A 57,671-nucleotide genomic window follows, 5' to 3' on the forward strand; every position below is an offset into this window, starting at 1 on the left:
CCGGTCTCGGCCTTCCGCCATCGCCAGAACGGCCTCGGCTGCAACGGCTGCCTCTACACATCCTCCTGACACGTAGCCGCAATAACGCCCATCCTCGGTCACAACCACTTGCGAACCGAGAGAGCGTGCCGCTCCGCCGCGGATATCGACAAGGGTCGCCAATGCAACCTGCCCTACACGAAAAGCGTCGATTGCAAACCTGATCAGATCAATCGGGTCGTCCGTCATGTTGACACGAACGGGATATTTTTGAGCAACCTGGACCATTCGGAACCTCTCTGTCCTCGGGCCGATCGCAGACCTCAGCGATCGGAAGGGGGCGTTTAGGCGACTTTCGGAAGTTTTCCGACAAGCTTATCGAGGGTGATCGGATAATCTCTGACGCGGATGCCCGTCGCATTATAGATCGCATTTGCAATCGCTGCGGACACACCGCACAGACCGAGTTCGCCCACGCCTTTTGCTTTCATTGGCGAAGACATCGGATCGATCTCATCCATGAAAACCACATCCTGATGGGGAATGTCGGCATGGACCGGGATCTCGTATCCGGCCAGGTCGTGATTGACGAAAAAGCCAAGGCGTTTATCGACCACGAGCTCTTCGCTCAATGCTGCCCCAGCCCCCATCGTCATCGCACCAATCACCTGACTTCGAGCGGTCATCGGATTGAGTATTCGTCCAGCGGCACAGACCGCCAGCATACGCCTTATTCTCGTTTCGCCGGTTGCAACATCGACGCCGACCTCGACGAAATGCGCGCCAAACGTCGATTGCTGATGAGTCTTCGTCAAATCGCCCCATTCAATTGTGTCCTCAACCACAATGCCCTCGTCGCCTGCAGCCTCCTCAAGTGAAACAGATCTGTTACCCGAGCGGACTTTTCCGTTCTCGAAGACCACGTCTGGACCGTTGAAGCCGAGTTTTTGCGCAACGGTCTCCCGTAACTTCACGCATGCCGCATAAACGCCTGAAGTGGCAGAGTTTGCACCGAACTGCCCGCCAGAACCTGCAGAGACGGGAAAACCCGACTGACCGAGCTTCACAACGACTTTGTCGATCTCCGTGCCCATCATTTCCGCTGCAGTTTGGGCAATGATCGTGTAACTCCCAGTGCCGATGTCGGTCATGTCGGTTTCGACAGTCACAACGCCCTTGTGGTTCAGCCTGACGCGTGCACCTGAGGGAACGACGAGGTTGTTGCGAAACGCTGCCGCGACGCCCATTCCGATCAACTGCTCACCGTGTCGACGTTGACCGGTTTTTCCCCTTTCCTTCCATCCAAAGAGGTCTGCGCCGCGGCGAAGACATCCAATAAGATCGCGATGCGAAAACGGGCGCTCAGGCTTTTCCGGATCAACCTGGGTATCATTGATGATGCGGAATTCGACCGGGTCGATGTCCAGCTTTTCCGCGATCTCGTCAATGGCAATCTCCAGAGCCATCAGGCCCGGGGTTTCACCCGGGGCTCGCATTGCATTTCCCTCTGGCAAATCAAGCGTCGCAAGCTTCATGGCCGTCATCCGGTTCTCGCCAGCATAAAGCAGTCGCGTCTGATTGACTGCCGTCTCAGGGTTCCCGCCCTCAAGATCCCCGGACCAGCTTTCATGCGAAATCGCATTGATCTTGCCGTCGTGACCGGCGCCAATGCGGATTCGCTGGATAGTTGCCGGACGGTGCGTGGTATTGTTGGCGATGACCGGACGGGGCAAAGCGACCTTGACCCGCAGCCCGCTCGCTTTGGCGCCAAAAGCCGCCAGCACGGCGTCAGACCGCAAGAACAGCTTTCCCCCAAACCCGCCACCAACGAAGGGGGACATCAAGTCGATATTCTTCTTGTCGATCCCCAGGGTCGTTGCGAGATCCGAGCGCCACCAGTCGATCATCTGACTTGACGTCCAAAGTTTCAGACGATCACCGTCCCATTGGGCAATGGAGGCGTGCGGTTCCATCATCGCATGTGACTGATCAGGCGTGACATACGTCTCATCGAGCACGACGGGTGAATTGCGATAGGCAGTCAGGAAATCCCCGGTCGATGTCTCAGGCTCCTGAGAAGGATCTGGTGTCACTGCCACTTTTTTTGCCTGATGAAGATCAAATTCGCCAGCCGCTTGATTGTACTCGACCTTGACGAGCCCGGCGGCAGCTCTTGCCTGCTCGAATGAAGAGGCCACCACCAACGCAATCGCCTGGTGGTAATGCTGTATCCGGTTTCCTCCGAACAGGCTCGCCGTGTTGTATTCACCCTTTTCGAGTTCGCCAACATCCAGGGATGTCACCACGGCGAGAACGCCGTCCGCACCTCGAGCTGCCGATGTATCGATTGACACGATGGTGCCTTTCGCGATCGATGAACAGACAGGATACCCGTATGCGCACGTTTTTTCCTCGTCACTCCATTCGAAAGCATAAGTCGCCTGGCCCGTGACCTTGAGAAGACCGTCGATACGTGGATGTGCCTTCCCAACAACGCGCAACTGGTCGATGGGGTTGATGCCGGATGGTCGGTCGAATTTCATGATCTGTTCTCCGCTTCGGCAACTATCGCGCCAAGTGTCCGTTCAACGAGCGCGATTTTGAAGGCGTTTTGTTCGCTTGGCTTTGCCTCGGCGAGGAGGCGAGACGTAGCAGCAGACGCGCCGTCCGGTAGCGCGGTATCGGCATCAGCGACGCGCCAGGGTTTGTGGGCTACACCGCCAACGGTGAAACGGCCGGTACCGTCTTCGAAGATTACCGCACCAATCGAGATGAGTGCGAAAGCATAAGATGCCCGGTCCCTGACCTTTCTGTATACCTGCCTGCCGCCAATCGGCGCCGGGAGTGTGATGGCCAGCACAAGTTCTCCCTCATCGAGGACTGTGTCTCTTTCAGGTGTGTTGCCGGGAAGGCGATGAAAGTCAGAAATGGAGATCGAGCGACGAGTGCCATCCAATCTGACCGTTTCGACAATGGCATCAAGAGTACGTAGCGCAATCGCCATGTCGCTCGGATGGGTGGCAATACACTCCTTGGAGTGTCCGATGATGGCATGCTGACGCGTAAATCCTCCGATAGCAGAGCATCCGCTTCCCGGCTGACGCTTGTTGCACGGCTGGTTTGTATCGTAAAAATATGGGCAGCGCGTTCGCTGCAGGAGGTTGCCTGCGGTCGTTGCCTTGTTTCTCAACTGGCCTGATGCACCTGCCACCAGCGCTCTCGTGAGAAGCCCGTAATCCCGCCGCACCACCTCATGCGCTGCCAGGTCACTGTTTCTGACCAGAGCGCCGATGCGTAAGCCGCCTTCCTCTGTTGGCTCGATCTTGTCCAGACCGAGCCCGTTCACGTCGATGAGATGTGAAGGATGCTCGATTTCGAGTTTCATCAGATCAAGCAGGTTCGTACCGCCTGCGATGAACATCGCATCGGGGTTCACTGCGACAGCCTTGCATGCGTCTGTGATCGAGTTCGGGCGTTCGTAGCTGAAAGGTCTCATCCCTCCACACCTCCGACTTCGCAGATCGCATCGATAATGTTGGAGTAGGCCCCGCATCGACAGAGGTTGCCGCTCATGCGTTCACGTAGCTCAGCGCGGTTTGCAACAACCGGTGACGTCAGGTCGCGTGTTGCATGACTTGGAATGTTTTCACTGATTTCCTCGAGAACCGCGACTGACGAGCAGATTTGTCCGGGAGTGCAATAACCGCACTGAAAGCCGTCATGAGCTACAAAAGCCTGCTGCATTGCATTTGGGTTTTGAGGGGTACCAAGGCCCTCGATCGTCGTGATCTCCTGACCTTGATGCATGATGGCAAGTGTCAGGCAGGCGTTTATTCTGCGGCCTTCAACGATCACGGTACACGCTCCACACTGTCCGTGATCGCATCCTTTTTTGGTGCCCGTCAGATGTAAATGCTCACGCAGCGCGTCAAGCAAAGTTACTCGATTGTCCAGTTGCAGATTGTGGGAGACGCCATTGACGCGAAAGCCGATTTTGCTCCGAAATTGTGTTGAGGGCTTGGACGTGTCCGCCTTCGAAAGATCCCGCGAGTCGCGAGCATTCGCTGTCGCCTCGGGAACATCGTTTCGACAGGTGACCATTTGCGCGTTGGACTGCATCGTCAGGCTCCACTTTACTGGTTTGACAGAACGACCGATCGGCCTGAGGACCTAACGCTTCACCTTCACGATTGGTTACAAATTAATTGAAGGCTGTGGATGGGTTTTTAGAGCCGTGGACACCGAAGCAGCCACCGTCGGGCAAATTTTTGCCAGCACGTGTGCCGACGAAGTCCGGCGAGATGAAAGTTCGGGGCAACTGGTATCATGCGTCAGAAGTTGAAACGCGTCATTGCAACACATCTGTCGTCTCGCGTCGTGAGGCCGCGTCAGACCCCGATCATATCTCCGACATGTCAGCTTCAATGCGGCATGTAACGCCGCCAACCGGGTAAAGGATTTCGGCTTTTCCTCGCAACTCCGCCGACAAAAGCCGCTCGACAAGCGTTGACCCAAAGCCTCTGCGTGTCGGCGCGTTGACGGCAGGGCCTCCGCTCTCCGTCCACGAAATCCTGAGTCTCGAACTTCGAACGTCATGTTGCCATCTGATGGAGACTTGTCCCTCTGGGACGGACAATGCACCATATTTTACCGCATTTGTTGCCAGTTCATGCAATGCAAGCGACAACGAGATCACCGCTTTTGGGGGAAGAGGTACACGTGGCCCATCGATCTCGAAAACATCAATCGGATAGGGGGATATCGCCTGCAGCACGACCGATCTGAGATCGGCCCTGTACCAGTCACCCTGAACGAGAAGATCCTGCGCGCGGCTAAGAGAAGTTAGTCTGCTTGTGAAGGCGTCAACATTCTCCCGGTTTGACTGGTCTTTGCCCAACGTCTGCCGCGCAACGGCAATCACCGTTGCAAGGATGTTTTTTACCCGATGATGCAATTCATTTGTGAGAAGCGATTGAAGGCGTTCGGCCTCCTTTCGCGCGGAAATGTCATGCGCAAGTTTCGATGCGCCTATGACCCGTCCGGATATGTCGTGAATAGGGGAAACGCTAAGAAGCACATCAACGATTGCTCCATTCTTGCAAATTCTTTTTGTCTCATAAGGTTCGACAACCCGCCCGGCTTTGACCCTGTTCAGGATCGAAGGTTCTTCATCTTGACGGTCCTCGGGCACCAGCATCAGCACAGATGCGCCTATCGCTTCGCTCTCGGCATAACCATAAAGCCGTTCGGCTGCAGCGTTCCAGCTTGTGATCTTCATGTCGAGGTCGATCCCGAGAATGGCATCGTTCGACGATGCGATCATTGAAGCGAGATGTCTTTCAGCCTCCTGAACGCTCTTTCGTTCCGTTATGTCGACGACGATCGCCACGGATTGCACGATCCTTCCCTTCTCGTCCCTGATGGCCGAGACTGAATTTGCAACCCACACCAAGCTTCCGTCCGGGCGAAGATACCGCTTCTCGGTATCGAAGCTTTCCCCAGTTTCAATCAACCTTTGAAAAAGTGCGCCGTTTCCAGGAAGATCATCCTCGAACGTGATGTCCTGCATGCGCATTCCTGCCAACTGTTGTGCAGAGCGACCAACAATCTCGCTATAGCGCTTGTTGACACTGATCAGCCTGCCCGACAGGTCCCCCAGAGCGATACCAGCGGCGGACTGCGAGAATATTGCACGCAGCCGTTCCTCACTATTGCGAAGTGCGACATCAGATCGCACACGACTGGTGGTCTCGTTGACAATGCAGAATACGCCTTGGACGCACTTATCCTCATCGCGTAGGGGAGAATAGGAAATGTCGAAGTATACCGTTTCGGGGTAGCCATGGCGTTCAATGTAAAATGGTCGGTCTTTCGCCGCGACCGTTTCCCCGCTTTCAAGAACACGTCTCAAAAGCGGTTCCAGATCTGCCCACAGCTCGCTCCAATACTCTCGCGCCGGCCGTCCAAAGGCATAAGGATGCTTGTCACCGATCGTCGGCGCGTAAGCGTCATTGTAAAAAGCGACGAACTCAGGCCCCCAGAACATCACGATCTGTGCCTGAGATGAGATCATGAGGTCGATCGCGACATGCAAGCAAGATGGCCATGTCGCTGGTGAGCCCAGTGAAGTCGAAGACCAGTCAACCGCCTCAAGCAGTTCGATGACGCCGATATGGCTAGCTATTTCATCCTGCGCAGTCAGATCCAATCCCCTCCGCGATTGTTCTCAAAACTCTACAACAGTTCGTTGACGGAACAAGCGGATGGATAAAAACGTACAAAAAGTTCATGCGTGGTGGAGAACTCTGCCATCGCCGCTGCCAGCAAAAGAGCGCGAAATGGATACGGCTGGCGCGGAGCGCAACATCCCGACCGTCTCTCTTCCTCCAATCATGGCGAAAGAAGTCAAATCAACTCCTCAAATCGCTACGGCTCCAAGGGAAGATCAAGCGAAGAGCGTTCGAATGACAAACTTCAACATGCGCAGGCGAGCTGATCCAAATTCTCCGCTGCTAGAAACTTTTCCTACCTCGACGTTCGTCCCGATTGCTGAGCAAGAATCTGTTTGGGCCCGATTCATCCGCATAAACTTCGGCTGCCAGCGCAGCCTTCTGAACCTCGAACTAGACAGAATGGCGTTTGCGTTGAAGCTGTGGCGCTGCTTTGTCAGGCATGATCGTCTGGCATGCGGCAGTTTGGCGCTCCACTCACGCCGGACGGCATCAACGCCCGCTGTGATCGCACTTCTCCAAGATGGCCCTCTGCCCCATGCTTCGCGAAGGGAATCTTCCAGATCGCGGCCTGCTCCTGTTTCCCGCAACGCCTCAAATAGCATTCCGGCCTGACGCAAGTCCTTTTCTTTCTTTGCCCTTCCAGCGGCATCATCTTGACGCTGGCCGGCCACGATCAGTTTGTGAACGGCGAACCGTGATGGATCGGGCACCACGACCGAGACTCCGGCACCATGCGCGCTGCCGTCCCCCATCTCAAGTCTTCGAAAGGATCGATCGTGAACGTCAGCTCCGTTTCGGGGACGGGCGGTGACTGGGGTATGGCGGCCTATAATGCGGCAAAGGGAGGCGTCACAAACCTGACGCGGGCGATGGCTATGGACCACGGCAAGGACGGCGTTCGCGTGAACGCGGTCTGCCCGAGCCTGACGCGTACGGGAATGACCGAAGACATGATGGGCGACGACAAGCTGATCGCGAAATTCAACGAGCGCTTTGCATTGGAAGGTCCTGGCAAACCTGAAGATGTCGCAGCCGTCATTGTCTTCCTTGCCAGCGACGACGCCCGTTTCGTATCCGGCGTCAACTTCCCCGTGGACGGAGGGATGTCCGCCTCGAACGGTCAGCCGCCGCAATAAGGCGAGCGGTATGCACGGGACGTTCACCGCCGCTAAATCGTCGCGTTCGATCTTGATGACCATAATCAGGTGATTCAAGTTCCAAGCCCAGGGGGACTCGCGACGAGGCGGAGGCCGTCAAGGAAGCGTCAACCCAGAAAATTTCACACCATTTTTGTGTCGGCACGGAATCGTACAGAGCGTTGTCACGTGGGAACGTAAAGCTATTCTGCCCGTTTATCCCGGCCATTGAGTGAGAGCTTTCGTGTGGAGTTATAGATGAATTGCAGAGTTTGCATTATTGGTTCAGGTCCAACCGGAATTTATACTCTGAAAAGCCTCATTGAATGTCCTGCCGCATTGGAAATTATAGTGTATGAGGCAGAGCAAACCGCCGGAAAGGGTACGCCATACCTCCCCGATGCCAACGATCCTGTTATGCTGTCCAACATTCCAAGTATCGAGATACCACTTCTCAAGGAGACTCTCGTGGATTGGCTCCACCGTCAGGATGACGGCTATTTGTCCCGATTTTCGATATTGCGGCGATACATCAATGAACGCGAATTTTATCCGAGGCTCGTTCTCGGCGACTACTTTCAAGACCAGTTTGTTCAACTTCTCGCACAGGGGAAGCGAAATGGACACGAAATAGAGGTATATCCCGGTCACCGCGTCGTCGATATAGAACTCCAAACTGATAGCATTCGAGTTCGAGTAGCAACACCTGATGAAAGCTTTGACTCGATTTTCCATCACGTGGTCATGGCAACCGGACATAACTGGCCCAAAAAAACGGAGGTCAGATCTGGTTTCTTTTCATCACCGTGGCCAGCTGCAGCGCTTCGACACGGGTGCCATGGTCGGTTAGGTGTTTTAGGTACGTCACTCAGCGCGATTGATGCGCTGTTAACAGTTGCAGCATGTAAAGGGTCATTTATCTTAGACGATACCGGCATCCTGCAATACGTTTCAAAATCTGAAAACACGGATTTTTCGGCAGTTATGCTATCTCGCAAGGGCTTGCTACCTGAAGCTGACTTCTATTGCCCCCTGCCCTATCAGGAGCCACGGGTTTGTACGAAGAAGGCCGTTGAAAAGGAAATCGCTGCGGGAGTGTCAGGCCTGCTTGATCGACTCTTCGACTTGTTCAGTCAGGAAATCCAAGCTTGCGATCCTGACTATGCGACGCAGATCGGCCTTGGAAGTTTGTCGGTCGATACATTCGCAGACGCCTACTTCAGCAACCGCTCGGCCAGCGATCCGTTCGTTTGGGCGGCGGAAAATCTGGCGGAGGCGGAAATTAACTTTAAGCGACGTTTCACGGTCCCGTGGCGCTATGCGATACTCATCACGCACGAGATCATCGAATTGGCAGTTCCCCATTTTGATACGATGGATCTGCAGCGCTTCAACCGCTCTTTCAAAAGTATCTTTATTGACGATTACGCGACCGTACCACATCTTTCGATCAGGCGGCTCTTAGCGCTTCGAAATGCTAACCGACTGACCATCAAAAAGCTTGGTGACAACTACGACATCGGATTCGATGGACTTCTAAATGGCGCTAGGATCACCACTGCGGGCGATGAGGAAATCTTCGACACATTTATCGATGCAACAGGACAAACGAGTTTATCGGCACATGAACTTCCTTTTCCGACACTGGTAGAACAGCGTGGTGTTCACGTCGCCGACAATCCAACTTCGGTTACGATCCTGGCAGACGACGACGACATCCAACGGCGAGAGACTGGCGGTATAGCGCTAGACGAGCGATTTAGACCGCGCGGAAATATTCTCTGGTCGAACCGACTGTACTGTGTCGCGATCCCGTTCCTGCTACACAGGCACCCGTTCGTGCAAGGCGTTACAAGTGCTGCGATGTTGGGGAAGACCGCCGCGGGCGCCATACTGGAGGATGTCTCTACCTCAATCGAGCTTTTGGCAAGCTAATGCCAGGCTGGAACAGTGCTAACCATCAGGCGTTGAAGTCCAATGATTACGTTGGAAAAATAGCGGAGATTTGGCGCTACCCTGTGAGTTCGCTTGGCGGTGAGCGGTGTGGCGCTAGTGCAATCGAAATCGGCGGGATAAGTGGTGACCGTCAGTACACATTATTCGATCCAGAGACGGGAGTGGCAGCGGCGCCAGAAAAAGAAGTAAAATGGAGACCGGCTCTTTTTTTAAGTAGCACGCTCTCCAGCGGCACAACCAGAATTCACTTTCCGAACGGGCGGGAGTTTGAAGTGGGAAGTCCGAATTTAGGCCCTGCGCTGGAGGCGCATTTTGGCTTTGAAGTCGCGATTGGTCGCAATGACCAGAAAAATAGTGACGACCCTCGTCTGCCTCTGGTTGCAAACAGATACAATGTAGCGCCGCTCCACCTTGTCACGACGTCGTCACTTTTAAAACTCGCTCAGATCTCTCCGGAAACAACAATTGATCGGCGCCGGTTCCGACCCAATCTCGTAGTCGAAACGGGGCCTTCGGCGGAGTTTGTTGAAACGCAATGGGTCGGCGCAACACTGCAGTTGCGCGAGGTGTTAATGGAGGTATCCGAGCCGACGAAGCGCTGCGGCATGACGTTGGTCAGCCAACCTTCCCTCCCAGAGCAGGCCGATGTGTTGCGCAGCATCGTCAGGCATAATCAACGAAATTTCGGAATTTATTGTAACGTCATCTCGCCGGGTGAAATCAACGTCGGTGCCGCTATCTCTATTACCAATATCCCTGCGTGTCCGAACACCTGCGGCGTTCAAAGGATTTGCTGAGAAAAATTTAGCCATGTAGCATCAGACAGGACTAATTTCCTGCGGCCTCGAGTAGGCGGACTGCTGTGCCGGTGGTCATTGCTCTTGTAGATCAAGGCTTCATCGGACTTCAGGAGAGGTGCGCAGCCGGATTGATGACCATCACGCGCGTGGTATATCCGGGCAAATAGATGCGTCGCCCCCGGCCCGGATATTGAAATACACGCGTCTAACCGTCTTGAACGCTCAACTTAGGCCGAAGCCATAACGCAGCCATTGCCTCATGTCGAGCTTGCATAAATTCGGTCTTGTCGCCGGCAAGGCTTAATGCTCAAAACAGGCCGTTGCGGCCATCGCCCGCATACCAAACATTCGGCGTACATCCCGCGTGTGGAGACGAGACAGGATGAGGTCACCAACAGCCTGGGTCACAAATCTACGTTCATACAGCTCTCAAACGGAAATCCAGGCGCTTGGTTATCTTCGCTGCCAGATCCATGCCCGTGTCTACTTTTAATGTCATAACAAAGCTCGGGAACCAACTGCTCTATCACTAGTTCGCGAATGGAAGATCAACTCTGAGTCGTGAGCACAGCCATGAACGCCAGTTTGCATAACGGTAAGGAGATGGTCGTAGTAATAAGCGATTTTCAGGATGGCATCGAAGAATTTGAAGCGATCCCATCGGTAGACTGGTTTCGCGATCAATGGCTTTCCGGCGCACGTGGAGCGCCGCCCCACAAGTTACAATCGGTTCGACCGATCGAGGTTGTCGGGGGCTACTTAGACCGGTTGCCACTCTCGCTTTTAAAATCCGGTATAGTGTCGCATGCGGAAATCTGGAGCCATTGGAGAGGCACAAACCCTCCGATCGAATCCGTCCATTCGGGCGTCGCCATCCGACGTCGAGCCTTCCGGATGAACGGCCCTTCGGCCCCTTTTTCCTCCAACGATATGTTGGGCTTTATTGCAGCGTTTGGCCCTCCATCTATTCTGTGCGTCTGGGGCTTGGGTGTTGATGAAAGCATTCTGAAAGTGTGTGATACAAGTTTTAAGATTTACAACTCCATCGACGTTCCAGCTCTTCGTGTTCCGCCAGACGTTAGCCGTCACTTCGATCTAGTTTTGACTGGTGCTGATTGGCAATCCGACGAGGTGTTAGCGCGGCATCCGTCTATGCTGACAGCTGTAATGCCGATAGGCCCAGAGTTTGCGTCGGACATGACGTTTCGCCCGCTGGGTCTTCAGAAACATTATGACATCATCTACGTGGCTGCCGCTCAGGCTTACAAGCGTCACGACATACTTTTTGCAGCCCTCGCGAGATTGCCCCGTTCGCTCCGAACATTGTGCGTTTGTGGCTATGGGGAGATGGCGGATGATTTGCACCGTAAGGTTCAAGAACTTGGTCTCACGGTTGACTTCGTGGATCCACCCGGCCTGTCGTTCGAAGGCGTTAACCGCACCATGAATATGGCTAAGATGGGTGTGGTATGTGGTATTGACGACGGCGCGCCAGCGATACTGACCGAATACATGCTCGCCGGCATTCCCGTGCTTGCCAACAGTCACCTTCGGTGTGGGCTGCAATACATTACCCCAGAAACGGGAATGACCGCCTCTCCTGAGAATTTTCATGAAGGAATAAGACAGGTTCTAAACCGTCTCGACCACTTCCAACCAAGAAGCACAGTGTTGCGTCATTGGACTTGGCGGCACAGCGTCCAGAGGCTTCAAGAGCTTCTGAATTAATCTTAAGCTATCTACCGCTCGCTCGGGAACTTGGTCGCACAAGCGTTGTTCGATGAACGGCCGCTTCGAAGCGGTGAGCTTTGAGGTGTTCCATGAACATTACGAGATCCCTTTCGGATGCTATTCGCATTCCGTCGGCGTCAGAGACGCCGCTAATCTGTTTTTCGCATCTTCGTTGGGATTTTGTGTTGCAACGGCCACAGCATCTCATGGAGCGCTTCGCAAAAACGCGGCAGGTGTTTTTCTTCGAAGAGTACATTCCGACTCAACACCATCTCGCCTATTTAGAAATACACCCATTCGAGGGAACCAGCGTCAAAGCAGTTCGCCCACGGATACCAGATCATTGGACCCCAGAAGATCGTGAAATGGCGTTAGGTCGCCTCCTCGACGACTTGCTCGAATTGATTGGGTGTCGAAAACCGATCCTGTGGTTTTACACGCCAATGATGTTCGGCTTTGCGAGACATCTTGATGCGGCGGCGGTCATCTATGACTGCATGGATGAGTTGGCGAACTTCAAACTAGCCCCCTCGAATATGAAGTCGGCCGAACAAGCCTTGATGGCGAGAGCAGATGTCGTATTCACGGGAGGTATCAGCCTTTATGAAGCCAAAAGGGCGAGACACGACAACATACATGCCTTTCCATCCGGAGTAGACGTTCCTCATTTCCGCGCGGCGCGTGGTCACCTCGTGCAACCGCACGATCAAATTCCTGTTCCCTCGCCGCGGTTGGGCTATTACGGCGTTATCGATGAACGCCTAGACCTGGAACTCTTAGAGGCGATTGCTCTGGCCCGGCCCGACTGGTCGTTCATACTGATTGGACCTGTCGTAAAAATCTCACCGGACGATTTGCCCCGTCACCCAAATATCCACTATCTGGGCCAGAAGGATTACGACGAACTCCCTAGCTATCTATTCGGTTGGGACGTCGCACTAATGCCTTTTGCACTCAATGAGGCAACCCGCTTCATCAGCCCGACCAAGACCCCCGAATATCTCGCAGCCGGTTGTCCGGTCGTCAGCACTCCAATCAAAGATGTGGTGCGCGGTTACGGCGAGGTGCCCGGAGTGTTCATTGCAGGCAATAGCGATGACTTTTTGAGCGCCTGCGAGGGCGCGTTGCGATTGACTGAGAGTGCCTTGGAATGGCTGCGGCCAGTCGATGACATTCTGTCCCGTTCATCCTGGGACAGCACGTTTGAGGCAATGTCATTCGAACTTGAGAAGGCATTGGCACGCCCGGAAACACGCGACGCAATATTTCGACCAAAGGCGCCAGTCGAGCGCTCAGAGCGGCTCAAAGCGTATGATTACCTGATCGTGGGCGCAGGATTTGCTGGTGCCGTGCTGGCCGAACGGTTGGCTCAAGGGGCCGGAAAAAGAGTTCTCGTTTGTGACCGTCGACCGCACATCGGCGGAAATGCATATGACCACTACGACGCCGCGGGTATACTGGTTCACAAGTATGGTCCCCATATTTTCCACACGAACAGCGAAGAGATTTTTTCTTACCTCTCACGTTTCACGGCGTGGCGACCGTACGAGCACCGCGTACTTGCTCAGGTAGGCGATGTGAGGGTTCCTATTCCAATTAATAGAACAACACTGAATACATTGTACGGTCTTGATCTCCGCGACGACGAAGCCGCGTCTGCATTCCTGGCAAGCCGCGCAGAACCTTGTGACGCCATTCTCACGTCAAAGGATGTGGTCGTCTCGCAAGTGGGCTCAGACCTGTATCAAACGTTCTTCGAAGGTTACACGCGCAAGCAATGGGGCCTCGATCCTTCCGAGTTAGACCGTTCAGTAACATCCAGGATCCCGACGAGGACCAACCTGGACGACAGATACTTTCTCGACAGCTTCCAGGCGATGCCGCTCGAGGGTTACACCAGACTGTTTGAGAGGCTGCTCGACCATCACAACATTGAGGTAGTGCTCGAGACAGACTTCGCGGACTTAAAACATGCTTCTCTTGCCAAACACACCGTCTTTACCGGACCGATTGATGAATACTTTGGATATTGTTTCGGGCGACTGCCGTACCGAAGCCTCGAGTTCCGCCACGAAACACTCGACCTTCGGCGACTGTTTCCTGTCGCAGTTATCAATTATCCCTCCGACAAACTCCCATACACGAGGATCACAGAGTACAAACATCTGACTGGCCAAGTCCATCCGAAGACCAGCATCAGTTACGAGTTTGCGTGCGCCGAAGGTGACCCTTATTATCCTATTCCAAGGCCGGAAAACCACGCGCTCTACAAGCAGTACGAAGCCTTGGCGCGCCAACAAAATGACGTGACATTCGTGGGACGGCTCGCGACCTACAAGTACTACAACATGGATCAGGTAGTCGGTCAGGCTTTATCCGCCTTTCGGCGGCTTTGTCGGATACATGCCTTGTCGGGAGCCTTGGACGATGCTGTTCGCGACTAAGAAACCGCGCATCGTTCTGGCAACCGATAGCCTGGAACCCTCCGGTATGGGAGAGCACATGGTTGTGCTCGGAACGTCGCTCTCAGATAGCTGGGATGTTACGATTTCGCTGATGTTCGAGGACAGGGCATACCTGCTTGCTCGGGCGGTCCAGCATGGCCTCGCTGTCAAACTATGTCACTCTTACGGGGAATTCCATGATTGGCTTTCAAGGTCGGACACCGATCTCCTACACATTCACGCAGGGATTGGGTGGGAAGGCCATGATCTGGCAAAAACTCTTAAAGACATTCCCATCGTCAGGACTGAACACCTTCCGTACTTGCTGACTGAACCATCGCAGCAGGAAAGATTCCGGTCGGAAACGAAGTACCTTTCGCATCACATTGTTGTCTCGAGTTCCTCAAAGGACAGTTACGAGCCTTATATCGAGCCCGCACGTCTGACGGTCATCGAAAACGGTATTCCTCCCCTCTTCGCGACGTTAACGCGGGAACAAGCAAAGCGGGATTTGGGGCTGGACGACAAAATCGTGCTCGTCACGGTGGCTCGATTCTCACCGCAGAAAGATCATTCGACCCTTCTAAAGGCACTTCCGGAGGTTTTAAGCGACGTGCCAGGGGTGGTTCTTCTTCTGGTGGGATCCGGCGAGGAAGAGACAAACGCGATCAAACTGGCAGGCGACTTGGGAATTGAAGAACACACTCGTTTCTTGGGACAGAGAGCGGATGTGTCCAACATAGTCAACGCTGCCGATCTCTTCGTTTTGCCATCGCTTTTTGAGGGTCTTCCTCTCGCCGTCCTAGAGGCTATGTCGCTCGGGATTCCTGTCGTTGCAACGCGGGTCGCTGGCAGTGTTGATGCGCTTGGCGGGAACCACGAATTTTTTGCAGAACCCGGGTCCCCCGCGTCTCTCGCAGCAGTCATCAGGATGGCACTGGCAGACCCTGATCATCGGCTCCAAGCAGGCAAAATGGGATGGCGACGCTACCAGGAAAGATTTTCCGCGGGTCGGATGGCTACGCAAACAAGCAAAATCTATTCGAGAATTCTGAAGGGTCGCTCACAGAAGGATAACGTCATGCAGAAAACGCATCTTGCCTTTATCGGCGTTGGTGGCATTGCACAACGGCACCTCGACATCCTTGCGGACTTTAGCGACGTCAAGCTTGTCGGCTTTGCTGATGTCGACCTAGAGCGGGCGCAAAAGTCCGCAATAAGGTTCGGTGCAAGAGCGTTCGGGAATCACCGTGACATGCTTGATGCGCTACAGCCAGACGCCGTTTATGTCTGTATACCACCGTTTGCTCACGGCGACATCGAGCGCGAGCTTGTCGAACGAGATATTCCCTTTTTTGTGGAAAAACCGGTGTCGATCGACATTGAAACCGCCACGGATATAGCTGACGCCGTCACACGAAAAGGGCTGGTCACCGCAGTCGGATATCACTGGCGTTATTTGGATACTGTAGAAGAAGCGCGGAAGCTTCTGGCTGAGAATCCCGCTCAACTCCTCTCCGGCTATTGGCTCGATTCCACCCCCCCACCTAAATGGTGGTGGGACGAAACAATGTCTGGTGGGCAGATGGTTGAACAGGCGACGCATCTGCTGGATCTAATTCGATTTCTCTCAGGAGAGGTGTCGCAGGTTTACGGCCGAGTTGGATACAAGGAACGAAGCGAGTTCCCTGGTTTTAATGGTCCGACGGTTACGACGGCAAACCTCACGATGAAATCGGGCGCGGTCGCAAATGTGTCCTCGACATGCCTACTCGACTGGAACCACCGGGTGGGACTTCATATCTTCGCTGATCGTCTCGCGATTGAACTGACTGACAAGGACATCATGGTTGATGTCGGACAGGGCCGTCCTGTCCGGGGCGCAGAAGGGGACCCCGTCTGGCGAGAAGATCGTGACTTTATCGACGCGGTGCGGGGTGCGGAGAACAACATTCGGTGCCCCTACAGCGAAGCTGTCGCAACGCATCAGCTGGCGCTCGCCGTCATCTCGTCGGCTCGAAGCGGCAGTCCGGTTCGTATAGAAGCACCAGTGGAAAAAATGCGCGAGCCGGGGCCTTTGCGATACGAGCCCAAAGTCGAGGTCCCTCTGCAACCATTACCACCCGGTCACAGGATGATACGATCACTGGGCGTCGAAGCGCCTGGGAGGGCGTTTTATTTCGACTACGAAGAGACGCCACCAATCGATGGGCAGGCGCGCCTTGAAACCCTCTATTCAGGGTTTTCAGCCGGTACCGAACTTACCTTTATTAAAAATACCAATCCCTATTTTCACTCACGCTTCGATGCAGATCGCGGGGTTTTCATCAAGAATGAGCCAGGTCTTCAGTATCCGGTGCCATTCTTGGGGTACATGGAGGTAGCACGCGTTGCTCAGTCGCAAACGACGGCACTCGCAGAAGGACAACTCGTTGCTTCGACATACGGACATAAAACCGGCCATACAGCAGACCCGTCCCAAGAACTTCTCGTAAAGCTGCCGAAGGTTCTCGACCCTATTTTGGGTGTCTTCGTAGCCCAGATGGGTCCAATCGCAGCTAACGGAATCCTTCATGCGGATGCGGAAGCCTTTGGTTCCAACGTGCAGCATCTCGGCGCCGGGATAGCCGGTCGTCGTATCATTGTGATTGGGGCCGGCACTGTGGGGATGCTGATCGCGCTATTCGCGCGTGAACTGGGGGCATCAGAGGTGCTCGTCGCGGATCCGTCCGAGTTCAGACGTTCGATAGCAGGCAAACTGGAAATCACCGGGATGAGCGAGGATGATGTTTGGGAGCATGCCAAATCAGTCTGGCACAACGGTGCGGCAGACCGAGGCGCTGATCTCGTTTTTCAGACGCGCGCCCACGCAAAGAGCCTCCAAACCGCCTTGAAAGCTCTGCGCCCCCAAGGGACAGTGGTAGATCTTGCGTTTTATCAAAACGGTGCGGATTACCTGAGACTTGGCGAGGAGTTCCATCATAGTGGCCTCAACATAAGGTGCGCGCAGATTAACCGCGTCCCGCGCGGCCTCGCACCGCATTGGAACCGTCAAAGACTTTCCAACGCGACGCTCGATCTACTCTCTGTCCAAGGCGAACGTATCCGAGACCACATGATTACACATATAATTCCTCTGGAAGATGCAGCAGAATTTGTTGCCTCACTGTCCTGCCAGAGAACCGAATTCCTACAGATCGTCTTCAAGGTGAGCGAATGACCGCCCAACCCTATCCGACAAAGATACTGTTCGTCTTTGCCTGGCTCGTGATCGGAGGGGAGGAGACCGAAGTAAGGCTTTTGGCCGAAAAGCTACACAAAAGCCGATATCACCTCGACGTTGTGGTGTGTTTCCACAAAGAGGGCATGCCCGTTCAAACACTTGATCAACTCCGAGCTCAGGGGGTGGATGTTGATACGGCGCCATACTCACTTTCGTTTGAGGATACGGTGTCATATCTCGCAAACAAGATCTCTGGATACGATGTCGTGGTATCCTGTCAAAATGTTGCAGATATTTACCCCGCACTTGAGCGGCTCTACTTGCGGCCTCCCCTTATCGAGCACGGCGGCCTCGTGTCGGAGGCTTTGGCCGGACCAAAGCATTTTACATCGCGATACGTTGGCGTATGCCGCTCGATAAGAGACGCTGCAGCGTCTCACATGGAAGGAAGGGAACACGATGCCATCGAAATTCCTTCAATGGTAGATTTGTCTGCTTTCGATCCCTCGCATCGAATACCTATGCGCCGATCACTTCATATCTCAGATGACCAGGTAGCAATTGGCTGGGTGGGGCGGCTCGATCCCAAAAAGAATGTCGTTGATTTCATCAATGCTGCGGCGATTGTTGCGCAAAGGGATCGACGTGCGAGGTTCATCATAGTCGGAGGACCTGACGCCTTTTTCCCCGAATATGAAACCGAACTTAGAACACTGGTCGAGCACCTCGGACTCTCAAGCGTTTTCCAATTTCTTGGCGACCGACCAGATGTTCCCCACATCCTTGCGGCGTTTGATGTTTTCGTGTGGCTGTCTCGAGGTGAAGGCATGCCACATGTTATAGCCGAGGCGGGGGCGGCGGGTTTGCCTGTCATCGCAACGCCAGATAACGGCGTTTTGCAGCAGCTCGAGGACGGTGTTTCAGGCCTTTTCATCCCTTACGATGATCCTACTGCACTCGCTGAAAAGATTATGCTTCTAACGACTTCAAGCGAGCGGCGACAATCGCTTGGCGCTGCATTGCGGAGAAGGGTCGTGGAAAACTATTCCGCAGACGTCGTGGCAATGAAGTGGCAGCATTTATTCGATCAAGTTGTCGCAGAACGACGGCCAGCAGGTCCAACTGGATTGTTCAGATCTTATCTCCAAGGTGGTTTTGAATGCTCTACACATCGTCTACGGCCAAACGAAGACCATCCTCTGGGCAGGCGCCTGGACGTGATTGCTAGCGTAGATCACCATATAAATGCCGAGCACGATTATAGGCAACTCGGCGAATACGGGATACGCACGGTGCGAGACGGTTTCCGCTGGCATCTGATCGATGACGCTGGAAACTACGACTGGAGCAGCGTTCGCCCTATGCTAAGGGCAGCAAAAGACACCAAAACTCAGGTCATTTGGGACTTGATGCATTATGGATGGCCAGACGATATCAATATCTGGTCACCCCGATTTGTCGATCGGTTTACGAGCTACGCCGCAGCTTGTGCACGCCTCGTTCGTGAGGAAAGCGATGAAATCGCGTTTTATTGCCCTGTAAATGAAATCTCTTTTTTCGCGTGGGCGGGTGGAGACGCGGGTTATCTAAATCCCTTTGGCAACGGTCGAGGTTTCGAACTAAAGGTGCAGCTGGCGCGAGCTGCGATCAGCGCCATGCACGCCATACGTCAGATCGACCCTACCGCACGCTTCGTTCACTGCGAGCCGGTCATCAATGTGGTTTCCGACCGATCGCGTCCGTCGGACGCGTCTGTTGCGGAAGGTCATCGCCAGTCGCAGTTTCAGGCATGGGATCTTATTGCTGGCAGGATGTGGCCACAGATCGGTGGCGATGAAAGTTTTCTCGATATCGTCGGCGTAAATTACTACTTCAACAACCAGTGGATACATGGTGGTCCACCCATCGATTTCGGGCACTCGCAGTACAAGCCACTGAGCAGAATTCTGATTGAAACCTTTGCAAGGTACGGCAAGCCAATCTTTATCGCCGAGACAGGAATAGAGGGCGAGCGTCGGCTTCCTTGGTTTATGTACGTAGATTCGGAGGCAAAGATTGCAATGCGGTCCGGTGTGCCACTTGAGGGAATTTGTCTTTATCCCGTCGTCAATCATCCCGGTTGGGATGATGATCGCCACTGTGAGAACGGGCTGTTATCCACACGGCAAACCGCAACCCGTCGCGAAGCTTATAAACCTTTGGCGGAGATGTTGCGGCAACGCTCACGCGCTTGAGGCTTTGTGCCTGAGAGATATCGTCAGTTGGAAATTTGCAATATCCGCAGAGAACACGCGCGCGGATTATTTTCGAGAGCCCAGAACGAAACCTGCCAGCAAACCCAAGGCCAGTGTCTTCAAGGGATGGGTCTTAAGAAAATTCATTGCGTTATCCATCGCTGCTTGTTTTTTCGCTACGGCGACCCTGGTAGACGCCGCCAAAACTTCTGTCACACTTTCGTGCAATCGCGTCATCTCTCCTCTGATCGCCGCGAGTTCTTCATCTGGGGCGGGGCTTGAGTGAATAAGGGCATCTTTTTCCTTTAAGCCTGCCAATGCGACGTCAACTAGCGGAGCCTCATCGTCCAGACTACCGCAGAGATCCTCATAAGTATTGTTCGACTTCTTAATGTAGCTTTTAGCCTGATTTTCCTGGTTTTTGACGTCCGGAGTATTCGGGTTTGACAGTCCTGATTTCGGCGGCTCCATAGATCCCTCCTCTGGCTGACGACAAGGCTTCTGCCGAACTGGAGAACCTGACTATGGTTCCTGAATCCAAAAGAAATTTCTCTCTTTCAGCCGGTCTCCCGTGGCGAACCTAGCATGCGGATTGTGAAAATCTTTCCAGCAACCAACCAGACCGACACTGCGTTGAAACCTTCACTTCCGCTTATGCGTTGCTTTCAACTGGAGGAAATCATGCCCACCTACACCTTCCGCACGACTGATCAAACCGGAGGACCTCCTGTCGAGATGCGATATGATTTTCCCGATGACGAAGCGGCAAAACTTGAGGCAAAAACAGCGTTGACGGAAATGTCGCAAGACGGGCTCCCCTTCAACGATGAGAAACGGATAGTGATTACCGTACTTGATGAGCGCGACAACTGTGTTGTGGAGTTTCGTCTTATCCTTGAGGAATTCTCGAGCTCTGGACGTTAACCTCGAGCTGCATAAGAACTCAGCGGACTGATAGCCAGTTACAAATGACGTGAAGGATCACCTCCCTAGCGATCAGCGGAGGATACCGGTCGTATTCTTCACAGCGTACCTCAACAATCGATGTGTTCCGCACGACGAAAAGTATATTCGGCGTTTGGCATATGGCTGCGGCATAAAGTGGCGTCGTACTGGGACTGCTTCAGCAATAAGTACGTGGCGAGAGCTTGTAAGTGAGTTTCGGAGAGCTGCTCAAAACCAAAGGGATCATCATCGCATTAGTCAAACTTTTCAACCGGGATCCTTACTCACTTACTGCCTTTGATTGCCTACTCGCGGAACAAATAGGTCCTTGTTCAGTTCTGGGTCGCGAACGGAGGCATTGAATATGGACCATCAAGTGTATGACTGGATCAGCCGGCGAGCCCACGAGATCTGGCAAAATGAAGGTTTCCCGAATGGGCGCGATCGGGAGCATTGGTCTCGTGCAGTGGATGACTGGCAGCTCTCCAGTGAGGAGAAGCGATCGTCGGATGTCCCAGTCAATTCGTCTCGAAAGGTCCTGGTAGTCGACGACGAACCTCTTATTCGTTTCGCAACGGTAGATGCACTCGAGGAGGCCGGGTTCAGTGTGCTGGAAGCCGCTAACGCAGATGAAGCGATTGTTCTTTTAAACACAGCACAGATTGATGCGGCCGTCATCGACGTGAACATGCCTGGTTCGATCGACGGACTCGGCTTGGTTGATCGGTTGCGAAAAACCTACCCAAATACGCGGGTTCTAGTTACCTCGGGCCACGTGCATCTTGGTCCTTTCGACCTTGCAAGCGGTGTGTCTTTCATTCCAAAACCTTACGACCACCAAGCGCTTATAAGAATGTTGAACCCGTTGATCACCGAGTAGTAAATTGCCGTCGAGTGTTTCTGATAGTCGCGCGAAGCTTTCTGTTGATAGACCGTTATTCTGAGCTCTCGACTGAAGTGTTGTTGTTATCTTCAGGACACTCGACCCGGGCTTACACCGGCGAGAAAGAAAAGTGCTACGATAACTGCGGCTACGAAAATCAGCAGCACATAGGCAAGCATTCCTTCCCATGTTCGATGTTGACCCCGGAAGTCACCATCATCGATGCCGATGGGGGAGCACTTCGGATCGTGCTTTTCACTGACCGGCCGATTTTGATCATCTTCTGGCCGAATGCTTTCGCGCGCACGAGCATTTTCTATTCTCTAACTAAGGTTGACCTCCTCGCCCGCTTGATAACGTTCAGGCGCCAGCAAAAATCCCGCTCGTCATCACAGCTTCGAGGACGACCCCGAGTGAGAAAAGTGCGCTTGATAGCAAAGCGCTGATACCTGCTGGTCGTTCAAAGGAATAGTTGTAACCGATAACATTGACGAGACCTGCAGCAATCCAGCTTACAAGGCCGGCCACGCCGACCAAAGCGGGTATTCCAGAACCGATGGGCATTTTGATAATCCTTTCGCTCAGATGTGCGCCGCGATGGCAATGCAAAATCAATAGGCTCGCCAAACCTAGAGAATATAAAATCGTTCCTACCTTTCCCGGTTTAACGTCGACAGTTGCTCGTGAACCCTTGGCAAGGGAACATCCCAGAGTGCGAATGCGACAGATAAGGCCGATTGAAACGTCCCTTTTTGATCGGAACCAGCGCAGATACCAAGGGTAGGCAGGCTCAAGAAAAAGCTACCCGGTCGTGTCCTAAATTGGAGCATTGCGATCGTACGAGCGTACGAGGCGATTTGGAGGATTACGAAAATTGAAATCACGAACTCCAAAGATGGTATTCCGGGCACCACCGATCAGTCACCCCGTTAGGAGGGACCGGAAGAGAACTTATATGCCTGCAAAGGATGATCCAGATTTCGCCGAAGATGCCGTGGACGAAACGGACAGCAATCCGCTAAAGACCGTGGTCAGCCACGCTCTGAAACAAAAGGGCTAAACGTAGTCTAGTTCGATCATCTCTTTTCGCTGCTTGAGTTATTCCCACTCGATTATCGACTTTTGCGCATCGTCTCGCGCTCGATTTTCACCAAAACACTTCTCAACCTAGCAATCTTTACAGCGTTTTCTGCGACAGAATCTTTCTCAAGCCAGCGAGATGCTCAATACGGACGTCGTCCGTTTCGGTCAATTTCGTGGCCAGCGGGCCGCCCGACCCAAATGCTCCGAGAATAGCGAGTACGATAATCAGTGAAAAAAAGCACCCCACGAAATCCGCTCGATTGTCCAGAAGTGCTCCTGAAATCGGCGGTGCTCGTCCAGCTGAAGACTATCGTCTCGGATGGGCGGTTGTTCCAGAGTACTCATGGTCTACTCCTCAACAAAGATGGTCACCGTCAAACGCACTCTCGGCCGAATAGTTGCGGATGGTAGGCCAACGCTCACCTATTCCAGCTGTACTTCCAACCCTGACAGGGTGCAGCTCTGGTCTCAGAACTTGTGCCGCCAAAGGGGCTCTCGTCCTTTTAGCTGGCCTCTTGTTCTGGCGTCTCCGTCATTCCCGTTTGGGGCACGGTTGTTGGCGCGAAGCTCTCGTTCGATTCTGACTTCAAGTTGGTCAAGAACCGCAGCGTGGCAAAGGTCACAATCGAAAGAACGATCGCGGTATCATAAGAACCAAGACCAACAGCAACGCCTATTGCGCCTGTCGCCCAGATACTCGCTGCTGTTGCTGTACCCTTAGTCCCGAGCTTGCCGACAAGGATGGCTCCACCGCCAATAAAGCCTACACCATTGATCAGCCCCTCGACTACCCGAGCGGTCGCTTCAGCATTGCCCAGCGTTATAGTCTCTGCCGCTTGTATAAAGCCACAGGATGCAATGGCGACAAGCGGAAATGTACGGATGCCCGCGCTGCGTTCGTTTTGCTCTCGGTCCCATCCGATCGGAAGTGCGAGAATATAGGCAATCGAAAGGGCCACGATGTGTGGGATGATATCGAGCTCCTGGCTTATGGAGACCAGCCAATTGTTCACGCTTCTTCCTTTTTGAATGTCTCGACGCAACAACGCCAGGTGGAATGGAAACCAGTGTTTGAATAGTCCTTACAGAGGGGTCCGATCGTTTTCGTTGACGAAGCCCGCTGTAAGGTTAACCCGGGGAGGTTTTTCTATCGCCTCGGATCCTTTGTCACTCGAGGGGCGGAGAGGCCTTTCCAAGCTTGACCGAGGGCTCGCGGCCCCAGACGCGCAGTTTCCCGAGCTTGGAAACAAACGCCGCAAGGCCATCGTCGCCCGGCAGGGCGATCACGCCCTCGTCAAGTGCATCCGCGATACCTGCCTTTGCCAGAAGGGGCATCGCCGCCGCGTTGTACCCAATGAACTTGCAGTGCTGAAAAGCATCCGCCACGAAATCCCGTGCCGTCGCTTCCTTGACGAGATCGTTGATCGCTTCCTCCGAGGCAAAGACGGCGACCGCATCAAACAGGACTGACGGTCCGCCGTCGATCATGTGGTTGCCCACGATCAGGCTGCCGTCCGATGCCTCGACGCCGCCTACCTTCGGTGCAATCAGTTCGACGATGCCCTTTTCCTTGATCACGGCGTCGGTGAGGCCCCTGAGCAGCTTCGCGTCTACCCCGTCCGTGATGAGAATTCCAAGCTTTCGACCCTCGAAGCGCTTTGGTCCGCGTTCAACGATGCTGAGCGCTGGCGAGGGTTCGAGGTCTTGCCGCGTCGGCATCGCTGCATCCGCCGGTTTGGGCATCTCCCGAATGCCGAGCTTTTCGGCAACGGTGGTGGCGAGCGTCTCGTCGATGTTCAGGAGGTGAGAGACCATCCGTTCGCGTATTGCCGGGATTTCGACCTTACTGAGTTCGAAGGTCAGCGCCGACGCGATGTGGCGCTGCTCGGCGCCCGTCTGGCTGATATAAAATTGCCGAGCCTGGCTATAGTGGTCGGCAAAGCTCTCAGGCCGCATGCGGACCTTCTGTCCCTGTTCCTCAGCGGCGAAGTGGCGGTAGCCACGCGTCGGAGACTCCCTTGGTCCTTCGCCATGCGAGTTCGGCTGATAGTTCGCTCGGCCAACCGGATTGCGCATCGCCATATGACCATCCTGTTGGAAATGCGCGAAGGGACACTTGGGTGCGTTGATGGGCAGATGCGTGAAGTTCGGTCCGCCCAACCGCTTCAACTGAGTGTCGAGGTAGGAGAAGTTGCGGCCCTGCAAGAGCGGGTCGTTGCTGAAATCGATGCCGGGCGGTACGTTCTGGGTCATGAACGCGACCTGCTCGGTTTCGGCAAAAAAGTTGTCCGGCATGCGATTAAGCACCAAGCGCCCGATCGGCTGTGGCGGCAAGATCTCTTCCGGAATGATCTTGGTCGGATCGAGCACGTCGAAGTCGAACCTGTCGGCAAATTCCTGATCAAACAGCTGGACCTGCAGCTCCCACTCCGGAAAATTGCCGGACTGGATCGCCTGCCAGAGGTCGCGACGATGGAAATCGGGGTCGGCGCCGTTGATCTTGACAGCCTCGTTCCAGGCGACCGACTGCAAGCCGAGCTTGGGTTTCCAGTGGAATTTGACGAAGGTGGACTCGTCCTTCGCGTTCACGAAACGGAAGGTGTGAACGCCGAAACCCTCCATGAATCGAAACGAGCGGGGGATCGTACGGTCCGACATGATCCACATGACCATGTTCATGCTTTCAGGTGTCAGGCTGATAAAGTCCCAAAAGTTGTCGTGTGCCGTCTGCGCCTGCGGAAAGGCGCGGTCCGGTTCCTGCTTGGCCGCATGCACCAAGTCGGGGAACTTGATCGCATCCTGAATGAAAAAGACCGGAATGTTGTTGCCGACGAGATCCCAATTGCCCTCCTGCGTGTAAATCTTCACAGCGAATCCCCGCACGTCGCGGGCAAGATCCGCCGAGCCCTTGTTGCCTGCAACTGTCGAGAACCGCACGAATGCAGGTGTCTTTTCGCCAGCACGCTGGAAGACATCGGCCTTGGTATAGGCGGCCAGAGATTCATAAGTCTCGAAGTAACCGTGCGCGCCGTAGCCGCGCGCATGAACCACGCGTTCGGGAATCCGCTCGTGATCGAAGTGAAATATCTTCTCGCGAAAATGAAAGTCGTCGACCAGAAGCGGGCCGCGCGGGCCGACACGAAGCGAGTTCAGGTCGTCGGCCACCGGGCCGCCCTGAGCGGTGGTCAGCACGGGAGTTTCGCCGTCTGCGAGCTGATGCAATTCGCCGCCAGCGCCCCGATACACCTTCTGGTCATGGACCGTAACGCTATCCAGGTTCGGGGCTTGTGAGCCGTTCGAGATTTTCTTTGCCATTTCGCTCTCCTCAGATTTTTGACGTCGCTTCCTCCAGAAGCGCTTTCAAGCAGAAAGGCCGCCTGATCGGCGGCCTCATGTTCGGCAAGATTGGGTCAACCGGCTTTCTTCTGGGTGCCCTTGGCATTTGCTGAGGCTTCGCCCAGCGCGGTCAGCTTCTGATCGGTTGCAATCTCTTCCTGCAGGTTGGCGTCCAGAAGGCTAACGGCTTCATCGAGGCCAAGCTGCTTTGCCCAGGACTTGAGCGTCCCGTAGCGGGCAATTTCATAATGCTCGACCGCCTGTGCGGACGAAATCAGGCCGGCATCGAGTGCAGCCGTGCCTTTGTATTCCTCCATAATCTCTTCTCCCTCGGCAATAATCCCCTGGATCGCTTCGCAGGTCTTACCGCGCGCCGACTTACCAAGGAGTTCAAACACCTGCTCGAGCCGCTCGATCTGACCTTGTGTTTCGTCGCGATGCTGGAGGAAGCCGGCCTTGCCTTCTTCCGACTGCGCCGCCCGCGCCATTTTGGGCAATGCCTTGAGGATCTGTTTTTCGGCAAAGTAGATGTCTTTCAGGGTATCGAGGAAGAGATCGTTGAGCGTCTTTTCGCCAGCCATTCCTAAGTTCCTTTCGGGTTTTGGATATCGGGACTCACGAACCTGTGAGCGTGGCAGAAGTTCCAGGGTCGCGGTGGGGGGAATCTTTTTTTGTCATGTTCGGGCGGAAGCTTGGAAACAGACGAGAACCCTGCCAATCGCATCGGTAGCAATGTCGTCTGGCGGTGAGAGGGAGCTACGGCGGGATGCCTAATGATCTGGGGAGCCAGGTTCGGACATTTTGCGAAGCTGCTTGGCCAGCGTTTCAGCAGGGGCCGCCGCCCGACATCAGCTTGTTCTTCCACCCCGCGACGATGTCGCCCTCGCCACCCTGGCGACAAAACCAGGATCTTCCTTATCTGCCTGGCGACCGACGTATCTAGCATGTCGGCACGCGCGAAGAATTCTGTATCGGTCGCGCTCTCGCAGCGGATGTCGTGCTTGCCATGCCAGGTCATTGCCTTCATGGTCTTGATCCTTTTACTTCGCAGCTGTCTTGCGTTCGAACGTGCCAACGATCTGGCCTTCACCGAGCACGTGCGCCTCCATCGCCTTCAACACGGCGTCACGCTTGGCGCCGGGCTCGAGGCCGAGGGTTTCGGTATCAAGGGCGAAGACCTGGAAATGATAATGATGCGCCGGATCGCCGATAGGCGGCTTGGGTCCGGTGTAGCCGATCGAGCCCATGCTGTTGGCCCCCTGCTTCATCCCCTTCGGTTCCTGCAGAATGGGCGTTCCGGGAATACCTTCGCGCAACTTCGTTGTTGCGGCGGGAATGTCATAGGCAAGCCAGTGCGTGAATGGCTTTGGCTTCGCCGCATCGGGGTCATCGGAGATGATCACGAACGATTTCGTGCCCTTAGGCGCGCCGCTCCACTCGATCGCCGGCGAGGCATTGTCGCCGTCCGCGGCATATTGCAACGGGATCGGTCCGTCCTTGTCGAAAGGAGATTTCACCGCAATCGCATCGCTGTTTTTCGCATCGACCAGATCGATGGCGATCTTGGACGCCGGCATGTCGTTTACGACATTGGGAATGGTGCCGACATCCGCAGACTGTTCCGTTGCAGCACTGCTGTAGGAAACCTTGTAGATCGTTCCGTTGCTGTCTTCGGCGACGAAAAGCGACCCGTCCTTGCCAACGGCCACGCCCGTCGGGCGTCCAAGATAACCGTATTTGCCGTTTTCCTGCTGCAGCAGGAATCCTTCGAGAAATTTCTCGAAGCCGACCGGCTTGCCGTTCTCAAAATTGACCCGGACGATCTCGTAGCCGCTCGGCGGACGGCGATTCCAGGAGCCTCGCATGGCAATGAAAGCATCGCCCTGATATTCCGGCGGGAAAGCCTTTCCCTCATAGAACGCCATTTGCATCGGCGCGCTGTGGGCGGTGTAGCCGAGGACCGGTTCGGTCGATTGTTTGGCCCAATCCTCCAGTGTGATGCCCTCCGGCGGATCCATGCGGGGGTTCAGTCCGCTCATGCCGTAGACGTAGGGCCAACCGTATTTTTTGCCCTGCTCGATCCGATTCAATTCCTCTACCTGGACCTCGTCGCCCAGCCAGTCGATGCCGTGATCCATGCCGTATAGAGCACCCGTTGTCGGCTCCCAGTCGAAACCGATCGTGTTGCGCAGGCCGCTGGCGAAGATCGACCGTGCTGCCCCATCCTTGCGTGACCTCAGCACCGTCGCATTTTCCGAATTGTCATCCTGGCATTCGTTGCAGGTGCTGCCCGAGCCGATATAGAGCATGCCGTCGGGGCCGATGCCTAGTGTGCGGTTGGCATGCTGCCCAGCGTCCGGCAGATCGTTGATGATCCGTTTCAACGGTCCGAATGTTCCGTCTAACTTCACGTCGGCGGTGTAGACATCGTGGATCGTGACGAGGAAGACCTGGTTGCCGTCGAAGGCAATGCCATGCATGCCGGGGCGGCTTGCAACGGTAACAGCGCCATCGGCCTTGCCGTCGCCGTCATCATCCTTGAGCATGATGACGTCACCAACGGATCGGCGCGTGGCATAGACAATACCCTTGTCGGAGACCGCCAGCATGCGCGGATTGATCAGGTCGCGGGCGAAGACCTCGACCCTGAAGCCTTCTGGTGCCTTAATCAGATCGGTCAGTTTGGCGTCGTCTTTCACCTGAAGCTTTTCCGGTTCCAGGATCGAGCCCTGGATGACGACATCGGAAGCGCGGCCCAATTCTCCCCTGACCTGAGCGGAACACATCGACGGCAGCAACAAGGCTGAAGCGGAGACAGACAACAAAAGCGCATGCAGATGGATGTTCATGGGACCTCCCGGACCACTGGAATAAAAGGAATAGCCCGGCCGATGGGAAGGGGCGTCGTCCCGGGACCTCGGCTCAGTCAACTGCGAGCAGCTTCATCTCCTGTTCCTTGGCTATGACGGCGACGTTGCCACCGGCACTTTCGCCAGCCAGGGCTATTCTTTTGGCTCCGTGGTCCGGCGCATTACGGTATTCGACAGAAACGACGATCGCGTTAGGGCCCATGGCCAGAGTACGCGGCGCGCCGTCGTAGACGTTGATGTTGGCCACGACCCACCCGCCGCCGTGATAGTAGACGACGACAGTGAACGGACCGCTCCGACCGGTGATAAAGACCCGAACGGCAAGACCACCTGCTAGCGAAGGGATGGTCACGTCCTTGGTGTTTACCTGCGCCTGCGGATTGGACGAATTCCATTGGAGGACCTTGGCTGCGTCCGCCGGGCTTGCCTGCGTGCGCGCTTTCGGAACGGTCAATGTTGAGAAGGGCTTTGCCTTGGGCGCGCGGAGCTTGTCGAGGGCTGCCTGCATCTCAAGGGTTGGTTTGGCCATCTCCTGGGCGAAGACTTGAGTTGCGGTTGTGCTTGCTACGATCAGCGCAATCGAAGCCAACCTATGACGTCCGTGAAGCAAATTCATACGAGATCCTCGTAATGGGAGCCCCTCGAACAGACCTCCAATTCCGAAGTTCCAGAAAGCTTGTAACTTTTTCGATCGCGCCTTTTTTCCCTAGAATTCGGAGACCGAGACTACCAGTGCTGCCCCAGAACCATCCGTACGGAAGCGTACAATTAGAACGCCGGTCGGAACGTATAGGTCGTCTACCCGTTTGCCCGCTTGGGAGGGCTTATCAATGCTCAACTGCCAAGACCAACGACAGAATATGGAAAAAGAGCTGGTCAGCTATATACCAGCACTTCAAAAATTCGGGCGGCGCTTTCATACGTCTGCAGGCGACGTCGATGACCTCGTTCAGGAAACAATCGTGAAGGCTCTGGCGAACCTTGATAAGTATGAGCCGGGAACAAGGCTGAAATCGTGGCTATTCACGATCATGCGTAACACGTTCTGCACGAAATTCGGACTATCCAAGCGAGAACATGTGGGCTTCGGCGACGACTGCGCCATACTGCCCTCGGTGCAACCAACCCAGGAATGGACAGTGCGTGGACATGAACTGGAAGCCGCTATCGAAAAGCTTCCTGTTCATTATCGAGAGGCGATCGATATCGTATTTCTCCAAGGGGTGAGTTACGAGGCTGCAGCAGAAAACTTTAAATGCCCGATAGGCACGGTTAAGAGCCGGGTAAACAGGGCAAGAGAAATCCTGATCCGACAGCTAAGCTAGTCCACAGCTCTCGTCTATTGCGGTTCATCAAGCCCGCCGTTGGCGAAAAGCGCGCGGGCTATTTTACCTAGTTCGGTAGGCTTCTCGCACAATGTGAAACCTGAAAACTTCTCGGGCACGACATTTGGATCATACCCGGTGGCAAACACAAATGGGATGTCCAGTTCGTCGAGTCTCTCCGCAACCGGAAAAACAAGCTCGTCGCCGAGATGAACGTCCAGAATAGCTCCGTCGATCTTGCGGCTAGAGATCAGCTCCAGAGCGTCGTCGACGTGAGCAACTGGACCGACGACTTCAGCCTTCAGGGCAATGAGCTGCCTGCGCGTCTCATCGGCGAGAAAGTACTCGTCTTCGACGATGAGGATGCGTTTTCCGTTTAATAGATGAAGGTAATTTTTCGAATGCACCGCTGAATTCCAAAAGGGAAAATGCTGGTCCTTATAGCCGCCCAAGCGCTGCTATCACCACCTCATGATCATAGGGCTTTGGGAAGAATTGGCTAGCGGCTAATCGCGTCGGTAGTTCGTTTTGTTGGTGGCCTGTCGCGAAGATTGCTCTGCCAAGAACACCTGACCCGGTTTTGGAAACGATCTCTAACGTGATTTTACTTAGTCAGTGACGCTCATGAAAGGGGCACCAGTTATTTCACCTTTTCGAATTTCACGTATTCGCTCACGATAATAACTAAATAGCTTCTAGAAGTCACATGCACCCGCTCGCCCTCAAGCGTCGGCGACTCCATCCGCAGAGGTTTGAGCGGCGGTGGCGAGGTCCATCTCGAGATAAGGCGGCTGAACGGGCACTTCTTGATCCGGGTCGTCGACAGCGTTTCGCCAGTGGAAGTGGACAAAGAGGAGGCCGCGTTCAGCCGGAAGATGCTGGAGGCCTGTCTCCTGCAACTTCGTTCCAAGATCGACCGGAAGATCATCGGTCACAAAACAGACGCGCCACCTTGTCCGTAAAGGACTGTAAGATTTGCCTTGAATATTTTGACTGTCGAGGACGAAGTCCTGCTGGCGATGGAACTGGAAAGCGAAATGGAGGATGCCGGCCATCATGTCGTCGGGACGGCCGCTGGGAAGTGCCGGTATACGCCCATCCACTGGAATTTCCATACCTGAACGGACAATCCTCCTACCCTCCGGCCGACGCATTTGTCGGCGGTGGCGCAATGGCTTTGATGTCGCCGCTCTTTCCGCGCTCACCCGTAGATGTAAGCATATGGTTGACGTTGTTGCCACCTGATCAGAGCGTACCTGAAATGCCCGGTTGGCGCTGGCTACATACTCCCGGCCATGCCCCGGGGCACCATCTCCCTTTGGCGCGAGAGCGATCGGGCACTTATTGCAGGGGAAGTAGGCACCCCTAGGCGCAAGTGTGACGGATCATAAAGTTGCAACTCACTCTTTGCGATCGACGTTATTCGCGGGAAGGGAGCTAACTATGGACATCCAGCAGACCTTGGTGGGGAAGCGTGTACTCGTGGTTGAAGACGATTATCTGATCGCCACCTCGTTAAAGGCACAACTGTATGATATCGGAATCAATGTTGTCGGACCCGTACCAAGCATCGATCTGGCTCAGGAGCGTCTAAGGACCGAATCCGATATTGCCGGAGCGGTCCTTGACATCAAGCTCAACGACGAACTCGTCTTCCCGATCGCTGACGAACTTGAGCGGCGTGGCGTTCCTTTCGTGTTCGCGACCGGCTTCGAGCCCGATATTGTGCCTGCCCGGCACGCCGATAAAATTGTGCTGCGGAAGCCCGCCGAAGGTCGGGCAATCGCCCTAGCGCTGGCAGGTGCCACTCATCCAGGACCCGTCACGCCGCAAGTTGCACAACGGAATGGAATACTTGACCAGCTTCCAGCGCCCGTTCTCGCAGCACTTCTCCCACAGCTACGCCTAATAAATCTACCGCGTGGGTCGATCTTGGAAGTGCCGGATCAGCTGGTAAATCGTGTCTATTTTCCTCTTGACTGCGTTGCATCAGTCATCGTCGTCGGCAGGGAGGGCACTCGGATCGAAACAGGTATGATAGGATGCGAGGGGGTGACCGGATCCGGCTTGAGTGACAACGATGATCACACCCCCTATGAACTGATTATTCAAGTAGCCGGAACAGCGCTGGCACTGTCGGCCGATGAGTTCCGGCGGGCATTGAATTCGAAGCCAGAATTGCGGGTGCTTACCTCTCGGTTTAGCAGATCGCTAGGGGTCCAGGTGAGCTATACAGCATTGGCCAATGCGAAATTCGATATTCGCAAACGACTGGCACGGTGGCTTGTGATGGTTCAAGACCGCGTTCCCGGTCGGGTTTTCAATCTTACCCATGACTATCTTGCAGTAATGCTGGGTGTGAGGCGGCCCTCCGTTACGGATGTTCTTCACATGCTTGAAGGCGAGGGTCTCATTCGTTCCAACAGGAGTAGCATCGAAATTCGAGACCGGAATGGTTTGATCAACGTCGCCGGCGAATCCTATGGAACTCCCGAGGCCGAGTACGCCCGGCTGATGGCGCTCGGACTAAACGGGACTGCCCGCGGGGAAGCGGTCGACGAACCGTAATGCCCAAGATGACTTCGTCAGAATACGCTTCGGGTTGTGGTTGGCAGGTGTCGGCGTGGTTGCGGCGGCAGGGCTCGTCATCCGGGCCTTACTTTACTAACCCAAGATAAATCCGTAGCCCGCGAGCTACAATCTCTCGCCTAGATCACCGCTCGGCAAAACGATTGATGGGTGCGTCAAACGGCGCATCACGATCTGTGGATCATGGACGTATTGGCTCAGCGTGTGCTAATCAACATCACTAAACCGGACAATACCGTCGTTCGGGCTCTGGCCGCCCGACCAAGCTATGTGCGACCGCCGCAGCGGCGAGCAGATCTTTCCCGCTACGAACAACCGGCACCGAGCGGGACGATGCTTAAAGATATCGCCTGACCGACGGAGCCTATCTCGGCGCTGAATTTCCGGCCGCGCGACGCTTGAAGGTAGGAGATGTGGTAGTGTCACCTTGTTCGACAAGATGGCGTGACGCAACTGGCTAAAGCGATGAACCAAAGACGGCCAGTAAAAGCCGCCTTCCCTCAACGGCACGGCACGTTCAACTGGGAAGCCCAGTGCCCAACGTATTTCCGGACCGGGATATCCCGGTCCATCTTCAATCTAAAACACGCGGAAAGGCTTCACTCAGCGGTTACCGCCACGGTAGTTTTCGCCTCCCTTCTTGCCAGCCTCCGAAGCACGTTCGGGATCATTTTTGAAGTTTTCACCAGAGGCCTTCCCGCCGTCGCTGGCGATATCCTTTTGCTTGTCGTCGTCCATCGAAGCGAAACCGCGCTTTGACGTGTCGCCGCTTTGGTTATTTCCTTGGTTGTTGCCTTGATTTGCCATTTCGAGTCTCCTTGGGGAGTTATTTCCCAGCGGTCTAACAAGCGCGTGCCATAGGTGTTCCCTGAAAGAAAATACGTACGGTAACGGACTGAGGGGCATTCATTCGTCGCCCTCGGTTTAAGAATGGCAAGTGCCGAGCCTTGTGCTTCATCGACCTACGCGGTGCGAAAATGACGAGCCAATGTTCTCCGCAACGTTCTCAACAAGGTATCCGAGAGGATCGGAAAAACCAGGGAACAACAAAGCGGGATGCTGGTTAGCGGTTGGAAGGAGAGAATTATGAGAGACCTCAACAAGCAAAATCTCGGAAAACCCGATGATCAAAAACAAACCCGACGATCCACTTGGCGACCAAGAGGAAATCAAGAGGATGTCGTTACCAACAACGACGAGGGCGCACCGCCGACGCCGATCGGACAAGCAGGAGACCGCGAGCAAGGCACAAAAAGTGACGGTCCTACCCGTGGACAATCGTGACGCCGTTGCTTGACAACGTTGAAAATCCGGAGGGATCACCATCATTCATCAGCTGAACCTTCAGCGCGAACCAGATGGGTTCTCAAGGTGGAGAGTTGCGAGAGAGCATGCGCTTTAAGCGATCCTGCGGGGCCTTCTTTACCGTAGCGGTCGTGTATCGCTATGCTTTCTTGGTGTGTTAATGCCTGTAGCGATAGGAAACTAGCGCCAAACTGCTCGTTCGGTGCGTCGTCCAAAGCTTTGAGCTTATTTTTTTGATCTTCGCTAAAATCAACTCTGATCACCACGTTTTGCTCTCGGGCTGCTTCTTTCAAGTCCCTGTCAGCCTTCCCGTGGTCAGATAACAATTGTTCGGCGAAAGCACGAATGCCCTGCTCAGAGCTTCTGCGGAGGGCGATTTGAGAAGACTGGATTTCAAAACGGTGGCCGGCTGACGCGGCGTCGGCAAATTTTTGTGGGCTTAGCGCATCATTCGCCCCTACGGCCGGTACATTTGTACCACGAACTGGTGCATCCTGGGCGGAAGCGTGCGTTGCCGAGACCAAAGTTACAACTGCGAGCGACACAAGCGCTTTCATTTGTTTCTCCTTTTCATAGGTTATTTACAACAAGAGGCCGAACCGATTTTAAGAACCGTAGTTCCAGGGGCATTCCGTTCTTTTCAAACGGGATCTCGCTTCTGCTGTTTGGGAGTGAGGAAGACCTCCCGAATGCCCGCAGCCGAGGGACCTCCCATTTCCACAACGCCCCCATCGAGCAGTTCCAAAGAGGGCGAATTCTGAAATTTATTTTCGTGTTAAGTTCGATCTCGCCGTAACGGCGAACCTAGCGTTAAAGCGCTGCCAACATCTGCGGCGATCGTAGCCTCGACGCCTAATCGTCACTCTTGATAAATGCTTGGGGCGAGGGCTGCGGTTGAGGGACGTTGGTGTCCGAGCTGATATGACAAAGCCCGCTGCCAGACCCACCACGACTAGGAGACCAATTACCAGGCGCATTTCTGCGACTTTAAGGTCTTTGCATAGGCATAGTGGTACCGCTGATCCCACCCGATCCAATCTAATGTAGGCATCGCGCCCGGAACTCGGGGGATAAGCGACACAGTCGCGAGAAGTTCATGCTTCTCCGCAAATGGCCACCCCGTAGGCCCAGCGGTTGCCGCATTTAGCGCTGCCTACAGGATTGAGCCGATGAGGAAGGTCGGCGAATCGCATACATAAGGGAATTTTCCGCCATAACGCGGTTGACTGATCGATCGCCAATGATTCCTTGGGCTAGCTTGCCTCGACTTCGAAGCAATTCAACCTTTGCCGTCTACAGTCTCCGAACAGGATTTTTGCCTGTTCAGCCGCTCGTGCGAATGCTTCCTGTGCTTCCTCGGGCGTTTTCTCTCCCTCCAGCGCGGCAACGCAAACCGATTTCGCGCGATGATATGTTGGACCCTTTACGTCTGGCCAATGATTCAAAAGGAAAATGAGCGCTGCGAAAGGCCCGTGAACCGTTTGATGACCGTTTTCTGGTATTTGAATAATAACCGGCATGTCCCAAGCTGTTTTAGGCATCATGTCATCCTCCGAGAAATTCCCTAACCTTGTGATGACGTTCCGGTTCCATCCTGTCGAATTGCGACGCATCATTCTTCGGCGCGGGTGGTGCTCCAAGAGCCTCGGTTCGCAATTAGGATTCATACGAAACCCTAGAGCCCGCGGAAGGAGTCCGCTCAGTGAACTGATCGCAACGACGTAAAGCTTAAAGCCGGCCACGGTACTGCGTCGAAAGGTAGACTCTTTCTCAGATGAGAGTATGTTGCTTCAGATCCTTACCAATCGATCTCGTAGGCAGTGACGGCTAGGGGTTTCTTTGCGCTCGTGCCTGCCGAACCTTAAGGAGGAGCGTTATGCTACTCGCGTTAGCGCATGTGAGCCAATCCAACCTGCGCGCCTTGCTCCACAAATGGGCGTTTTGCTATTCGCCAGATACAGCCTGCCGTGGACGGATTGTGGAGCGAACGATTATGACTCTTACATCTGATCCAAGTGTGCTGGACAATCGTCCGGTAGACAATGCTTTGCGATGCGTGCTGCACGCCGTGGCGAAAGACGAACTCGCCGGCATTCGCCCCACATTAGATGCTCGGCAGGTCAGTTTGAAAGGTCGTCGTTTTCTTGTCGTTGAAGATGACTATTTGATTGCCATGGACCTTGTGCAAACACTCGACAAAGCGGGTGCCGGGGTGGTTGGCCCCGTCTGCGATGCCGAGCGAGCACTTGAAGTAGCATCGGATCACGGGTTCGCGCTGGATGGTGCCATTCTCGACATTCGTCTGGACGCCGAACTTATATATCCCGCAGCCACCGAACTGGTGCATCTCAACACGCCGTTTTTGTTTCTGAGCGGGGATGATAGCGAAAATGTTCCTGCTGCCTTCGATCACGTTCCCTATCTCACGAAACCTTACAGCGATGAGGAGCTGATTTCGGCGCTGATATCGATCAGTCCGCCGAGTTCCCGTAAAGGGTGCGCGTCTTACTGATCTTACGGGCAGCAACGCCGATATGCCCCTTCCTGTCAATCTACCGGGAGAAAATCCAACCTGTCGGTAAGCCCCCTCATGGTGTTCCGGAATTGAACCCGTTTCTGAAGACGTGTCACATCCGTAAGATCGATCGGAGTGACTTCCTGACCGTACCCTGTAACGAATACAAAAGGCGCGTCACTGCGCTTGAGTTCGCGAGCCAGCGAGCACAGAACAAGTTGTCGAAGATGCAGCGAGCTCGCTTCTCGACGCCGGTCCAGTTGCGCACGGGCCGATAACGGCGCCCGGTGAAATCGGCTTACATCGCTGATGTCGATCGTTCCTCCAAATACCGTCGGCTGTTGCGGCGCATCCATTTCCAAGCCGCTTGCACCGCCTTTTAAGGGAAACTCGATATGTCACCGAGTGACACCCAGCTCGATCGCCAATGAACCGATTCCTCCAAGTTCACGCGGCACGGGGCACGCGTCCCTCGATCAGCTCGCTTCCAAAGCCTGTGCGCCGCCGGCCCTTTGAACCACCGCGTTGCGGTGCGAATGTTTCAACCAGTCAAAGCTCAAACAAGGCCTTCCGTATCTCTCAACAATTACCCTTTACACTGCAGCCAATCGGCGAAGATAACGCGCCGTAGTTCAGCGCGTTGGTGGGAATTTCGTGGATGGCAAGCGTCATTGACGCAGCCGCCTTTGGAGGGGACAACGTCAAGCCCCGCTCGGCGTGGGTGCCTTGCGCTACCAATTCGTTATGGACAATTGCGCGCATTCCGACGCCGGCGTAGGCCGAGCGGTCCGCATCGCCGGTACTCGCGCAAGCGTCAGCAGGCGGCCCGAGAGGAGTTTGACATAATTGCCTATATCGGTTGCGCTGTCTGCTGTGCGACCGACGGTCGCGCGAATGATCGCCATGATGTTGCGCACGCGGTGCTGCAATTGCGCCATCGGCACACCCGGACGTTTGCTGAGGATCCTCTCTTCATTGATAGGGCCGCCAGCAGACTAGGCGCTTTTCGTCAGTATTGTGGAAAGCAGTCGTCGAGTATGGAATAACGTGCGAATATGACTGCTTGGTTAGCGTCCAGGGAAGTGATTCAGGCTCAGTGCATTTTTGTTTGGGCTCTGGTAGGCTCTAGGAGAATTCAATGACCAGCACTGCCGGTTCCAATCCTATAGCGAGGGTTGATGACGTCCTGATTACCGCCGAGCTGGCGAACCGCCCGTGCCGGACTCCAGACTATGAAACCGAGAGCCAAGTGCTCGGGCTGCTGGCCCAAGAGATGGCTATCAATCCACGAGGAGTGCTCCAGAAATGCGCAGAGCTGGTTCTGGAGCTGTGTCATGCGGACTCTGCCGGGATTAGTATTTTGGATCCCGGCGAAACAACCGATATGCTCCGCTGGCACGCTGCAGCGGGCGCCTTCGCACCCAACCTTCATGGTACCATGCCCGTTGACGCGAGCCCCTGTGGCACGGTGATGGAACGCAACTGCGTCCTTCTGTTTAACGAGGCTGAACGCTTCTTTCCAGCCCTCCTAAGAGTTGAGCCACGCATCTACGAGAACCTGCTTGCCCCTTGGCATGTGAAGGGCAAGGCGGTGGGTACCATCTGGGCCATCAAGCACACCGCCGGTGGGCGGTTCGATGCAGAGGATGCGCGTGTGCTGCAAAAGCTCGCCCGCTTCGCCGCTGCCGCGTTCCAAATGATCTCGGCTCTTGATGAGGCTACAGCCGAACGGACAGCGGTTCGCGAGCTCGAAAAACGCCAGTCCTTCCTTCTGGAACTGAGCGACGCGCTGCGGTCCGTTTCAGATGCGCGGGAGCTGCAAGCTATAACGGCGCGGCTTGTCGGCATGCACCTGGGAGCTGACCGGGTCATGTACGCTGAAGTCGAGGGCAGGCCCGGCGCCGAGATGGGTACAATTCGCGCTCAGTTCGTGCGCCACGCCGCTGATGGTGACCCGGCGGTAGCACGGTTCCCTGATCACTTCACCTTCAACCCTTTCGGTGCCCACACGATGGCCGCCCGTTATCGGGGCGACCCTCTCGTCGTGATAGACGTCGCAAGCGATCCGGCCTTCGGGGCTGCAGAGCGAGCGGCGTGGCAGAAGGCAGGCGTGTGTGCCGCTATTGTTGCTCCCCTTTCGAAGGGCGGCCGGCTGGTTGCGGAGTTCGGCGTGCATAGCGTCGGACCGCGCGATTGGACGGGTGACGATGTGACGTTGATCCAGGAAGTTGCTGAACGCACCTGGGCCGCACTCGAACGCGGACGCGCCGAGGCCGCCCTGCGCGAAAACGAGGAGCGACTTACCCTTGCAGTCGAGATTGGCGCTCTGGCGAGTTGGGACTGGGACGTGAAATCTGACGCGGTCACCTGGAACGACCGCCACTTCCTGATGCAAGGCTATCAGACCGGCGAGGTCACGCCCAGCTTCGATGCATGGCTTGCTCGTGTCCATCCCGACGACCGGGAGGAAACCATTGCGTTGATCGAGAAGGCAAGGGACGAGAGGCAGGTCTACGTTCATGAATTCCGCACGCTGCACCCCGACGGCCGAATCGTCTGGTGCTCGGCGCGAGGGCGGTTCTTCTATAGCATGGACGGATCGGCCTACCGCATGATCGGTGTCATGGAAGATGTCACCGAACGCGTGGCAGCGGAGGCCGCGCTGCGAGCAAGCGAAGAGCGTTTTCGGCAATTTGCGGATGCCTCGGCGTCGGCGCTCTGGATCAGGGATGCTGAGAGCCTCGCGATGGAATATGTGAGCCCGGCTATAGGGAGGATCTATGGGATCGACGAAAATGTCCTCCTTGGAGATGTAAGGAAATGGGCGAGCCTGATCGTCCCGGACGACCGCGACAAAGCCTTGGAACACCTGAGCGAAGCTCGCGAAGGCAAGTCGGTCGTACATGAGTTCCGCGTTCAACGCCCCTCGGACCATGCATTTCGTTGGGTGAAGAACACGGACTTCCCACTGCGCGATGACGGCAATATTCCGCGTATCGGCGGCATTGCGGAAGATGTAACCGAAACCAAAATGGCTGTCGAACACCAGGCCGTGCTGCTTGCCGAGTTGCAGCACCGCGTGCGAAACATCATGGCGATCATCCGCTCCACCGTGGTGAGGTCTGCTGATGGAGCGGCTGACGTCGAAGATTACAAGACGGCGTTGGCCGGTCGGCTGCTGGCCTTGGCGAGGGTTCAGACGTTGCTCACTCGGCAGGGCAATACCGGCGGATCGCTTCGCGGCATTCTTGAAAGCGAGATCGGAGCGCAGGCACATTCCCAGAACCAGTTTGAACTGACCGGACCTGATCTGATGCTGTCCCCCAAAGCTGTCGAGGTCTTGACTCTGGCGTTTCATGAACTCTCCACCAACGCTTTGAAATACGGAGCATTGTCGGTGAACGACGGCAAGATATTGGTGACCTGGAAATTGTTTGAAAAACGCGAGAGGCCGTGGCTTGCGATCGATTGGGTCGAGGAAGGCGCGCCACTGCGGCCGCCACCGACACGTCGCGGGTTCGGCTCGGAACTGATAGAGGCAAAAATCCCTTACGAATTGCGCGGGATAGGTAAGACAACGATCGAGCCGGAGGGTGCGCGTTGCCACATCGAGTTTCCGCTTCGCGAAGCCGAAAGTATTCTCGAGACCGACGCCCCAGCACCCACCCGCTTCTATGGAGGAACTGCCGATATGACTGGAGCGCCTGATCTCACCGGGAAGATCGTCCTCGTGGTTGAGGACGATTATTACGTTGCATCCGACACCGCTGCGGCGCTACGCAGCGCGGGTGCGGAGGTTCTCGGTCCCTGTCCAACCGAAGAAGCCGCATTGCAGATTCTGCACGAACAAACGCCGGATGCCGTTGTACTCGACCTCAATCTCGGCGGCGGAGGTCCGCGGTTCGAGATCGCTCGCAAGCTGGTCGAGCACGCAACGCCATTCGTGTTAATGACTGGATACGATCCCGATGTGATCCCGGATGAACTGGCCGATATCGTTCGGCTTCAGAAGCCGATCGCGTTGCGTGACGTCGTCGCGGCGGTGAGCAGTCTCTAGCTTTTTGGCACAACCGCTATTGGCGCTTTCTGGAAGGCCTAAGCAGACCGGCGGCGGGCAGGCGTCCGCCGGTAGTCGACGACCCAACAGCAGTCGTGGACGTCGATGGCGGTCCTAGGAGCAGCGCTTGCCGCAGGCCGACTTCCAGCACCAACCTCATACATACTTGAAAACTCGAGAAAAAACTCATCAATTCTACGCTTTTCGGCTGGTGTCTCTATTACGGGACCTCAAGGTCGATCTTATGCGGCTTAAGACAGGTTCAAACTTAACGGCAGGGCCTGTGAAATTCCAGTCGTATCGAATTCAGAAAGGGACTTCAGGAATTGGCCAGCTTGAGTAACAACTAGCCATGATGATCGCGATGAGGGGTACTAACCAGATTATCATGTCGACAACTTTTCGACCGTAATTTTGGATGCCAGAAACCCGACGCTTGCCCCTTATTTTTGCTTCAGGACGGTTGTACATGGTGCGTCCTTTCGAGTTTGCGGCCACTCGGTGTGATGATAAGCATTCGAAAAATTACCGGCATACCCAAGGCTGCTTTCGGCATTGTGTCATCCTTCGAGAGATTACCGAACCTCATGACATTCCGCTTCCATCTAGTGGAATTGCGACGCATCATCTTCGGCGCTGCCGGTGCTTCGGGTGGCCTCTGTTCACCATTGGCTAATATCGAGACCTCAGGGGCCGCTGCAGGTGGTGCCAGCTGATCGCAACGGTGTATAGCTGCGAAGCCTGACACTCCCCGTGACTTACAATGCTGCCGCGGTCTTGTTTCTGCAGATCCAACGGCGAGTTCGCTGCAGTCATTTCCCTTAAGGGCGCCACAGCGCGCGACTAGCTCCCTGGTATGCCTCATCGGAAGGAACACGATACCGGCGGCCATCAGTGCCGCAAAGGGCGGGATAGCTGCTAAGATTAGCCCAAGCCTGCGGGATCGCACGCCCAAATGATGACGCATCGACAACGGTTGGTCGGGAAGCGGGCATTTCGACGGACTTGTGAAAGCACACTCAAGATTTTTGGATCATTACCGGAAATCGCCGGATCGCCCTTAGGTTGGAGTTTCTTTGAGAATCCTATCCCGAGTTGCGTCATGAACATCGTCCGCTATCGATACCGCTTTATTGTACACTTCAGAGACTAGATTTCCGGCCTTATCGAGGGTTTTAGCTGCTTCAGTGGAGACGCGATCCTTGACGTCGTCAGCAGCACCGCCAAGTATCTCATCCTCGGCCTGACTATGGGGTAGCGCCGCGCCGATTGCCGCCCCTACAGCAAATGCGAGCGCGCCGCCAACTAGAGGCTGATCTTTGAAATGTTTGAGGATCGCCTCGTTTATATGCGCTCCCCTTTCGGCGGCATTTTGGCTTGCCGTGGACAAACCTTCCCGCGCACCGAGAGCTGACTCCGCCAGATTACTCCACGTATGGGAAACCCAACCCGAAGCTTCATCGAAAATCTTTCCTGCTTCGTCCCGCAAATCGTGATAATGTCGCCCTGTCGTATCGACAAATCCTCGAAAAGTCTTGCCGCTCTCGTCGATAAAATGCCCCGCCCGACGACCGGCGTCGTCTGTCAATGCCTTGTATTTGCGTCCTGCACTGTCGGCAAAATAGCTATAACGCTTGTCACCTTCAGTGGTGACTGGGCCCGACCGATGAATGTCGCCTTCAACGATCGCTAGCGGATATCCGCCCTGTTGAGCTACATAGGATGCCGGGCTATTCTTCGGGCCGGCCATCAACCATGCCAGCCCGACGCCCACCAGCGCCATCGGGATGGGATTGTTTTTGACGGCTGCGCTAAGATTCGACGTGTACTCGCCACCTCCGCTCGATCTCGCATAGCTCAAAATCTCGTCTACCAACTGGCCAGGCGACATACGTTGTTGGATAGCGTCGAGTCGTTCTTCAATTCGGCGACGGTCTGCGGCGATCTCCTGCTCGATTTCGGAAGAACTCAAATTTTCGCGGGTCTTTGTCATCACGTTCTTTCCTTCACAATTTTCGCGTCTTGCTGAAGTGAAGCGGCAGTTCTTTCCAGCGCGAGGTTCCCACCTTTAAGTGCTGCGAGACCGCGAGAGATCATGCCCCATGCAACCAAGGCGATAATCACTCCGACCACAAGGGATGAAAGGGCGTCGGCGCTGGATTCTCTCAAGCCCATGGTCATCAGAAAAGCTGTCAGGGCTCTCACCAGCGCTGCCAGCAGTACTCCTATAGCGCAAATGGCCAGCACTAAGCCTGCTGCGAACGCTTCCACGCCCACGAGGGCATGCGACAACTTTTCGGTTGCTTCGGTCTTTGCTAGGTTGATCTCTTTGCGAAACAACCCAGAAATATCTCCAACAAGGGCTGTTACGAGTTCAGGGAGCGATCGATCTTCAGGTGACTTAGCCATCAAAGCGTTCCTCCACATTTTTCGAGTCCGAAACCATTCTGTTCGATGCGTTGGCGTTCGAAGGCGCTTGCCCCGATAGATCATCCCCCGCCTCGGCTTTCGCAAATTTAGAAGGACCATGCGGCGTCGATGCAGTCAAAAATCTGCTTGCTGCAAGCCCCGCGATCGCGGCAAGACCAAGAAAGGCGAGCGGCTGCTTACGGCCAAAATCCTCGGCGATCCCTGCAATTTCGCCTAGGCTACGACCCTCAATGTCGTCGGAAAACGACTTCGCCGACGCTCCAATGCTCCTGGCAAGCTTCCCTAAATCGCGATCGTCACCGATTTCGAGTTCGTCCGCGACTTTGCTGACTGCGAGGGCGATTCCACTAACCTTTCCCGCGATAAAGTTTTTTTTGCCATCAATGACCTCTTGGACCTGCTCGGAAGCGTCCGAGAGTTCGTTTTGGACGAACTTTGAAGCAGAGCGAACGTCATCGGAAAGCTTCTGTTTGATCTCGCTCGTACTTGCTTTTTCGGCAGTACTCTCACCAGCGCTTGACTGGCCGGCACCAAGGCCGGGCATGGCTCGGATGCCCTGATCACTGTCTGTCATGAAACTCTCCCATAGACGGATGATCGATATCTTTTTACCGGCCCCAAACCGGGCTCGCTGAGATTTGTTCCAAAGATCGCCGCTCCCACAAATCCAACTTGTCGAAGAATGCTTGATGAGCTCGAATCTGCGTCACTACGAACAAAGTTGTCGGCTTGATTTCGCCTTCAGCTCTTATGCCGAGATTGATGTTTGGCTACGAACCGATCGGAGCACGCCGAACTAAGAAGGTCGGCTGGAACGCGCTACAGCCGGTCTTTAGGATTTTCAGCTCGACGATTTACGGCGCGACCAACTTTGTCGAGTATACCGGACATTTCATGTGCCACAGTCGACACTGATGTCAGGTTTTGTTCGTGTCACTTCGCGATCAGTTGCCTCTTGATCTGGCTGTTTTGCCTGCCAGCCTGGGTGGGGGCTTCCTGCATCGAACTATACCGAGGCCGATGCAAGGCAAGCGGACGGGTTCATTAAGGTCCCATCGGGCGGCATGAGATTGAAAGCGCTACAACGATGTTGAGGAGTTAGAATAGCTACACCGCGTCGTATCGTGGCCCCGAATTGAACACGATGAAGCGGTTTTAGTCGGGAGCGGCAAGACGCGCTAGCAGTTGTCTCACGATATCAGTCCTGTACAATATTAAGCAAAGCCGGTCCGAGTTACCTCCGCATATGGCAATTTCTTTTCGGGGCATACCTCGTCCGGAGAACGAACAGCGCCCGCGTCGCCAAAATCGCTAAACAGCCGTGATTTGGCTAACAGAAATATCCGCTGAGACCTCGAGCTCGCCTTCAAGGGGGGCGTCCACGCGATGTCCCCGCCCGACACCCGCCCCTGTAGTATTTCTATCGGAAGCGGATCGAAGAAAGATGTCAGGGGGCGAAATCTTGTACGGTTGAACAAGATGTTCAACAGCGAGATCCGCAGCCTCTCGTGTTTGGAAAGTGGCGCGGAATCACGAAACAGCGCGCAGTAAAAGAGCGTGGTTTGCGGAAGCCGCTCGCAATGCCCGGATTCCCGATGAGGCGCTCTGCGAGGCAATCGAACAAGTAACGGATCTGCGCGGGGGCGTATTCAAGAAACGTCTCAACGATAATGTGTACCGCTAGATCATATTGGCCAAGACCGGGAGACCTGGGTATTCGCCTAACTACTTGCGAAAAAAGACCGAGCGAACTTTGATGACGATGAACTGGGCGCTTTCCGCAAACTTGCGGACGTGTACCGGCGAAAGTGCCAATCCGATCCTGAGACGGAAATCGTCTCAGGCGCACTTATGGAGATTTGCAATGGCAACGAATCGTAGGTTCAAGAGTGATGCGAAGCGATTCACAGCGCGGTTAAAGGCATGTGTACCATTGGCACCATCAACACAGAAACCATGCAGGCGTTCGACGATACGTTTCTCGCCGCACCAGTCGCTCTCAAAACGGAGGACCCTCAAAGCGCTACGAGAACGCGACCGCGTAAGTCAGCCTTTCTTTGCGCCTTATCTCAGCACAATCGATTCCGTCATTCGAAATGGGAGACCGGTGCTGAGCGACCCAGTGGCCCTGCGATGGCGCTTTACCGCTATAATTTTCGTGCGCTCACGGCTGCATAAACAGTTTGGGTCCTAAGCTCGCCATCATTTAAGCGTGCGCTCTGGATCACAAACTCATCGGCCGGGTGGTGGACTAATGCTGTTGAAGAGTACCTGATCACGTTTCCCGAGGAATTATGCTGACAGCGCCATCCGCCTCGAGTACAGCTGACTTGATTTGATCCAGTCGTCCCAGTCCCTGCTCGACCCTTGCAGTAGTTAGCACGTCCTCCAGGCTCACCCGTGCTCGGGTGAATGCTCTGAGATCCGGTTTCCCGTCGGAAATAAGCACGGTTGGCGTACCGTCGATGATCCTTCCGATCCTAGGCGCCCACTGCTTAACATAGGAAAGCCCGATGTCGAGGCTGAACAGCACGATGATCAGAAGAGCAGCATTGATGAGGGAAAAATCGTCGCCAAGCAATGCCTGTTGAGTGGTCTCGGCGATGATGAGCAGAAGGACCAGATCAAACGGTGTCATCTGAGCGACTGTACGCCGGCCGGAAAGCCGCAGTGCTATCAGAAGAACGAAATAGATCGCGGCGCCGCGGATAACAGATTCCATAATACCCTCACGGAAAGATGAAGCTGAACAGCGAGATCAGCTCGTCATCGACCATAACATCGAAGTTTGCCGGTCCAGCAGCTTGCGCTCTTATATGTAGTGTCACGACGCCGCCGTTTCTGGCAGGACTATCGAAGAACAAACGCTGTCCATTGGCTTCAATGGTCGTTCGCGTCGGCAAAGGTTGGATATCCTCGACCTGGAACACCTCGGCAAAGGCATTCGAGAGCAAAAGCGATCGCTCATTTGAAGTCGAATCCGGTTTGAACCGGATAGCCATCTCGTCGGTCCCTTCCCAGCGACCGATGCGCGGATGCTCCAAAATTGCACTTTCCAGTTCGGAAACCTGCGTGGCGAGCGGACCGCCAGAACCAAACACTCCGAGCAACGCGGCAAGGATAATGACTGCGAAGACGCCCCATGAGAACCGCTCGATGGCCCAAAACCGCTCCTGAAACCTGCGATGTTCCTCCAATTGCAGGCCATCCTCCCGGACTGCTGGCTTTTCCAACGAACTCATGTTTGGGCTCCCGTTGCGCGTTTATCCATCCAGCTCAACCTTGAACACGTGCCCCGACAAGGGCGCGGCACTGAGTTCCTCGTAGGTCATCCCTTCAAAAGCTGTTGTGACGAACAGCGTTTTCCCCATCGAGCCACCAACGCAGCAGCTCGTCACGTTTGGCACGGGCACATCGATCTGGCTTACGACGTCACCGCGCATTGAGGCGATATCAACTCGAGAGCCGCCATAAATCGCGGCATAGAGGTTGCCCAGCCTATCGACTTCAAGACCATCCGGACTCCCGCTTTCGATTTTGGCAAATACCCGCTTTTTCGAAATTGCACCTGCTGCTTTATCGTGATCGTACACCCAGACAGTGTTGCGACCCGTATCAGCATGGAACATCAATTCGCCGTCCGCGCTCCAGGCCTTGCCGTTCGCATTGGTATAGCCGCCTTCGATTTGAACCAGCTGCCCGTCCTGCAGCTGGTAAAGCGCAGCTGTTTCCGATGGCTCGGCGGCGGTATTGATCGTCCCGACCCAGAGGCGACCGGCTGGGTCCCGCTTTCCATCATTGAGCCGATGCTCGGCGGGCAGGTCGAGCAAAGCCACCGGTCGCTCCTCTCCCGTCTCGCAATCGAAGAGGTAGACCCCATTGCTGAGGCCGATCAGCAAAAGCCCATCAGGTCGGGGAAAAACAAAGCTGACTTCCTTTGAGGTCGACCACGATTGGTGATCTTTCCTTTCGGGATCATAACGGTGGATCCGCTTCCCGACGATATCGACCCACCAGAGAAATGAGGTCGCATCATCCCAGTAGATGCCCTCACCGAGTCTCGAGGCCGGGATATTGGTGTCGAGCCGAACTGCCTTGTTCATGTGTGTGGGACCGGCAAGGGGGCTGAAAAGTTTTGAAGGTCGAACTGATGGGCAGAAACCATACTGATTTCTCCTTTTATCGGAAACCGATATGAGTGGCCTAGAAACCCTTGGCGAGCTGGGTCGCAATGAGCGACACGGCTGCTGCGCCCGGCGCTCCGAGCCTCAGGTTCTGCACAAGCCTGCCAAGAACGAAGGTGGTACCGACTGTAACGGCGATGCGGAGCCACGGTCGATCCGCGGTGGTTGGCTCGGGATTACGGTCTCTATGCGCGCGAATGGCTGCGAGCTGCCGACGCAGCTCTGAAATCTCTTCTCGGATGGCAGCCAGCTCGTCATGATAATCACCCTGGGCAGTTTGGATACCGGCATCGTCTTCCGTCGGTTCGTCTTCAAGTCCTGCCAGATGCTCTTGAAGCTGAGCTGTATTGTCGAAGCCTCTCGCCCTGATGTTTGTCATAACTTCCCTCGCGATTATGATATTCAGCCCACGGCAAAAGCGTCACCAAAATGGCGGGGCGGCCGTGAGCGGCAGCCATTAATCGGTCGCGGTACTCCGCAGTCCGAAACCTACAAAAAATGAAACCGTTTCATATACAAGAAGTTCCCGGGATTCCGATCATTCGGCAAACGATTTTGGACTGTACCCAGCATTGAGCCAGAAGGCAGATCATTCTGAAGGGATGGGAAAAGACGTTTTCGCGAAACATCGGAGGAGCGATCTATATGGGGCCGGGCTTCTCCATCGTCAACTCTAAGCAAAGTTTTCATCTGGGAACGGCAGGCTTTTGCGCCCGTCTTCTCTGACTTTTGAGGTTTAGGTCTTCGTGATCAGCTTTGGATGTGCCGCGATCACCAATCCTGCACCTCCGACAGGAAGTCCTCGGTCTTCATAAGGTCGAGCTGGACAGAGAAGCGGCCGCCGAGCAGATCAACGGCGGCGTCGTGTGTTTCGTCAGCGCCACTACAGACGGCGTCGCTGAGCATGATCACGTGAAAACCCCGGTCGATGGCGCCAAGCACGGTCGCAAGCACACAGACGTCGGTCTCACCGCCAGTGACGACCACGGTCTTAACCACCTCGCACTTGAGGCAAGACGACAGCCTACCATCTACCCACGGCGAATAGGTCAGTTTGTCGAAAATGCGAGCGGGAGGAACGACGGCTTGCAGAGATGGAGTAAGCTCGAACAGGTCTCTCGGGAGATGTTCGCCAGTCATCATCCACCATTTGCGGTAGTATTCCTTCCAGCCGCCGACCGCCTCCTCAGCTTGGACCGGCGTCATAAAACGGGTGAATATCGTACGCTCCGCATGCCGACATGAAACTTCCTCAAGCTGCGGCAATACACGAGACATCCAAGGCACATGCCAAGGCGTGTCTTCAGCAAACATTCGCTGCGCATCCACGCAGATATGACGCCAGTTGCCGATGTCCCTCATCTTCCGTTCCCTTAAAACCGACGAACTTACGGGAAGATCTGAAGTTCCCCGTTAGTCACGAACATTCTCGTTCAGCTCCTTAAGCACGCCAGTCTCCTCGAGGCGAAAGCGACCCCTCCCGAGTTCACCTTCGGCCCGTTCGGTGATGCGGATCGCTGAACTGACTGGTGGTGAAGAAGCGATCCAGGAAGTGCTCAAGCCAGCGTTTGATGACAGGCAGGTCGAACTCACGCTTCTCCGCCTCAGGAAAATGGCTCGGCCATATCCCGCTCTTGCGGGAGTTCCACGCAGCGTAGGCCAAATAAGCTACCTTTGAAGGCTTCAGACCAAACCGTGTGATGTAGAACAGAAAGAAATCGTGCAAATCATAGGGGCCGATCTCGTCTTCCGTGCTCTGGATAGTGCCCTGATCATCGGCCGGGACAAGTTCCGGCGAGATCACCGTGTCCAGAATGTTTTCGAGGGTTTCATCGGTTTCATCATCAAAAAGCTCGGACTCTATCATTCAGCGGACAATATGCTGGATCAGCGTCTTGGATACCGATGCGTTGCATTGTAGTGACTCATCTGATCTCCGACGCCGTACGTCGATTTTCCGACATCATCAGTTTTTTCCTACCATTCCTGAGATAGCGGGACGGCTCCCAGCGACGTGGTAGCAAGCGGGGGGAACTCATGTGGGCGCGATCTCCGGCGCTACCAATATTCATCCACAGCGTAAAGTCGCGCACAAGGGAAGAGATTTGTCCGGCTTTCACCATCGCGGCTCTGCTTTGACCCGGCTTAGAACTAGACTCCGTCCCGCTCCGCCATTTCGAGAGCCTCGCCGACTGTCCGCGCTACATCACCATATGGCGCCGTTCGACGAGCGATTTCGTCAAAGTCCTTGCGGTCGCGGGACTGCTTGAGGGGGCGGTCTTCCCAACGGGCTATGACCTCGTCGAGATCGTCGAACGACAACTCCGTGCGACGCTTCTTGTCCCAACGAAGTTTTCCATGCTCGTCCTTGTAGGGGACGAAAATCCGTTTGCCGACATGACGGGTCCTCCAGTACACGAAATAGTCATACGTCATCGGGATAGAGACGAGGGAAAACGGTATCGAGCGCTTGGACTGGAAAGCGCAGCGACACAGGCCCCTTTTCGGTAACTGGCGCAAGCAGGCCCTCATCCGTCAGCGCCTTCAGAACACGCTGCGCCGATCGATCTGGCAGGTCAGTGATACGCGAAGCCTCTCTCCGTTCAAATTCTCCTCGCACAAGGGCTTCCTGAAGTGACGGCGCGCACTCGTCAGGCAAAGTTTCCTGACGAGCTGATCGAGACACACGCGCAGAAACCAACTGGTGAGCAGTTCCAGTCCCTTGAGCGACAGGTTTCGCCGTCCATCGCGGTCGCCCTGACGTGGCTCGTCTGCCCAAGCCATATGCTGCTTATATTCGGCCCGTCCTTCAGGCCCCCCCCCGCTAGGCCTCGAGCCAAGCCGCGGGAAACTGACCAGAGACCATGAGCTCCCACTCCGGCCGCTTGTGCCATCGCATGACTCATCAAACGGCTAGCTCGGCCGTTGCCGTCTGCAAACGGATGCATGTAGTTGAAACGGTGATGCGCGGTCGCCATCGCAAAATGGCGGGCGCTACGGCTCCTCCCAACCGCCATCGCTTCTCCTGGAGCCGGCTGGAAGGCGAACCGCTGATGGAAGTAGGCCATGAAATCGGGCACGCGATCGCTCGCAGAAGGCAAATGCCTGCCGACCTCGACGTCCTGCTCCTCCCCTCGCCGCCATTCCCCGGGGGTCATAACGAAGCTGTGGTGGTTACCAACAATCGTCAGCATCTTTACTGTTGCGCCATCATAAAAGGCGGCGTGAAGGTAGCGGATGAATTCTAGCGATGCAGGATCAGGCAACGTCCCTGCCGCCTCTCGCTCGTCGATCTCCTGCTGAACACGATAGTGGGCGACGGCTTCGATCCTGAGTTCGCGCCGATCGTCCTCCGGCTTAATTCCCTGCAATGCCTGCTCGATCTCACGTGGTCGGGTGTTGTGGCCTTCGATCAAATTACTATAGTAGGTGTTCATCATCCTGACGGTGCGGGCCAGTTGGGCTGCGGTTTCAGGATGGAGAGCCCGGCCAAGTCGTTCGGCCCTAGCGACGATCTCAAGCGAAAGGTCCAGCAGTTCGCCACTGGGATGCTCGATACGCGCCGATGCCGGTACATGCTTCTTCGACAGCCATTTTGGCCGATCACATTTGGCCGATCTTTTGGCTGATGTTATCGTCAGTACTATAGCCCGTCATTAAGACACGACCCACCCAATCACCAAAAAGAACTCAAGCAATGACACTCGGTTAGTCTTCCCTGGCAAACCTTTGCGAACTTGTGGCCTTTCCATTGCGATATTTATATTAGTTTACTCGCCTTGATGGGGGCCGAACCTTCGACCCGCAATGTCCAAACCAATCTAAAATTCACAGATCCCAAAATAACAGAAGTTAGTGGGCTGTTCACGTAGCGGCAGGCAATAACCTGGGATCAGGATCTGAGAGCCGCTGCCCATTCCCAGAGAATGCGAAACATTCAGCGATCGCGCTCATCAACCGCTGTTCTAAGGCTTTATGGCGAGGCAACCGAAGACCGCCTCGCCAAGACCTTTTACTTGCCGTGCCCGATGGCCAGCGCAAACAGCCTTGCCTGTCGTTGGGCAAAAGCACGTGGGTTGGCTGGTTTCTCCCCGTCAAGAATGCGTGCTTCATCAAGCAACAGCCACACCGCATCCTCGCGAAAGGCCAGATCGTCAAGCGATGCGATGGCTTTAACAAGTTCGTTCTGCGCGTTGATCTCTAGGATTGGCCTCAATACGGTCTGTAAACGCCCCGCTCCTTGAAGGAGCTTTTCGAGCTGGCGATCGGGGCCATGTTCCGACGCGACGAGGCAGACCGCGCTTTCGGTCAACCGATCGGAAATACGTACGTCAGCGACCTCCTCACCTAGGGCGCTTCGCGCGAAATCGATGAACGCCTCGACTTCAGGAGAAGATTGCCGGTCACGCTCATCGGTGCCGCCATCGCCGGTCACTGCGTTCAGATCGGCGAGGCCCTGGGTAACCGATTTGAACGGCTTGCCCTCGAAATCTGGGGAGTTGGTTGGCCAGAAATTATCTACTCCATCGGTCAGCAGAAGTACCTCTATCCCTTTGGCTCGAAAACCTTCCAGTTGCGGCGACGACCTCAGTTGATCGAGATTAGAGCCGCTAATGTAATATATCGCCGACTGCCCTTCCTTCATTGCGGCAAGATAGTCGGCCAGGCTTCGAGTTGCCCCATCGGATACGGTACTACGGAAGCGCGCCAGCTTTAGCAATTGCGCGCGCCGCTCGAAGTCCTCGTAGATACCTTCCTTGAGGATGGCGCCGAACAGATCCCAGACCTTGGAAAACGTCTCGGCTTCGCCTTCAGCCATCTTCTCCAGGGTGGAAAGGATCCGGCTCGTTACGCCCTTTTTGATAGCGGTTAGCACGGGACTTTCCTGGATCATCTCTCGGGAGATGTTGAGCGGGAGATCCGAGGTGTCGACGATGCCCCGGACGAACCGCAGGTAACGCGGCAGCAAGTCGGCTTCGTCAGTTATGAAGACGCGCTTCACATAAAGCTTCATGCGACCCTGTCTGTCTGGATCGAACAGATCGAATGGTTGAGAGCCCGGGATGAAGGCCAGCGTCGTATATTCGTGGCGGCCCTCAGCGCGGAAATGCACGTTAGCTAGCGGCTCGTCGTACTGGCCCGAGACACTACGATAGAAATCATCGTAGTCTTGCTTGGATATCTCGTTCTTTGGCTTGATCCAGAGCGCTGCACCATCGGAGATCTGTGAAGGTTCAGCGCCCTCTTTTTCGACAAGGCGGATAGGAACGGGTACGTGGCCGGATTGATCGCGAATAATCTTCTCGACTGTCCATTTGCTGGCATATTTCTTCGCATCGTCCATGAGATGGAGCACGACACGCGTGCCCCTCGCTGGCGCCGCGCCAAGATCGACCGGGACGATGTCATAACTTCCCTTGCCGTCGGACGACCATTGCCAAGCTTCGTCCTCACCAGCACGGCGGGAAATCACATCGACCCTTTCTGCGACCATGAACGAGGAGTAAAAGCCAACGCCGAACTGTCCGATCAATTCGGCCTTCTCTCCAGCCTTGGCAGCCTCAAGCCGCTCCATGAAAGCCTTTGTCCCGGAGCGCGCGATCGTGCCAAGCGCGTCGATCATCTCTTCGCGGTTCATGCCGATGCCGTTGTCCTCTATGACGAGCGCGGGCACCTCCTCATTGAGCGTCACGAGAATCGCCAGCTGGCCTCCATCCGACGAGAGCTGCGGCTTGGAAATCGACTCATACCGCAGCTTTTCGCACGCATCCGCCGCGTTCGAGATCAATTCCCGGAGGAACACATCTTTGTCCGAGTAAACTGAATGCACCATCATGTGCAGGAGCCGGCTGACATCGGCTTCAAACACGTGTTGCTCGGGCTGCTGCCCTTTAACTCTTGTCACTTATACCTCCATCGCAGATATATCGGCGATGAAATGGTTTCTCTGGGATTAGAATTCAAGCGCTGTCTGCCGCTTGGCAAGTGTCGGAATAAAGTCTTTGGAACAAGAGGGACCGGCCAAAACCCAACGACAAGTGGCACATGGATAAGGCCGTCATTACGATTGACAGCCGGAAGTTCTGGCTCTGGCACGCCATTGATTCCAGTGGAGATGTTCTCGATATCCTGGTTCAGGCTCGCCGCAACAGCTGGGCTGCCAGACGCTTCGTCTCCACACTGGTAAGGCAGTTTGGTTAGCCGCGGGCGGTCGTGACGGACAAACTGGGCAGCTTCGTTAAGCCGATCAAGGCCATCGCTCCCGATGCCGATCACCGAGCGCACAAGGGTCTGAACAACCGAATTGAAAATTCGCACCGGCAGACCCGAAAACACGAAAAGATCATAGGTCGGTTCAAGTCGACACGACAGGCACAGCGCTTCCTATCGGCGCACGATCTTTCGCCCCCGGCCGCTACACTCTGACCGTCATTTTATCTCGCCATGCGCGGGCTGATGCGTTCAGCCTGTGGGCGCAGTATGTCGCTGATATGACAGTTTGAAACTGGCGACACGGCGTCGATGGCGCCCTACACCAAACAACCTGGCAATGCCGCCGATGATCTAGCGGGCTAACGGACCGATAAACTCGAATGCGACAGCACCAACAAAACAAACAACAATTACGTTAAGAAGAACCAGCACCACGACGAGAATGGTTTCGGCGTTCATGCCCATTCCTTTCTCCGTTGTGATGATTTCCAGCGTCAATACCGAACTCTTCCAAAGCAATTGAGCGCATGATCGTGAATACCGGTCGCTCTACGTCGTCCGCGTCGATTATCTCTGGGACAGCATCAATCGTCTTCGCGACAGTGAGGTCGATCAGTTTACGCTGGATCTCTGGCGACGATGAAAACAGGGAAGCCCAATCTTCGAGTGGGTCCTGAAACGGCGGAACGTCAATTTCTGATGGGTTAGACATGAAGCGCAGCCCCCTCCATTCAGCAGGCGGGAGCACATACTAACCCTCAGTTGCCACCGCCTACACAATCGATTGGTGCCAATGATTGTTGTGTACCACTTTCTGACACGAATGGGAATTGTGCGTTAACACCGACGACTTGTGGCAGCGAGGGGCCATCGCTTCGCGACCGCGCTCTATGGCTTCGCCACGGAGCCGCCCGTTCGGCCGTCTCCGCCGTTCCGGTTACGATCACTTGTCCTCAAGGAACAAAGCGACCGCGTGACCGGTCTCATTCGCAATGAGCACGCGCAGCGCTTAATGCCGGTTCGCCCTGTCTGATGCCCGCTCTACGATGGTCCGCAGGTCTCGCCAATTGACAAGCAGGCTACCGCCTGTCCGTCTGCCAGAGACGCCTTTCACCGCCAGGGCGGCGAACCTTCCGGTTTTAAGCCGGCCCCTTGACTAGCCCCGCGCATCAACGGGAAGCGGGCTTCGCCCGGGACGACATGTCACTCGCCGAGGCCGATTTTTGGTCGACGGACATTTGATCGCAGGCGGATGCGAAGCGATAACCGATTGCGACACTCTCGAACTCGCCCAGAGTGTAGGCGAGCATCTGTCGCAACTCAGCGGATTGACCGCCGAAACATATTGTAAGATGAGATTGGTGTGAGCGCCGAGAGTTGCGGCGCGATCACCGGCCGGGTTTACGAGGAACCCGGCCACCTTCGAAGGGCTCCCTGTAGCCCCCCCTTCGAACTCCCGACCCGCCCGCTTGCTTTGGGCATATCAGATCACGCCAGGATCTGACGAAAGCCTCTATTTCGCAGAGACGGAAGAAGCCTGCCGGCAAGCCGCCTTGGACCAGCGCGCCGAGGTCAAGCGCCTTGAGGCCGACGACCAACCCGACATGACAGCGATGGCGCTTTACCGCTGCGACCGAACTGAGGGAGCGCGGCAAAGCCCCGCTCGTCACGCGAATTTCTTGTAGGCCGCGGCGAAGCGCGCTAGCAGTGCGCCGCGAAGGAACGAAAGCGTCCCCCGAAGGGTAGCAATCTTACACAAACTGCTCCCAGTTTTCTTTCCTTCGCACCACTTTCGCACCAAAGTCGACGACTCATGCTCAATGATGGAGGCCGAATTTTACTAGTGCCGCCGCTGCCACCACATTTCAGCTTCAAGCAGATCAAGAAAATGGCGTCGACACTTGCCGAGGTCGATCCTAACTAACGCGGTGTCATTCGGGGAACCGTCCATCAGGTCCTGAGCTCGGTCCCGTCGGGCAGGGACAACTAACCAACGAAAGGCTGCCAGGACGAAAAAGTGGTGGTTACATGACATAACCGATTGCAATGATCCGGAGCAAAAGGCTTGCAAAACCATTCGAGATTTTCGAGGACACCGTCGAACTGAAGCCCGGCGCGTTACCGCGCTCCTTCCAAAGGCCGACTAACTCGGCAGGCTCGATCGGCCCCCCCTTTCACCTTTCAAGTGCTGTCTGTTGGTTCATGCGGTGAACTTTCCCTCCAATCGGCGTTGGCGCGACTTTTCCCGTGATCTCGCCTCACGTCGAGCGGTGCGTAATTCCTCCAGGGTCGGCAGCCACCAGCCGCGAAGACGATCCTCTGCAGGTGGGCCAGACTTGGCTGGCCATGTCGTAGCAAGCTCCTCGAGGATCCCGGCCCGCCACGAGACCCAGAGGTAGTCGCAGCCAGCGGTGACTGGGAAGTAAAAGGACTCAACCGTCTCAGCGTCAGCCAGTTCCCCATCGAGTGCAGTAAAGACGACGATTCCTACGGCAGTCGAGATCGCTCGGTCAAAAGGCGGCAGTTGATTGGAGGGAACGGGATAACGCTTGCGCCGCCGCTCCCGGATCCGTGCTTTGGCAACCTCTTCTTCGTCCGTTCCGCGGATTGCGTCCCTTCGTTGCTTTCGTGCCGTGGGCTCGCTTCGAGCAGCGATCGCCTCAATCATCGACCAGCGGCTGCGAAGATCCTCGTAAGATCGATAGGGCACGGCCCACACAAGACGATCTGCGTCCCAGCGGGCGTCCCGGATCTCGCGTATTTCCGAAACGAGCGTCTTGGAATAGGGCGTCCGGATGAGAAGTGCTGCGGTTCCCGCCTCAAGATAACGGCTTTCAATCGGATCGAAGGCAAAAGCGTCGCGACCCTTGTCGTGCGCGAATGCGTCGGCCTCTGCTTCGATCTGCGCCAACCACCGACCGATGCGCCTCTGGGCGGTGCGGCCGGGCACAAACCAAGCCTTGCGGGTTTCGCTCCAGCGGGCGCGCGGGAAGGCTTCGCGAAACCGTTCGACCGTTATCCGATCATGCGGCAGGTCCATCGTTGCGCCCATAGGCGTTTCATTTTCGCTTCGCTCGCCCATGATCACTCTGCCCTTTACGAAGCCCTTCGTGACTTTCCAAGCCGTCTGATCGCCTGCTCCAGAGGCCGCTGCCCCTCACAATAGTCTTGCCAGACAATCGTTTTCGCAAGTAGTGAAGGCACATTCCGGATCGTGAAGCGCTTCGGATTCAGATCCGTCTTCACCTGTGTCCATGTCAGCGGCATAGAGACTGTCGCTCCCGGACGGGCACGCGGCGACAGTGGCGCGACCGCCGTCGCCATGCGATCGTTGCGCAGGTAGTCGAGGAAAATGCGGCCATTGCGCAGACTTTTTGTCATCTTGATGAGATAAAGGTCGGGATTTTCCCAAGCCATATGTTGGCAGACGTTGTGCGCAAACCCTTTGGCCTCTTCCCAGGACAACGGCTTTTTCTTGTTGACGGCAAGCGGGGTCACGACATGCAAACCCTTGCCGCCGGTTGTCTTGCAAAAACTGATGAGACCGAGCTCATCGAGCCGGTCCCGCATTTCACGTGCGGCTTCAACGACTGTCGAGAATGGCACGTCTGGACCAGGGTCGAGGTCGAACACAAGCCGGCCAGGCACCTCGGGCTGCCCAGGCTCGCAATTCCAAGGATGAAGCTCGACGCCGCCGATTTGAGCGATGGCCACGAGCCCTTCAACTCGGTCAACTTGCAAGTAAGGTTTCTTGTCGCCAAAGACCTTCACCAGTTCGAGCAGGTTTGAGGTCCCGGGCATCGCATGGCGCTGGAAAAATTGCTCGCCACCTATCCCGTCCGGCGCCCGAATGATCGAACAGGGTCTCCCCTTTACGTGGTCGATGAGCCAGGATCCGACAGCCTCATGATAACGGGCAAGCTCTTCTTTCGTCACCGGTTGGCCGTCGTCGGCATCTGGCCAGAGAGGCTTGTCCGGGTTAGAAATCATCACACCCATGACCTCGGCCTTGGCGCCTTTGCGGCGGGTGGATGTGGTCACAAGCTTTGCTGGGTGAGGTGTGTCGGCTTTTTCAGGCGATACCGGCTTTTCGGCTTCAACCTCCTCGGCTGGCTTGTCATCGCGCAGCCCTTTGAAGGCTGCCTGTCTCACCTGACCGTCCGCTGTCCATCCCGCGAACTCGATTTCGGCAACGAGTTC

At 55.3% G+C, this 57,671-nt stretch carries 48 protein-coding genes and 7 pseudogenes (2 of these 55 cut by a window edge); 19 read left to right on the forward strand and 36 right to left on the reverse strand.

Going from position 1 to position 57,671, the window contains the following annotated elements; translation table 11 throughout:
* The 6 genes from HWX89_RS25085 to HWX89_RS26600 form a co-directional block, all read right to left on the reverse strand.
* Positions 1–267, reverse strand: partial view of an XdhC family protein gene (locus HWX89_RS25085; protein ID WP_138793002.1) — the start only. 651 nt of this gene lie to the left of the window's left edge; the window shows 267 of its 918 coding nt (coding positions 1–267); the start codon lies at positions 265–267; its stop codon lies off the left edge, out of view.
* A 56-nt stretch (positions 268–323) separates the two neighbouring features.
* Complete coding sequence (gene paoC / locus HWX89_RS25090; RefSeq protein WP_138793001.1) at positions 324–2,522, reverse strand: aldehyde oxidoreductase molybdenum-binding subunit PaoC; 2,199 nt, start codon at positions 2,520–2,522, stop codon at positions 324–326.
* Positions 2,519–3,475, reverse strand: a complete 957-nt coding sequence (locus HWX89_RS25095) for an FAD binding domain-containing protein (RefSeq protein WP_138793000.1) — start codon at positions 3,473–3,475, stop codon at positions 2,519–2,521. Before HWX89_RS25095 ends, paoC begins: the two co-directional genes overlap by 4 nt.
* A complete protein-coding gene (locus HWX89_RS25100) occupies positions 3,472–4,098 on the reverse strand; it encodes a 2Fe-2S iron-sulfur cluster-binding protein (RefSeq protein WP_138792999.1) in 627 nt (208 codons plus the stop codon). The genes HWX89_RS25095 and HWX89_RS25100 overlap by 4 nt, the downstream gene beginning before the upstream one ends.
* A gap of 280 nt (positions 4,099–4,378) precedes the next feature.
* On the reverse strand, positions 4,379–6,181 hold the full coding sequence (locus tag HWX89_RS25105) for a PAS domain-containing HWE histidine kinase family protein (RefSeq protein ID WP_246705301.1): 1,803 nt from the start codon (positions 6,179–6,181) through the stop codon (positions 4,379–4,381).
* Between the two features lie 243 nt (positions 6,182–6,424).
* Positions 6,425–6,964: a GSU2403 family nucleotidyltransferase fold protein gene (locus tag HWX89_RS26600; RefSeq protein ID WP_353505727.1), complete on the reverse strand. Its 540-nt coding sequence runs from the start codon at positions 6,962–6,964 to the stop codon at positions 6,425–6,427.
* Between HWX89_RS26600 and HWX89_RS25115 the strand changes: the two are divergent.
* From HWX89_RS25115 to HWX89_RS25145, 7 genes and pseudogenes are all read left to right on the forward strand, one after another.
* Positions 6,947–7,348 (forward strand): annotated as a pseudogene (locus HWX89_RS25115) (SDR family NAD(P)-dependent oxidoreductase); the annotation flags it as partial. The gene HWX89_RS26600 and the pseudogene HWX89_RS25115 overlap by 18 nt on opposite strands.
* 258 nt (positions 7,349–7,606) lie before the next feature.
* Positions 7,607–9,283 carry an FAD/NAD(P)-binding protein gene (locus tag HWX89_RS25120; RefSeq protein WP_138792996.1) on the forward strand — a complete coding sequence of 559 codons (1,677 nt, stop codon included), beginning with the start codon at positions 7,607–7,609 and terminating at the stop codon, positions 9,281–9,283.
* Entirely contained in the window at positions 9,283–10,101 is an 819-nt protein-coding gene (locus HWX89_RS25125) for an MOSC domain-containing protein (protein ID WP_138792995.1), read from the forward strand. Before HWX89_RS25120 ends, HWX89_RS25125 begins: the two co-directional genes overlap by 1 nt.
* Before the next feature lie 576 nt (positions 10,102–10,677).
* The gene (locus tag HWX89_RS25130) at positions 10,678–11,832 is read left to right on the forward strand and encodes a glycosyltransferase (RefSeq protein WP_246705291.1); all 1,155 of its coding nucleotides are present in this window, start codon (positions 10,678–10,680) and stop codon (positions 11,830–11,832) included.
* 92 nt (positions 11,833–11,924) lie between these two features.
* Positions 11,925–14,279 carry a UDP-galactopyranose mutase gene (gene glf / locus HWX89_RS25135; protein WP_502707621.1) on the forward strand — a complete coding sequence of 785 codons (2,355 nt, stop codon included), beginning with the start codon at positions 11,925–11,927 and terminating at the stop codon, positions 14,277–14,279.
* Positions 14,263–17,499, forward strand: coding sequence for a glycosyltransferase (locus HWX89_RS25140; protein WP_246705292.1), 3,237 nt, complete (start codon positions 14,263–14,265; stop codon positions 17,497–17,499). The genes glf and HWX89_RS25140 overlap by 17 nt, the downstream gene beginning before the upstream one ends.
* A complete protein-coding gene (locus tag HWX89_RS25145; RefSeq protein ID WP_138792994.1) occupies positions 17,496–19,736 on the forward strand; it encodes a glycosyltransferase in 2,241 nt (746 codons plus the stop codon). The genes HWX89_RS25140 and HWX89_RS25145 overlap by 4 nt, the downstream gene beginning before the upstream one ends.
* A gap of 66 nt (positions 19,737–19,802) precedes the next feature.
* On the opposite strand, the gene HWX89_RS25150 is transcribed toward HWX89_RS25145, so the two are convergent.
* Positions 19,803–20,207, reverse strand: a complete 405-nt coding sequence (locus HWX89_RS25150; RefSeq protein WP_138792993.1) for a hypothetical protein — start codon at positions 20,205–20,207, stop codon at positions 19,803–19,805.
* A 210-nt stretch (positions 20,208–20,417) separates the two neighbouring features.
* Between HWX89_RS25150 and HWX89_RS25155 the strand changes: the two genes are divergently transcribed.
* Complete coding sequence (locus tag HWX89_RS25155) at positions 20,418–20,660, forward strand: DUF6894 family protein (protein WP_138792992.1); 243 nt, start codon at positions 20,418–20,420, stop codon at positions 20,658–20,660.
* A gap of 385 nt (positions 20,661–21,045) precedes the next feature.
* The gene (locus tag HWX89_RS25160) at positions 21,046–21,561 is read left to right on the forward strand and encodes a DUF2934 domain-containing protein (RefSeq protein WP_138792991.1); all 516 of its coding nucleotides are present in this window, start codon (positions 21,046–21,048) and stop codon (positions 21,559–21,561) included.
* A 363-nt stretch (positions 21,562–21,924) separates the two neighbouring features.
* Here HWX89_RS25160 and HWX89_RS25165 read toward each other — a convergent pair whose 3' ends face one another.
* From HWX89_RS25165 to HWX89_RS25195, 6 genes are all read right to left on the reverse strand, one after another.
* A complete protein-coding gene (locus HWX89_RS25165) occupies positions 21,925–22,128 on the reverse strand; it encodes a hypothetical protein (RefSeq protein ID WP_138792990.1) in 204 nt (67 codons plus the stop codon).
* 1,022 nt (positions 22,129–23,150) lie between these two features.
* The gene (locus HWX89_RS25175; RefSeq protein ID WP_138792989.1) at positions 23,151–23,660 is read right to left on the reverse strand and encodes an MgtC/SapB family protein; all 510 of its coding nucleotides are present in this window, start codon (positions 23,658–23,660) and stop codon (positions 23,151–23,153) included.
* Positions 23,661–23,814: 154 nt separating this feature from the next.
* Complete coding sequence (gene katE / locus HWX89_RS25180; RefSeq protein WP_138792988.1) at positions 23,815–25,962, reverse strand: catalase; 2,148 nt, start codon at positions 25,960–25,962, stop codon at positions 23,815–23,817.
* A gap of 95 nt (positions 25,963–26,057) precedes the next feature.
* Complete coding sequence (locus HWX89_RS25185; protein ID WP_138792987.1) at positions 26,058–26,564, reverse strand: YciE/YciF ferroxidase family protein; 507 nt, start codon at positions 26,562–26,564, stop codon at positions 26,058–26,060.
* A gap of 459 nt (positions 26,565–27,023) precedes the next feature.
* Positions 27,024–28,832, reverse strand: a complete 1,809-nt coding sequence (locus tag HWX89_RS25190; RefSeq protein ID WP_138792986.1) for a YbhB/YbcL family Raf kinase inhibitor-like protein — start codon at positions 28,830–28,832, stop codon at positions 27,024–27,026.
* Between the two features lie 73 nt (positions 28,833–28,905).
* Positions 28,906–29,469 carry an alpha/beta hydrolase fold domain-containing protein gene (locus HWX89_RS25195; protein ID WP_138792985.1) on the reverse strand — a complete coding sequence of 188 codons (564 nt, stop codon included), beginning with the start codon at positions 29,467–29,469 and terminating at the stop codon, positions 28,906–28,908.
* Between the two features lie 244 nt (positions 29,470–29,713).
* On the opposite strand from HWX89_RS25195, the gene HWX89_RS25200 reads away from it, so the two are divergent.
* Complete coding sequence (locus HWX89_RS25200; protein ID WP_246705293.1) at positions 29,714–30,178, forward strand: sigma-70 family RNA polymerase sigma factor; 465 nt, start codon at positions 29,714–29,716, stop codon at positions 30,176–30,178.
* A 14-nt stretch (positions 30,179–30,192) separates the two neighbouring features.
* On the opposite strand, the gene HWX89_RS25205 is transcribed toward HWX89_RS25200, so the two are convergent.
* Both HWX89_RS25205 and HWX89_RS26355 read right to left on the reverse strand, forming a co-directional pair.
* The gene (locus HWX89_RS25205) at positions 30,193–30,585 is read right to left on the reverse strand and encodes a response regulator (protein ID WP_138793085.1); all 393 of its coding nucleotides are present in this window, start codon (positions 30,583–30,585) and stop codon (positions 30,193–30,195) included.
* Positions 30,586–30,900: 315 nt separating this feature from the next.
* On the reverse strand, positions 30,901–31,113 hold the full coding sequence (locus tag HWX89_RS26355; protein ID WP_246705294.1) for a hypothetical protein: 213 nt from the start codon (positions 31,111–31,113) through the stop codon (positions 30,901–30,903).
* A gap of 45 nt (positions 31,114–31,158) precedes the next feature.
* On the opposite strand from HWX89_RS26355, the pseudogene HWX89_RS26360 reads away from it, so the two are divergent.
* The 3 genes and pseudogenes from HWX89_RS26360 to HWX89_RS25215 form a co-directional block, all read left to right on the forward strand.
* Positions 31,159–31,254 (forward strand): annotated as a pseudogene (locus HWX89_RS26360) (response regulator); the annotation flags it as partial.
* A pseudogene (locus HWX89_RS26365) lies at positions 31,254–31,533 on the forward strand (MBL fold metallo-hydrolase); the annotation flags it as partial. The pseudogenes HWX89_RS26360 and HWX89_RS26365, both read left to right, overlap by 1 nt.
* 88 nt (positions 31,534–31,621) lie before the next feature.
* A complete protein-coding gene (locus HWX89_RS25215) occupies positions 31,622–32,746 on the forward strand; it encodes a helix-turn-helix domain-containing protein (protein WP_210271534.1) in 1,125 nt (374 codons plus the stop codon).
* A 624-nt stretch (positions 32,747–33,370) separates the two neighbouring features.
* Here the strand turns inward: HWX89_RS25215 and HWX89_RS25220 are convergent.
* The gene (locus HWX89_RS25220; RefSeq protein WP_138792983.1) at positions 33,371–33,574 is read right to left on the reverse strand and encodes a con-10 family general stress protein; all 204 of its coding nucleotides are present in this window, start codon (positions 33,572–33,574) and stop codon (positions 33,371–33,373) included.
* A 279-nt stretch (positions 33,575–33,853) separates the two neighbouring features.
* Between HWX89_RS25220 and HWX89_RS25225 the strand changes: the two genes are divergently transcribed.
* Positions 33,854–34,051, forward strand: a complete 198-nt coding sequence (locus tag HWX89_RS25225; RefSeq protein ID WP_138792982.1) for a hypothetical protein — start codon at positions 33,854–33,856, stop codon at positions 34,049–34,051.
* 41 nt (positions 34,052–34,092) lie between these two features.
* Here HWX89_RS25225 and HWX89_RS25230 read toward each other — a convergent pair whose 3' ends face one another.
* Together HWX89_RS25230 and HWX89_RS26605 are read right to left on the reverse strand one after the other, a co-directional pair.
* The gene (locus HWX89_RS25230; RefSeq protein WP_138792981.1) at positions 34,093–34,629 is read right to left on the reverse strand and encodes a DUF4142 domain-containing protein; all 537 of its coding nucleotides are present in this window, start codon (positions 34,627–34,629) and stop codon (positions 34,093–34,095) included.
* 696 nt (positions 34,630–35,325) lie between these two features.
* Positions 35,326–35,739 carry a DUF982 domain-containing protein gene (locus tag HWX89_RS26605; protein ID WP_353505730.1) on the reverse strand — a complete coding sequence of 138 codons (414 nt, stop codon included), beginning with the start codon at positions 35,737–35,739 and terminating at the stop codon, positions 35,326–35,328.
* 209 nt (positions 35,740–35,948) lie between these two features.
* Between HWX89_RS26605 and HWX89_RS25240 the strand changes: the two genes are divergently transcribed.
* Complete coding sequence (locus tag HWX89_RS25240) at positions 35,949–36,584, forward strand: response regulator (RefSeq protein ID WP_138792980.1); 636 nt, start codon at positions 35,949–35,951, stop codon at positions 36,582–36,584.
* Positions 36,585–37,318: 734 nt separating this feature from the next.
* Here the strand turns inward: HWX89_RS25240 and HWX89_RS26610 are convergent.
* Positions 37,319–37,525, reverse strand: coding sequence for an HWE histidine kinase domain-containing protein (locus tag HWX89_RS26610; RefSeq protein WP_138792979.1), 207 nt, complete (start codon positions 37,523–37,525; stop codon positions 37,319–37,321).
* A gap of 200 nt (positions 37,526–37,725) precedes the next feature.
* Here HWX89_RS26610 and HWX89_RS25250 point away from each other — a divergent pair, with 200 nt between their 5' ends.
* Together HWX89_RS25250 and HWX89_RS25255 are read left to right on the forward strand one after the other, a co-directional pair.
* Positions 37,726–40,644, forward strand: coding sequence for a PAS domain-containing protein (locus tag HWX89_RS25250; RefSeq protein ID WP_138792978.1), 2,919 nt, complete (start codon positions 37,726–37,728; stop codon positions 40,642–40,644).
* Between the two features lie 506 nt (positions 40,645–41,150).
* Positions 41,151–41,360, forward strand: a complete 210-nt coding sequence (locus HWX89_RS25255; protein ID WP_138792977.1) for a hypothetical protein — start codon at positions 41,151–41,153, stop codon at positions 41,358–41,360.
* Positions 41,361–41,704: 344 nt separating this feature from the next.
* Here the strand turns inward: HWX89_RS25255 and HWX89_RS25260 are convergent, their stop codons facing one another.
* The 4 genes and pseudogenes from HWX89_RS25260 to HWX89_RS26370 form a co-directional block, all read right to left on the reverse strand.
* Complete coding sequence (locus HWX89_RS25260) at positions 41,705–42,637, reverse strand: DUF3618 domain-containing protein (RefSeq protein WP_138792976.1); 933 nt, start codon at positions 42,635–42,637, stop codon at positions 41,705–41,707.
* Complete coding sequence (locus tag HWX89_RS25265) at positions 42,637–43,053, reverse strand: phage holin family protein (RefSeq protein ID WP_138792975.1); 417 nt, start codon at positions 43,051–43,053, stop codon at positions 42,637–42,639. Before HWX89_RS25265 ends, HWX89_RS25260 begins: the two co-directional genes overlap by 1 nt.
* Positions 43,046–43,648, reverse strand: coding sequence for a nutrient deprivation-induced protein (locus tag HWX89_RS25270; RefSeq protein WP_138792974.1), 603 nt, complete (start codon positions 43,646–43,648; stop codon positions 43,046–43,048). The genes HWX89_RS25265 and HWX89_RS25270 overlap by 8 nt, the downstream gene beginning before the upstream one ends.
* A 640-nt stretch (positions 43,649–44,288) precedes the next feature.
* A pseudogene (locus HWX89_RS26370) lies at positions 44,289–44,601 on the reverse strand (hypothetical protein); the annotation flags it as partial.
* Between HWX89_RS26370 and HWX89_RS25275 the strand changes: the two are divergent.
* Positions 44,594–44,955: pseudogene (locus HWX89_RS25275) on the forward strand (type II toxin-antitoxin system RelE/ParE family toxin). The pseudogenes HWX89_RS26370 and HWX89_RS25275 overlap by 8 nt on opposite strands.
* A gap of 394 nt (positions 44,956–45,349) precedes the next feature.
* Here the strand turns inward: HWX89_RS25275 and HWX89_RS25280 are convergent.
* From HWX89_RS25280 to htpG, 10 genes and pseudogenes are all read right to left on the reverse strand, one after another.
* Positions 45,350–45,796 carry a DUF421 domain-containing protein gene (locus HWX89_RS25280; protein WP_138792973.1) on the reverse strand — a complete coding sequence of 149 codons (447 nt, stop codon included), beginning with the start codon at positions 45,794–45,796 and terminating at the stop codon, positions 45,350–45,352.
* A 7-nt stretch (positions 45,797–45,803) separates the two neighbouring features.
* Positions 45,804–46,316 carry a hypothetical protein gene (locus tag HWX89_RS25285; RefSeq protein ID WP_138792972.1) on the reverse strand — a complete coding sequence of 171 codons (513 nt, stop codon included), beginning with the start codon at positions 46,314–46,316 and terminating at the stop codon, positions 45,804–45,806.
* A 21-nt stretch (positions 46,317–46,337) separates the two neighbouring features.
* A complete protein-coding gene (locus HWX89_RS25290; protein WP_138792971.1) occupies positions 46,338–47,177 on the reverse strand; it encodes an SMP-30/gluconolactonase/LRE family protein in 840 nt (279 codons plus the stop codon).
* A 100-nt stretch (positions 47,178–47,277) separates the two neighbouring features.
* Positions 47,278–47,637, reverse strand: a complete 360-nt coding sequence (locus HWX89_RS25295; protein WP_138792970.1) for a hypothetical protein — start codon at positions 47,635–47,637, stop codon at positions 47,278–47,280.
* A 392-nt stretch (positions 47,638–48,029) separates the two neighbouring features.
* Positions 48,030–48,620, reverse strand: a complete 591-nt coding sequence (locus tag HWX89_RS25300) for a cysteine hydrolase family protein (RefSeq protein ID WP_138792969.1) — start codon at positions 48,618–48,620, stop codon at positions 48,030–48,032.
* A gap of 79 nt (positions 48,621–48,699) precedes the next feature.
* Positions 48,700–49,220, reverse strand: a pseudogene (gene nadE / locus HWX89_RS25305) (NAD(+) synthase); the annotation flags it as partial.
* A gap of 189 nt (positions 49,221–49,409) precedes the next feature.
* Positions 49,410–49,676: a hypothetical protein gene (locus HWX89_RS25310; RefSeq protein ID WP_138792968.1), complete on the reverse strand. Its 267-nt coding sequence runs from the start codon at positions 49,674–49,676 to the stop codon at positions 49,410–49,412.
* Between the two features lie 7 nt (positions 49,677–49,683).
* The gene (locus HWX89_RS25315) at positions 49,684–49,878 is read right to left on the reverse strand and encodes a hypothetical protein (protein WP_138792967.1); all 195 of its coding nucleotides are present in this window, start codon (positions 49,876–49,878) and stop codon (positions 49,684–49,686) included.
* A gap of 31 nt (positions 49,879–49,909) precedes the next feature.
* Positions 49,910–50,698 (reverse strand): Fic family protein, encoded by a 789-nt coding sequence (locus HWX89_RS25320; RefSeq protein ID WP_246705295.1) that lies wholly within the window; start codon positions 50,696–50,698, stop codon positions 49,910–49,912.
* Between the two features lie 572 nt (positions 50,699–51,270).
* Positions 51,271–53,163: a molecular chaperone HtpG gene (gene htpG / locus HWX89_RS25325; protein ID WP_138792966.1), complete on the reverse strand. Its 1,893-nt coding sequence runs from the start codon at positions 53,161–53,163 to the stop codon at positions 51,271–51,273.
* A 104-nt stretch (positions 53,164–53,267) separates the two neighbouring features.
* On the opposite strand from htpG, the pseudogene HWX89_RS25330 reads away from it, so the two are divergent.
* A pseudogene (locus HWX89_RS25330) lies at positions 53,268–53,761 on the forward strand (IS6 family transposase); the annotation flags it as partial.
* A gap of 125 nt (positions 53,762–53,886) precedes the next feature.
* Here the strand turns inward: HWX89_RS25330 and HWX89_RS25335 are convergent.
* The 3 genes from HWX89_RS25335 to ligD form a co-directional block, all read right to left on the reverse strand.
* A complete protein-coding gene (locus HWX89_RS25335) occupies positions 53,887–54,183 on the reverse strand; it encodes a hypothetical protein (RefSeq protein WP_138792965.1) in 297 nt (98 codons plus the stop codon).
* A 1,488-nt stretch (positions 54,184–55,671) separates the two neighbouring features.
* Positions 55,672–56,553: a hypothetical protein gene (locus HWX89_RS25340; RefSeq protein ID WP_138792964.1), complete on the reverse strand. Its 882-nt coding sequence runs from the start codon at positions 56,551–56,553 to the stop codon at positions 55,672–55,674.
* 14 nt (positions 56,554–56,567) lie between these two features.
* Positions 56,568–57,671, reverse strand: partial view of a DNA ligase D gene (gene ligD / locus HWX89_RS25345; RefSeq protein ID WP_138792963.1) — the 3' end only. The gene runs 1,554 nt beyond the window's last position; 1,104 of the gene's 2,658 nt are visible here — the last part of the coding sequence; its start codon lies beyond the right edge, outside the window; the stop codon is at positions 56,568–56,570.

Source organism: Rhizobium sp. RM (assembly GCF_013390595.1).
Classification (GTDB): domain Bacteria; phylum Pseudomonadota; class Alphaproteobacteria; order Rhizobiales; family Rhizobiaceae; genus Agrobacterium.

Excerpts from the sequence above, each read along its gene's own strand:
- HWX89_RS25160 (WP_138792991.1), top strand. The coding sequence starts at position 21,046 with ATGGACCATCAAGTGTATGACTGGATCAGCCGGCGAGCCCACGAGATC.
- HWX89_RS25100 (WP_138792999.1), bottom strand. The coding sequence starts at position 4,098 with ATGCAGTCCAACGCGCAAATGGTCACCTGTCGAAACGATGTTCCCGAG.
- HWX89_RS25095 (WP_138793000.1), bottom strand. The coding sequence starts at position 3,475 with ATGAGACCTTTCAGCTACGAACGCCCGAACTCGATCACAGACGCATGC.
- HWX89_RS25240 (WP_138792980.1), top strand. The coding sequence starts at position 35,949 with ATGCTACTCGCGTTAGCGCATGTGAGCCAATCCAACCTGCGCGCCTTG.
- HWX89_RS25340 (WP_138792964.1), bottom strand. The coding sequence starts at position 56,553 with ATGGGCGAGCGAAGCGAAAATGAAACGCCTATGGGCGCAACGATGGAC.
- HWX89_RS25225 (WP_138792982.1), top strand. The coding sequence starts at position 33,854 with ATGAGAGACCTCAACAAGCAAAATCTCGGAAAACCCGATGATCAAAAA.
- paoC (WP_138793001.1), bottom strand. The coding sequence starts at position 2,522 with ATGAAATTCGACCGACCATCCGGCATCAACCCCATCGACCAGTTGCGC.
- HWX89_RS25270 (WP_138792974.1), bottom strand. The coding sequence starts at position 43,648 with ATGACAGACAGTGATCAGGGCATCCGAGCCATGCCCGGCCTTGGTGCC.
- HWX89_RS25230 (WP_138792981.1), bottom strand. The coding sequence starts at position 34,629 with ATGAAAGCGCTTGTGTCGCTCGCAGTTGTAACTTTGGTCTCGGCAACG.
- HWX89_RS25150 (WP_138792993.1), bottom strand. The coding sequence starts at position 20,207 with ATGGAGCCGCCGAAATCAGGACTGTCAAACCCGAATACTCCGGACGTC.
- HWX89_RS25200 (WP_246705293.1), top strand. The coding sequence starts at position 29,714 with ATGGAAAAAGAGCTGGTCAGCTATATACCAGCACTTCAAAAATTCGGG.
- HWX89_RS25335 (WP_138792965.1), bottom strand. The coding sequence starts at position 54,183 with ATGTCTAACCCATCAGAAATTGACGTTCCGCCGTTTCAGGACCCACTC.
- HWX89_RS26610 (WP_138792979.1), bottom strand. The coding sequence starts at position 37,525 with ATGGCGCAATTGCAGCACCGCGTGCGCAACATCATGGCGATCATTCGC.
- katE (WP_138792988.1), bottom strand. The coding sequence starts at position 25,962 with ATGGCAAAGAAAATCTCGAACGGCTCACAAGCCCCGAACCTGGATAGC.
- HWX89_RS26600 (WP_353505727.1), bottom strand. The coding sequence starts at position 6,964 with ATGGGGGACGGCAGCGCGCATGGTGCCGGAGTCTCGGTCGTGGTGCCC.
- HWX89_RS25285 (WP_138792972.1), bottom strand. The coding sequence starts at position 46,316 with ATGAGTTCGTTGGAAAAGCCAGCAGTCCGGGAGGATGGCCTGCAATTG.
- HWX89_RS25195 (WP_138792985.1), bottom strand. The coding sequence starts at position 29,469 with ATGAATTTGCTTCACGGACGTCATAGGTTGGCTTCGATTGCGCTGATC.
- HWX89_RS26605 (WP_353505730.1), bottom strand. The coding sequence starts at position 35,739 with ATGAATCCTAATTGCGAACCGAGGCTCTTGGAGCACCACCCGCGCCGA.
- HWX89_RS25255 (WP_138792977.1), top strand. The coding sequence starts at position 41,151 with ATGATAAGCATTCGAAAAATTACCGGCATACCCAAGGCTGCTTTCGGC.
- HWX89_RS25140 (WP_246705292.1), top strand. The coding sequence starts at position 14,263 with ATGCTGTTCGCGACTAAGAAACCGCGCATCGTTCTGGCAACCGATAGC.
- HWX89_RS25120 (WP_138792996.1), top strand. The coding sequence starts at position 7,607 with ATGAATTGCAGAGTTTGCATTATTGGTTCAGGTCCAACCGGAATTTAT.
- glf (WP_502707621.1), top strand. The coding sequence starts at position 11,925 with ATGAACATTACGAGATCCCTTTCGGATGCTATTCGCATTCCGTCGGCG.
- HWX89_RS25290 (WP_138792971.1), bottom strand. The coding sequence starts at position 47,177 with ATGAACAAGGCAGTTCGGCTCGACACCAATATCCCGGCCTCGAGACTC.
- HWX89_RS25320 (WP_246705295.1), bottom strand. The coding sequence starts at position 50,698 with ATGATGAACACCTACTATAGTAATTTGATCGAAGGCCACAACACCCGA.
- HWX89_RS25185 (WP_138792987.1), bottom strand. The coding sequence starts at position 26,564 with ATGGCTGGCGAAAAGACGCTCAACGATCTCTTCCTCGATACCCTGAAA.
- HWX89_RS25215 (WP_210271534.1), top strand. The coding sequence starts at position 31,622 with ATGGACATCCAGCAGACCTTGGTGGGGAAGCGTGTACTCGTGGTTGAA.
- HWX89_RS25220 (WP_138792983.1), bottom strand. The coding sequence starts at position 33,574 with ATGGCAAATCAAGGCAACAACCAAGGAAATAACCAAAGCGGCGACACG.
- HWX89_RS25145 (WP_138792994.1), top strand. The coding sequence starts at position 17,496 with ATGACCGCCCAACCCTATCCGACAAAGATACTGTTCGTCTTTGCCTGG.
- HWX89_RS25125 (WP_138792995.1), top strand. The coding sequence starts at position 9,283 with ATGCCAGGCTGGAACAGTGCTAACCATCAGGCGTTGAAGTCCAATGAT.
- HWX89_RS25280 (WP_138792973.1), bottom strand. The coding sequence starts at position 45,796 with ATGGAATCTGTTATCCGCGGCGCCGCGATCTATTTCGTTCTTCTGATA.
- HWX89_RS25155 (WP_138792992.1), top strand. The coding sequence starts at position 20,418 with ATGCCCACCTACACCTTCCGCACGACTGATCAAACCGGAGGACCTCCT.
- HWX89_RS25190 (WP_138792986.1), bottom strand. The coding sequence starts at position 28,832 with ATGAACATCCATCTGCATGCGCTTTTGTTGTCTGTCTCCGCTTCAGCC.
- HWX89_RS25165 (WP_138792990.1), bottom strand. The coding sequence starts at position 22,128 with ATGCCCATCGGTTCTGGAATACCCGCTTTGGTCGGCGTGGCCGGCCTT.
- HWX89_RS25265 (WP_138792975.1), bottom strand. The coding sequence starts at position 43,053 with ATGGCTAAGTCACCTGAAGATCGATCGCTCCCTGAACTCGTAACAGCC.
- HWX89_RS25300 (WP_138792969.1), bottom strand. The coding sequence starts at position 48,620 with ATGAGGGACATCGGCAACTGGCGTCATATCTGCGTGGATGCGCAGCGA.
- HWX89_RS25260 (WP_138792976.1), bottom strand. The coding sequence starts at position 42,637 with ATGACAAAGACCCGCGAAAATTTGAGTTCTTCCGAAATCGAGCAGGAG.
- HWX89_RS25250 (WP_138792978.1), top strand. The coding sequence starts at position 37,726 with ATGACCAGCACTGCCGGTTCCAATCCTATAGCGAGGGTTGATGACGTC.
- HWX89_RS25130 (WP_246705291.1), top strand. The coding sequence starts at position 10,678 with ATGAACGCCAGTTTGCATAACGGTAAGGAGATGGTCGTAGTAATAAGC.
- HWX89_RS25295 (WP_138792970.1), bottom strand. The coding sequence starts at position 47,637 with ATGACAAACATCAGGGCGAGAGGCTTCGACAATACAGCTCAGCTTCAA.